Origin of the sequence: Streptomyces sp. NPDC006339, from assembly GCF_040612775.1 — a bacterium.
Taxonomy (GTDB): Bacteria; Actinomycetota; Actinomycetes; order Streptomycetales; family Streptomycetaceae; genus Streptomyces.
Genome location: NZ_JBEXQW010000014.1, coordinates 1 through 56,277 on the forward strand (window position 1 = coordinate 1; position 56,277 = coordinate 56,277).

The 56,277-nt window shown below is 73.2% G+C and carries 51 protein-coding genes; 33 read left to right on the top strand and 18 right to left on the bottom strand.

Translation table 11 applies throughout. The features are described 5' to 3' along the window. Window positions 1-128: 128 nt before the first annotated feature. Window positions 129-965 carry a siderophore-interacting protein gene (locus ABZ135_RS13480; RefSeq protein WP_356695055.1) on the bottom strand — a complete coding sequence of 279 codons (837 nt, stop codon included), beginning with the start codon at window positions 963-965 and terminating at the stop codon, window positions 129-131. 92 nt (window positions 966-1,057) lie between these two features. Next, on the bottom strand, window positions 1,058-1,963 hold the full coding sequence (locus tag ABZ135_RS13485) for a 5'-3' exonuclease (RefSeq protein ID WP_356695325.1): 906 nt from the start codon (window positions 1,961-1,963) through the stop codon (window positions 1,058-1,060). A 314-nt stretch (window positions 1,964-2,277) separates the two neighbouring features. On the opposite strand from ABZ135_RS13485, the gene ABZ135_RS13490 reads away from it, so the two are divergent. From ABZ135_RS13490 to ABZ135_RS13505, 4 genes are all read left to right on the top strand, one after another. Next, a complete protein-coding gene (locus ABZ135_RS13490) occupies window positions 2,278-3,474 on the top strand; it encodes a betaine/proline/choline family ABC transporter ATP-binding protein (RefSeq protein WP_356695057.1) in 1,197 nt (398 codons plus the stop codon). Window positions 3,475-3,480: 6 nt separating this feature from the next. Then, window positions 3,481-5,289, top strand: a complete 1,809-nt coding sequence (locus tag ABZ135_RS13495) for an ABC transporter permease/substrate binding protein (protein WP_356695059.1) — start codon at window positions 3,481-3,483, stop codon at window positions 5,287-5,289. A gap of 142 nt (window positions 5,290-5,431) precedes the next feature. Beyond that, window positions 5,432-5,983 carry a cupin domain-containing protein gene (locus tag ABZ135_RS13500; protein ID WP_356695061.1) on the top strand — a complete coding sequence of 184 codons (552 nt, stop codon included), beginning with the start codon at window positions 5,432-5,434 and terminating at the stop codon, window positions 5,981-5,983. 71 nt (window positions 5,984-6,054) lie between these two features. Next, the gene (locus ABZ135_RS13505; protein ID WP_356695063.1) at window positions 6,055-6,768 is read left to right on the top strand and encodes a helical backbone metal receptor; all 714 of its coding nucleotides are present in this window, start codon (window positions 6,055-6,057) and stop codon (window positions 6,766-6,768) included. On the opposite strand, the gene ABZ135_RS13510 is transcribed toward ABZ135_RS13505, so the two are convergent. After that, complete coding sequence (locus ABZ135_RS13510) at window positions 6,719-7,861, bottom strand: TDT family transporter (protein ID WP_356695065.1); 1,143 nt, start codon at window positions 7,859-7,861, stop codon at window positions 6,719-6,721. The genes ABZ135_RS13505 and ABZ135_RS13510 overlap by 50 nt on opposite strands. Window positions 7,862-7,931: 70 nt before the next feature. Between ABZ135_RS13510 and ABZ135_RS13515 the strand changes: the two genes are divergently transcribed. Next, the gene (locus ABZ135_RS13515; RefSeq protein WP_356695067.1) at window positions 7,932-8,858 is read left to right on the top strand and encodes a LysR family transcriptional regulator; all 927 of its coding nucleotides are present in this window, start codon (window positions 7,932-7,934) and stop codon (window positions 8,856-8,858) included. 201 nt (window positions 8,859-9,059) lie between these two features. Here the strand turns inward: ABZ135_RS13515 and ABZ135_RS13520 are convergent, their stop codons facing one another. Both ABZ135_RS13520 and ABZ135_RS13525 read right to left on the bottom strand, forming a co-directional pair. Then, window positions 9,060-10,691, bottom strand: a complete 1,632-nt coding sequence (locus ABZ135_RS13520; RefSeq protein WP_356695069.1) for an amidohydrolase — start codon at window positions 10,689-10,691, stop codon at window positions 9,060-9,062. A gap of 29 nt (window positions 10,692-10,720) precedes the next feature. After that, on the bottom strand, window positions 10,721-11,380 hold the full coding sequence (locus ABZ135_RS13525) for a TetR family transcriptional regulator (RefSeq protein ID WP_356695071.1): 660 nt from the start codon (window positions 11,378-11,380) through the stop codon (window positions 10,721-10,723). A gap of 70 nt (window positions 11,381-11,450) precedes the next feature. Here ABZ135_RS13525 and ABZ135_RS13530 point away from each other — a divergent pair, with 70 nt between their 5' ends. After that, complete coding sequence (locus ABZ135_RS13530) at window positions 11,451-12,878, top strand: cytosine permease (protein WP_356695073.1); 1,428 nt, start codon at window positions 11,451-11,453, stop codon at window positions 12,876-12,878. Here ABZ135_RS13530 and ABZ135_RS13535 read toward each other — a convergent pair. The 3 genes from ABZ135_RS13535 to ABZ135_RS13545 form a co-directional block, all read right to left on the bottom strand. Beyond that, window positions 12,862-13,554 (bottom strand): gamma-glutamyl-gamma-aminobutyrate hydrolase family protein, encoded by a 693-nt coding sequence (locus ABZ135_RS13535; RefSeq protein WP_356695075.1) that lies wholly within the window; start codon window positions 13,552-13,554, stop codon window positions 12,862-12,864. The two genes, ABZ135_RS13530 and ABZ135_RS13535, sit on opposite strands and share 17 nt — an antisense overlap. Window positions 13,555-13,580: 26 nt before the next feature. Continuing rightward, a complete protein-coding gene (gene eat, locus ABZ135_RS13540) occupies window positions 13,581-15,029 on the bottom strand; it encodes an ethanolamine permease (protein WP_356695077.1) in 1,449 nt (482 codons plus the stop codon). Between the two features lie 116 nt (window positions 15,030-15,145). Next, window positions 15,146-15,874, bottom strand: coding sequence for an FCD domain-containing protein (locus tag ABZ135_RS13545; RefSeq protein WP_356695079.1), 729 nt, complete (start codon window positions 15,872-15,874; stop codon window positions 15,146-15,148). A 78-nt stretch (window positions 15,875-15,952) separates the two neighbouring features. Here ABZ135_RS13545 and ABZ135_RS13550 point away from each other — a divergent pair, with 78 nt between their 5' ends. From ABZ135_RS13550 to ABZ135_RS13560, 3 genes are read left to right on the top strand one after another with little or no spacing between them, the layout of a single operon-like run. Next, window positions 15,953-17,317, top strand: coding sequence for a glutamine synthetase family protein (locus ABZ135_RS13550; protein ID WP_356695081.1), 1,365 nt, complete (start codon window positions 15,953-15,955; stop codon window positions 17,315-17,317). An 8-nt stretch (window positions 17,318-17,325) separates the two neighbouring features. Next, the gene (locus tag ABZ135_RS13555) at window positions 17,326-18,708 is read left to right on the top strand and encodes an aldehyde dehydrogenase family protein (RefSeq protein WP_356695083.1); all 1,383 of its coding nucleotides are present in this window, start codon (window positions 17,326-17,328) and stop codon (window positions 18,706-18,708) included. A gap of 5 nt (window positions 18,709-18,713) precedes the next feature. Beyond that, window positions 18,714-19,511 (top strand): 3-oxoacyl-ACP reductase, encoded by a 798-nt coding sequence (locus tag ABZ135_RS13560; RefSeq protein WP_356695327.1) that lies wholly within the window; start codon window positions 18,714-18,716, stop codon window positions 19,509-19,511. Window positions 19,512-19,606: 95 nt separating this feature from the next. Here the strand turns inward: ABZ135_RS13560 and ABZ135_RS13565 are convergent, their stop codons facing one another. After that, on the bottom strand, window positions 19,607-20,809 hold the full coding sequence (locus ABZ135_RS13565; RefSeq protein WP_356695085.1) for an amino acid deaminase/aldolase: 1,203 nt from the start codon (window positions 20,807-20,809) through the stop codon (window positions 19,607-19,609). Window positions 20,810-21,216: 407 nt separating this feature from the next. Between ABZ135_RS13565 and ABZ135_RS13570 the strand changes: the two genes are divergently transcribed. From ABZ135_RS13570 to ABZ135_RS13580, 3 genes are read left to right on the top strand one after another with little or no spacing between them, the layout of a single operon-like run. Further along, window positions 21,217-22,494: a hypothetical protein gene (locus ABZ135_RS13570; RefSeq protein ID WP_356695087.1), complete on the top strand. Its 1,278-nt coding sequence runs from the start codon at window positions 21,217-21,219 to the stop codon at window positions 22,492-22,494. Next, window positions 22,494-23,666: a type VII secretion-associated serine protease mycosin gene (gene mycP, locus ABZ135_RS13575; RefSeq protein ID WP_356695329.1), complete on the top strand. Its 1,173-nt coding sequence runs from the start codon at window positions 22,494-22,496 to the stop codon at window positions 23,664-23,666. Before ABZ135_RS13570 ends, mycP begins: the two co-directional genes overlap by 1 nt. A 24-nt stretch (window positions 23,667-23,690) precedes the next feature. After that, a complete protein-coding gene (locus ABZ135_RS13580; protein ID WP_356695089.1) occupies window positions 23,691-24,425 on the top strand; it encodes an SseB family protein in 735 nt (244 codons plus the stop codon). Window positions 24,426-24,469: 44 nt separating this feature from the next. Here the strand turns inward: ABZ135_RS13580 and ABZ135_RS13585 are convergent, their stop codons facing one another. After that, window positions 24,470-24,856: a DUF1844 domain-containing protein gene (locus ABZ135_RS13585; protein WP_356695091.1), complete on the bottom strand. Its 387-nt coding sequence runs from the start codon at window positions 24,854-24,856 to the stop codon at window positions 24,470-24,472. Window positions 24,857-25,166: 310 nt separating this feature from the next. On the opposite strand from ABZ135_RS13585, the gene infC reads away from it, so the two are divergent. From infC to ABZ135_RS13635, 10 genes are all read left to right on the top strand, one after another. Then, a complete protein-coding gene (gene infC / locus ABZ135_RS13590) occupies window positions 25,167-25,883 on the top strand; it encodes a translation initiation factor IF-3 (RefSeq protein ID WP_356695331.1) in 717 nt (238 codons plus the stop codon). A gap of 128 nt (window positions 25,884-26,011) precedes the next feature. Next, the gene (gene rpmI / locus ABZ135_RS13595) at window positions 26,012-26,206 is read left to right on the top strand and encodes a 50S ribosomal protein L35 (RefSeq protein ID WP_041128339.1); all 195 of its coding nucleotides are present in this window, start codon (window positions 26,012-26,014) and stop codon (window positions 26,204-26,206) included. 106 nt (window positions 26,207-26,312) lie between these two features. After that, window positions 26,313-26,699, top strand: a complete 387-nt coding sequence (gene rplT / locus ABZ135_RS13600; protein ID WP_019884941.1) for a 50S ribosomal protein L20 — start codon at window positions 26,313-26,315, stop codon at window positions 26,697-26,699. A 141-nt stretch (window positions 26,700-26,840) separates the two neighbouring features. Beyond that, window positions 26,841-27,680: an RNA methyltransferase gene (locus ABZ135_RS13605; RefSeq protein ID WP_356695093.1), complete on the top strand. Its 840-nt coding sequence runs from the start codon at window positions 26,841-26,843 to the stop codon at window positions 27,678-27,680. 77 nt (window positions 27,681-27,757) lie between these two features. Continuing rightward, on the top strand, window positions 27,758-28,957 hold the full coding sequence (locus ABZ135_RS13610; protein WP_356695095.1) for an ATP-binding protein: 1,200 nt from the start codon (window positions 27,758-27,760) through the stop codon (window positions 28,955-28,957). 190 nt (window positions 28,958-29,147) lie between these two features. Next, window positions 29,148-30,275 carry a phenylalanine--tRNA ligase subunit alpha gene (gene pheS / locus ABZ135_RS13615; protein ID WP_356695097.1) on the top strand — a complete coding sequence of 376 codons (1,128 nt, stop codon included), beginning with the start codon at window positions 29,148-29,150 and terminating at the stop codon, window positions 30,273-30,275. Then, complete coding sequence (gene pheT / locus ABZ135_RS13620) at window positions 30,275-32,806, top strand: phenylalanine--tRNA ligase subunit beta (RefSeq protein WP_356695099.1); 2,532 nt, start codon at window positions 30,275-30,277, stop codon at window positions 32,804-32,806. Before pheS ends, pheT begins: the two co-directional genes overlap by 1 nt. Before the next feature lie 276 nt (window positions 32,807-33,082). Then, on the top strand, window positions 33,083-34,147 hold the full coding sequence (locus ABZ135_RS13625; RefSeq protein WP_356695101.1) for a PP2C family protein-serine/threonine phosphatase: 1,065 nt from the start codon (window positions 33,083-33,085) through the stop codon (window positions 34,145-34,147). A 270-nt stretch (window positions 34,148-34,417) separates the two neighbouring features. Then, the gene (locus ABZ135_RS13630; RefSeq protein ID WP_356695103.1) at window positions 34,418-35,803 is read left to right on the top strand and encodes a transcriptional regulator; all 1,386 of its coding nucleotides are present in this window, start codon (window positions 34,418-34,420) and stop codon (window positions 35,801-35,803) included. A gap of 76 nt (window positions 35,804-35,879) precedes the next feature. Further along, window positions 35,880-36,410: an NUDIX domain-containing protein gene (locus ABZ135_RS13635; RefSeq protein WP_356695105.1), complete on the top strand. Its 531-nt coding sequence runs from the start codon at window positions 35,880-35,882 to the stop codon at window positions 36,408-36,410. Window positions 36,411-36,560: 150 nt separating this feature from the next. On the opposite strand, the gene ABZ135_RS13640 is transcribed toward ABZ135_RS13635, so the two are convergent. Then, complete coding sequence (locus ABZ135_RS13640; RefSeq protein ID WP_356695107.1) at window positions 36,561-37,421, bottom strand: 3-hydroxybutyryl-CoA dehydrogenase; 861 nt, start codon at window positions 37,419-37,421, stop codon at window positions 36,561-36,563. Window positions 37,422-37,600: 179 nt separating this feature from the next. Between ABZ135_RS13640 and ABZ135_RS13645 the strand changes: the two genes are divergently transcribed. After that, window positions 37,601-38,884: a family 10 glycosylhydrolase gene (locus ABZ135_RS13645; RefSeq protein ID WP_356695109.1), complete on the top strand. Its 1,284-nt coding sequence runs from the start codon at window positions 37,601-37,603 to the stop codon at window positions 38,882-38,884. Window positions 38,885-38,932: 48 nt separating this feature from the next. Here the strand turns inward: ABZ135_RS13645 and ABZ135_RS13650 are convergent, their stop codons facing one another. Both ABZ135_RS13650 and ABZ135_RS13655 read right to left on the bottom strand, forming a co-directional pair. After that, window positions 38,933-39,136, bottom strand: a complete 204-nt coding sequence (locus tag ABZ135_RS13650; RefSeq protein WP_356695111.1) for a DUF1918 domain-containing protein — start codon at window positions 39,134-39,136, stop codon at window positions 38,933-38,935. A gap of 84 nt (window positions 39,137-39,220) precedes the next feature. Beyond that, the gene (locus ABZ135_RS13655) at window positions 39,221-40,288 is read right to left on the bottom strand and encodes a DMT family transporter (protein WP_356695113.1); all 1,068 of its coding nucleotides are present in this window, start codon (window positions 40,286-40,288) and stop codon (window positions 39,221-39,223) included. Here ABZ135_RS13655 and ABZ135_RS13660 point away from each other — a divergent pair. The 4 genes from ABZ135_RS13660 to ABZ135_RS13675 all read left to right on the top strand — a co-directional run bounded on the left by ABZ135_RS13660 (window position 40,287) and on the right by ABZ135_RS13675 (window position 44,172). Next, complete coding sequence (locus ABZ135_RS13660) at window positions 40,287-41,723, top strand: PLP-dependent aminotransferase family protein (protein ID WP_356695115.1); 1,437 nt, start codon at window positions 40,287-40,289, stop codon at window positions 41,721-41,723. The genes ABZ135_RS13655 and ABZ135_RS13660 overlap by 2 nt on opposite strands. Before the next feature lie 101 nt (window positions 41,724-41,824). Beyond that, window positions 41,825-42,277, top strand: a complete 453-nt coding sequence (locus ABZ135_RS13665; RefSeq protein ID WP_356695117.1) for a GNAT family N-acetyltransferase — start codon at window positions 41,825-41,827, stop codon at window positions 42,275-42,277. A 69-nt stretch (window positions 42,278-42,346) separates the two neighbouring features. Next, window positions 42,347-42,922: a histidine phosphatase family protein gene (locus ABZ135_RS13670; RefSeq protein WP_356695119.1), complete on the top strand. Its 576-nt coding sequence runs from the start codon at window positions 42,347-42,349 to the stop codon at window positions 42,920-42,922. A 92-nt stretch (window positions 42,923-43,014) separates the two neighbouring features. After that, window positions 43,015-44,172: a methyltransferase gene (locus ABZ135_RS13675; protein ID WP_356695121.1), complete on the top strand. Its 1,158-nt coding sequence runs from the start codon at window positions 43,015-43,017 to the stop codon at window positions 44,170-44,172. A gap of 69 nt (window positions 44,173-44,241) precedes the next feature. Here the strand turns inward: ABZ135_RS13675 and ABZ135_RS13680 are convergent, their stop codons facing one another. Beyond that, on the bottom strand, window positions 44,242-45,843 hold the full coding sequence (locus ABZ135_RS13680) for an ABC-F family ATP-binding cassette domain-containing protein (protein ID WP_356695123.1): 1,602 nt from the start codon (window positions 45,841-45,843) through the stop codon (window positions 44,242-44,244). Window positions 45,844-46,103: 260 nt separating this feature from the next. Between ABZ135_RS13680 and ABZ135_RS13685 the strand changes: the two genes are divergently transcribed. From ABZ135_RS13685 to ABZ135_RS13710, 6 genes are all read left to right on the top strand, one after another. After that, window positions 46,104-46,931: a hypothetical protein gene (locus ABZ135_RS13685; RefSeq protein WP_356695333.1), complete on the top strand. Its 828-nt coding sequence runs from the start codon at window positions 46,104-46,106 to the stop codon at window positions 46,929-46,931. 81 nt (window positions 46,932-47,012) lie between these two features. Beyond that, window positions 47,013-48,041: an N-acetyl-gamma-glutamyl-phosphate reductase gene (argC, locus tag ABZ135_RS13690; protein ID WP_356695125.1), complete on the top strand. Its 1,029-nt coding sequence runs from the start codon at window positions 47,013-47,015 to the stop codon at window positions 48,039-48,041. Beyond that, window positions 48,038-49,204, top strand: a complete 1,167-nt coding sequence (gene argJ / locus ABZ135_RS13695) for a bifunctional glutamate N-acetyltransferase/amino-acid acetyltransferase ArgJ (protein ID WP_356695127.1) — start codon at window positions 48,038-48,040, stop codon at window positions 49,202-49,204. Before argC ends, argJ begins: the two co-directional genes overlap by 4 nt. Beyond that, on the top strand, window positions 49,201-50,109 hold the full coding sequence (gene argB, locus ABZ135_RS13700; protein WP_356695129.1) for an acetylglutamate kinase: 909 nt from the start codon (window positions 49,201-49,203) through the stop codon (window positions 50,107-50,109). The genes argJ and argB overlap by 4 nt, the downstream gene beginning before the upstream one ends. Further along, window positions 50,109-51,305, top strand: a complete 1,197-nt coding sequence (locus ABZ135_RS13705) for an acetylornithine transaminase (RefSeq protein ID WP_356695131.1) — start codon at window positions 50,109-50,111, stop codon at window positions 51,303-51,305. The genes argB and ABZ135_RS13705 overlap by 1 nt, the downstream gene beginning before the upstream one ends. 7 nt (window positions 51,306-51,312) lie before the next feature. Continuing rightward, window positions 51,313-51,849 (top strand): arginine repressor, encoded by a 537-nt coding sequence (locus tag ABZ135_RS13710; RefSeq protein ID WP_345490155.1) that lies wholly within the window; start codon window positions 51,313-51,315, stop codon window positions 51,847-51,849. A gap of 244 nt (window positions 51,850-52,093) precedes the next feature. Here ABZ135_RS13710 and lgt read toward each other — a convergent pair whose 3' ends face one another. From lgt to trpB, 4 genes are all read right to left on the bottom strand, one after another. After that, window positions 52,094-53,122, bottom strand: a complete 1,029-nt coding sequence (gene lgt, locus ABZ135_RS13715) for a prolipoprotein diacylglyceryl transferase (RefSeq protein WP_356695133.1) — start codon at window positions 53,120-53,122, stop codon at window positions 52,094-52,096. A 93-nt stretch (window positions 53,123-53,215) separates the two neighbouring features. Further along, window positions 53,216-54,052: a thioredoxin domain-containing protein gene (locus ABZ135_RS13720; RefSeq protein WP_356695135.1), complete on the bottom strand. Its 837-nt coding sequence runs from the start codon at window positions 54,050-54,052 to the stop codon at window positions 53,216-53,218. A 64-nt stretch (window positions 54,053-54,116) separates the two neighbouring features. Continuing rightward, complete coding sequence (gene trpA, locus ABZ135_RS13725) at window positions 54,117-54,935, bottom strand: tryptophan synthase subunit alpha (protein ID WP_356695137.1); 819 nt, start codon at window positions 54,933-54,935, stop codon at window positions 54,117-54,119. Further along, a complete protein-coding gene (gene trpB, locus ABZ135_RS13730; protein ID WP_356695139.1) occupies window positions 54,932-56,218 on the bottom strand; it encodes a tryptophan synthase subunit beta in 1,287 nt (428 codons plus the stop codon). The genes trpA and trpB overlap by 4 nt, the downstream gene beginning before the upstream one ends. Window positions 56,219-56,277: the final 59 nt, after the last annotated feature.

Here is a 56,277-nt window from a genome sequence, read left to right on the forward strand (position 1 = left end):
ACTGAAGCGCGTCCGTGTCGCGTCGACCCGGCGCGTCCCGCTCACCCGACCGGGGCAGCGGAAAGGTGCGAAACCGCGGGAGCCGACGGCTCCCGCCCCCTCGGGCGTTGTCCCGCTTGGCGCGCGGGTCAGTGCTCCTGCTCGCGTTCCACCTGCTCGTTCCACTCGCGCTTGATGGCGCGCCACGCCTCGTCCGTCTTGCCGAGGCGCCAGTAGCCCGAGATGGACAGCCGCTCGCGCGGGACCTGGCGGTCGAGGCGCAGATGGCGGCGGAGGTCCTTCACGAAGCCGGCCTCGCCGTGGACGAAGGCGTGGACGTCGCCGGCGGGGAAGTCCAGGGCGCGGACGGCCTCGATCAGCGCCTCGCCCGTCGGGCGGGAGCCCCGGTGCAGCCAGGTGACGTCGACGCCCGCCGCGGTGGCGAACTTCTGCTCCTCGGAGGCGTCCGCGACCTCCAGGAAGGCGTGCACGAGGGCACCCTCCGGCAGCCGCTCCAGGGCGACCGCGATGGCCGGCAGCGCGCTCTCGTCGCCGACCAGGAGGTGCCAGTCGGCGGCCTCGTCCGGGGCGTAGCCGCCGCCGGGGCCCAGGAGGCGCATCGTGTCGCCCGGCTGCGCCCGCGCCGCCCACGGGCCGGCCAGGCCCTCGTCGCCGTGGACCACGAAGTCCACGGTCAGCTCGCGGTGGACCGGGTCCCAGGCCCGTACCGTGTACGTCCGGGTCGTCGGCCACTGGTCGCGCGGGAACTCCGCGCGGATCCGCTCCATGTCGAACGGCTCCGGGTAGCTCACGCCCTCCGGCGCGAACAGCAGCTTCACATAGTGGTCCGTGAACTCGCCGACCTCGAAGGCGTGCAGTCCCGGGCCGCCGAGCACGAGGCGCACCATGTGCGGGGTGATCCGCTCCGTGCGCACCACCTGGGCCTCGTGGGCCCTCGGTGCCTTGCGTGCGGGCGCTTCTGCCACGACGGTCTCCCGTTCCGGGTGAGTACTTAGGTTTGCCTAAGTTACCACTCCGGAACGGGCGCGCCCAGACATACCCGCCACCGCCCGGCGCCTCAGCGTTCCAGGACCGGCAGCAGCCGGCCCACCGCCCCGCCGAGCCCCCACCGCTCCACCAGCGCCGACAGGGCCGCCGGGTCCCGGGGTGCCTTCGGCAGGGCGGCCGAGAACTCCGGCAGCGGCACGTCCCGCGCCACCCGGACCACCGCGGGGGCCACGTCCAGATACGCCGCCGCCTCCACGATGCCCCGCCGCTTCGCCGGGGTCAGCCTCGACCTCCGGTCGACCGCCGCCGCCCGGACGCCCGCCAGGTCCCCGTACTCCGTGATGAGCTGCGCCGCCGTCTTCTCGCCGATGCCCTTGACGCCCGGCAGCCCGTCGCTCGTGTCGCCGCGCAGCGCCGCCATGTCCGCGTACTGGTCCGGCCGGACCCCGTACTTCGTACGGATCAGCTCGGCGTCCACCAGATCGCAGTCGCCGACGCCCTTGCGCGGATACAGCACCCGCACCCCGCGCTCGTCGTCCACGAGCTGGAACAGGTCGCGGTCGCCCGTGACGATGTCCACCGGCCCCTCGGCCCGCTCGGTCAGCGTGCCGATCACGTCGTCCGCCTCGAAACCGGCCGCGCCGACCCGGGCGATGCCCAGCGCCTCGAGCACCTCGACGATCACCGGCACCTGCGGCGACAGGGTGTCCGGGACCTCCTCCACGTCCGGGCCGGACGGCGTCTCCACGGCCACGCGGTGCGCCTTGTACGAGGGGATGAGGTCCACCCGCCACTGCGGACGCCAGTCGTCGTCCCAGCACGCCACCAGATCGTCCGGGCGGTGGTCCTGGACCAGCCGGCCGATGAAGTCGAGGAGACCGCGCACGGCGTTCACGGGCGTCCCGTCCGGCGCCCGGACCGAGTCCGGCACGCCGAAGTACGCGCGGAAGTAGAGGCTGGCGGTGTCGAGGAGCATCAGGCGTCGCGTCACACCCCGATCATGCCGCACCCCACCGACAACCCGGCTCCGCCGAGGACACCCGCCACCCCGGATCACCCCGCGTGACACCGGTCACCTTCGCGTTTCCCCCGTACACGCCAGGGCAGGCGCGAGCCCGGAGTGGACCCGGTACGGGATTCAACGATTCGAGCCGAACGAGAATCCCCGTACGCGACGGGCGCCGCGGGCCGATCCCGCCCCGCTCCACGGCCCGACCGCGGGGTTGGGGACCCCACCAGGACGACGTCCTCGGGGGAGGGCCGTTTTCGTTCGCTACCCGTGAGGTGTATGTGTCCAGGCTCCAGGCCGACCACCTGTACAAGGTGTTCGGCAGGCGACCCGACGAGGCCGTCCGCAAACTCGCTGCCACCGACGAGACCGCAGCCGACCGCGACGCCCTGCGCGCCGAGGGGACCACGGCGGCCGTGATCGACGCGTCCTTCGTCGTCGAACCCGGCCAGATCTTCGTCGTCATGGGCCTGTCCGGCTCCGGCAAGTCGACCCTCCTGCGCATGCTCAACGGCCTCCTCACCCCCACCGCGGGCCGCGTCCTCCACGACGGCCGCGACCTCACCGCGCTCTCCCCCCGCGAGCTGCGCGAGGTCCGGTCCAAGAAGATCAGCATGGTCTTCCAGCACTTCGCGCTCTTCCCGCACCGCAGCGTCCTCGAGAACGCCGCCTACGGCCTCGAGGTCCAGGGCGTGCCGCGCGCCGAACGCGAACGGCGCGCCACCGAGGCCCTGGAGCTGTGCGGCCTCGCCGGCTGGGAGAAGTCCTGGCCGGACGAGCTGTCCGGCGGCATGCAGCAGCGCGTGGGCCTCGCCCGCGCCCTCGCCACCGACGCCGACCTGCTCCTCATGGACGAGTCGTTCAGCGCCCTCGACCCGCTGATCCGCCGCGACATGCAGGACCAACTGCTCGTCCTCCAGCGGAAGCTGAAGAAGACCATCGTCTTCATCACCCACGACCTCAACGAGGCCATGCGCCTCGGCGACCGCATCGCCGTCATGCGCGACGGCCGGATCGTGCAGCTCGGCACCGCCGAGGACATCCTCGTCCGCCCCGCCAACGACTACGTCGCCTCCTTCATCCAGGACGTCGACCGCACGCGGGTGCTCACCGCCGCCGCCGTCATGACCGACGGCACCGTCGCCCCCGACGACTGCCCGCCCGGCTGCGGCTGCCGGCCCGTCGCCCCGGAGACCCCGCTCACCGAGCTGTGCACCGTCTCCGCGCGCTCCCTGCACCCCGTCCCCGTCGAGAACGCCGACGGCGAGCTCCTCGGCGTCGTCGCCCAGGACCGCCTCCTCGGCGTCATGGGCGGCCTCGACGCCGACGTCCACCCCGGCACCCGGGGCGCCGACGTCCACCCCGGCCCCCGTGCCGACGCCCCCGCGCCGACGGCACCCGCCCCGACGGTGCTCGCATCCCCGCCCAGGCCACGGCCGGGCCCGACGACGATCCCCGCCCCGGCACGAAGGAGGTGACCACCGATGTCTAGGCTTCCCCTCGGCCAGTGGGTCGACAGCACCGTCGACTGGCTCCAGGCCCAGTTCTCCTGGCTCTTCGACGCCGTCACCGCCGTCGTCACCGGCCTGTACGACGGCATCGACGCCGTCCTGTCCGCCCCCCAGCCGCTGCTCTTCGCCGGCATGCTCGCCGTCGTCGCCTGGTGGCTGCGCGGCCTCACCGCCGGTGTCCTCGCCTTCGCGGGCTTCGCCCTCGTCGACTCCATCGAGCTGTGGGACGACGCCATGGCGACCCTGTCGCTCGTCCTCGTCGCCACCCTCGTCACCCTCGTGATCGCCGTCCCCCTCGGCATCTGGGCGGCCCGCTCCAAGACCGTCAGCGCCGTCCTGCGCCCCGTCCTCGACTTCATGCAGACCATGCCGGCGATGGTCTACCTCATCCCCGGCATCATCTTCTTCGGCGTCGGCGTCGTCCCCGGCATCATCGCCACCATCGTCTTCGCCCTGCCGCCCGGCGTCCGCATGACCGAACTCGGCATCCGTCAGGTCGACGGCGAACTCGTCGAGGCCGCCGAAGCCTTCGGCACCACCCCGCGCAACACCCTGCTGCGCGTCCAGTTGCCGCTCGCCCTGCCCACGATCATGGCCGGCGTCAACCAGGTGATCATGCTCGGCCTGTCCATGGTCGTCATCGCCGGCATGGTCGGCGGCGGCGGACTCGGCGGCGCCGTCTACCGCGCCATCGGCAACGTCGACATCGGCCTCGGCTTCGAGGCCGGCATCTCCATCGTCATCCTCGCCATGTACCTCGACCGGATGACCGGAGCCCTCGGCCGCCAGGTCTCCCCGCTCGGCCGCCGCGCCGCCGCCAAGGCCCGCGCCGCGAACGCCGCCCGCACCGGCGCGAAGATCTGGAGCCACCGCCCGCAGCCCGTCACCGCCCTCGTCGGCGTCGTCGTCCTCGCGCTCGTCGCCGGTGGCATGGGCTTCCTCGGCGGCACCGGATCCTCCTCCACCACCGCGTCCGGCACGAACACCGGCCACGGCAAGAAGATCAGCCTCGGCTACATCCCGTGGGACGAGGGCATCGCCTCCACCTTCCTCTGGAAGGAACTTCTGGAACGCCGCGGCTACGAGGTCGACACCAAGCAGCTCGAGGCCGGCGCCCTCTACACCGGCCTCGCCGGCGGCCAGATCGACTTCCAGACCGACGCCTGGCTGCCCGTCACCCACGCCCAGTACTGGGACAAGTACCGCGACAAGCTCGAAGACCTCGGCTCCTGGTACGGCCCCACCTCCCTGGAGCTCACCGTCCCCGCGTACATGAAGGACGTGAACACCCTCGCCGACCTCAAGGGCAAGGCCGGGACGTTCAAGGGCCGCATCGTCGGCATCGAGCCGAGCGCCGGAATGATGGGCATCCTCAAGGACAAGGTGCTGAAGGACTACGGCCTGGAGGGCGAGTACCGGGTCGTCGACGGCTCCACCCCCGGCATGCTGGCCGAACTCAAGCGTGCGTACGACAAGAAGGAGCCGATCGTCACGACCCTCTGGTCGCCGCACTGGGCCTACTCCACCTACGACCTCAAGAAGCTCGAGGACCCCGAGGGAAGCTGGGGCAAGGGCGACGGCGTCCACACCCTCGCCCGCAAGGGCTTCACCCAGGACAACCCCGAGGTCGGCGCCTGGCTGAAGAAGTTCAAGCTCAGCGAGAAGGAGCTCACCGGCCTGGAGGCCGTCATCCAGGAGACCGGCAAGGGCAAGGAGCAGGAAGGCGTCCGCACCTGGCTCGACCGGAACCCGGGCATCGCGGAGCGGCTCGCCCCGCAGTAGATCCGGATGCGCTACGGAAAGGTGTGGTCGCCGAACGTGTTCGGCGGCCACACCTTTTCGCCACGACGCGAAACCCCGCCCCAAAGCTGCGTAAGGTGCAGGTAACCGACCGGTACACCGAGGCACGAGGGAGGGGGCCGACATGGACGACAAGGAGTCGCTGCGCGTGGGCGCGGCCGTCAAGAGGCGCCGCCGGGCGCTCCAGCTCACCCTGGCCGTCGTCGCCCAGCGCAGCGGCCTGTCCGTGCCCTTCCTCAGCCAGGTCGAGAACGAGCGGGCCCGCCCCAGCGACCGCTCCCTCCAGCTCGTCGCCGCGGCCCTGGAGACCACCGCCGCCGAACTGCTCGCCGCCGCCGAGGCCGCCCGCACCGTCGACGTCGTACGGTCCGACGAGGAGCTGTGGGACATGCCCCCCGGCGTACGGCCGCTGGTCCGCGGCCGGCACCAGCTCCAGGCCCTGGAGTTCACCGGCGAACAGGACGCCGGCCGCGAATTCCTCCACCGCAACGACGAGCTGCTGTACGTCGCCGACGGCGCCGCCGAGGTCGAGGCCGAAGGCCGCGCCTACCGCCTCGAACGCGGCGACACCCTCTACCTCTCCGGCGGGGTCCGTCACCGCTGGCGCGCCACCGCCGCCGGCACCCGGCTCGTCTTCGTCTCCGTCGGCGACCACATCGAGGCCGCGGAGGCGTGAACCCCCGCCCGAACCCTCGCCCCAGCCCCCGCCCCAACCTCCGACCGAGCCCCCGCCGGAGCCTCAGGGTCGTGTCCCTGGTGCCCTCGCTGACCGAGGCCGTCGCCGTCTCCGCGCCCGGCGCCCTCGTCGGCGTCACCGACTGGTGCACCCACCCCGCCGACCTCGGCGGCGCCGTGCGTATCGGAGGCACCAAGAACCCCGACGTCACCGCCGTCGCCGCGCTCCGGCCCGACCTCGTCCTCGCCCACGAGGAGGAGAACCGGGAACCGGACCTCGCCGCCCTGCGCGCCGCCGGGCTCCACGTCCTCGTCACCGAGATCCGCGGCCTGGACCAGGCCCTCGCCGAACTCGGGCGGGTCCTCGACGCCTGCGGGGTCCCGAACCGGCCGCGCTGGCTCGACGAGGCCGAGGCCGCCTGGGCCGCCGTGGAGCCGTACGAGCCGCCCCGCACCGCCGTCGTACCGATCTGGCGCCGGCCCTGGATGGTCCTCGGGCGCGACACCTTCGCCGGGGACCTGCTCGCCCGGCTCGGCGTCCGCAACCTCTACGGCGACCACCCCGAGCGCTACCCGCGCGTGCCCCTCGACGACCTGAACGCCGCCGCGCCCGACCTCGTCGTACTGCCCGACGAGCCCTACCGCTTCACACCCGACGACGGCCCCGAGGCATTCCCCGCGACCGCCACCGCGCTCGTCGACGGGCGCCACCTCACCTGGTACGGGCCCTCCCTCGTCACCGCCCCGCGGTCACTGGCCGCGGCCCTGCGAGCAGCGCGCCGCTGAACAGCCCGCGCACCGTGTGGGCACTCGCCACCAGCCACGCCGCGACGAGGACCACGTAGAGCCCGATCGCCAGCCACCGGAACGCGGCCAGACCGGTGTGCAGGGCCAGGCCCTCCGCGCCCGTCACACAGGTCCCCACCGGGAACGTGAACGCCCAGAACGTCATCGCGAAGCCCATGCCCCGGCGGCGGGCCCGCAACACCAGCGCCCCGGCGAGAACCAGCCACAGCAGCGCGAAGCCCATGACGGGGACACCGTAGAGGACGGCGAAGGCCGAGAAGGCGGGCGCGGACGACCCGAGCCCGGGCAGCGCCCCGCCGAGCGCGGCGTCGGCGAAGTTGTTCGCCGCCGTCGTCGACTGGCCCAGCGGGCCGAGGACCAGGAACAGCGTGGGGGTGAGGGCGAGGGGGAGAGGACCGGCGGTCACGAGCCGTCCGAACACCAGAGGCAGCATCACCAGCGTCGCCAGCAGACTGATGCCGAACATCCCGTAGCAGGCGAACAGGAACGTCTGCCGCGCCTGGCCGGCGGGGAGATGGGGCAGCAGCAGCGGGCCGAGGGCCGCCGACACCATCGGGGCCACCACCGGAAGCAGCCACACCGGAGACGCACCCTCGATCCGGTGGTGCACCACCATCAGATACGGCACGGCCACCGCGGCCGCCAGGCCGATCACCGTACCCGCGGTGAAGAGGACCGAGTCGATGGCGATCGCGGCGGGAAGACCGATCCAGTCCCTGCCGACGAGCATCGTGCCGCCGCCCACCGCGAGCAGCGCCATGGCCGGACACCCGTAGAACGGGGCCATCGCCGGATCCAGCAGATGGGCCCGCGCCTGGTCGCGGTGGTGCGTCCAGTGCAGGGCACGGGCGGCGAGCAGCGTCAGCAGCATCGCCAGCGAGAGCGCCCACACCGCCGTGCAGGCCGCCCGCAGGCCGGGCACACCGGCCGGCAGGGCCGCCCCCGCGTTGGCGACGATGGCCGTGCCCATCACCGAGGCGTACCAGTTGGGGCCGAGGTGACGGACCGCGGCCCACCGTGCGCCGGGGGTGGTGGCGACGGGGGCCGGACGGGAAGGTGCGAGGGTTGCCATGGCTCGATCTTTTCGCCCTCGTACCGCCCCTACCAGGGACTCTCCGGCTATGAGGACATAAGCTGATCTTATGAGCAGTGAGTCGAGCGACGTCGTCCACCTTCTGTCCCACCGCGTCCCCGACCTCGGCGCGCTCGAACTCCTCCTCGCCGTCGCCCGGCACGGCAGCCTCGGCCGCGCCGCCCGCGAGGTCGGCATCACCCAGCCCGCCGCCAGCAGCCGCATCCGCTCCATGGAACGGCAACTCGGCGTCGCCCTCGTGGACCGCTCGCCGCGCGGCTCCCGGCTCACCGACGCCGGCGCGCTCGTGACCGACTGGGCGCGGCGGATCGTGGAGGCCGCCGAAGCCTTCGACGCCGGCGTCCAGGCACTGCGGGGGCGGCGCGACTCGCGGCTGCGGGTCGCCGCGTCCATGACCATCGCCGAGTACCTGCTGCCGGGCTGGCTCATCGCCCTGCGCAACGAACGGCCCGACACCGCCGTCTCCCTCATGGCCGGCAACTCCGCCGCCGTCGCCGAGCGGCTCCTCGGCGGCGAGGCCGACCTCGGCTTCGTCGAAGGACTCGCCGTGCCCGACGGCCTCGACGGGGCCGTCGTCGCCCACGACCGGCTGGCCGTCGTCGTGGCGCCCTCCCACCCCTGGGCCCGGCGCCGGGCCGCCCTCGATCCGGCGGAACTGGCCGGCACACCGCTCGTGCTGCGGGAACGCGGCTCCGGCACACGGCAGGTGCTCGACGCCGCCCTCGCCGGACACGGAGGACTCGCCCAGCCGCTGCTGGAACTCGCCTCCACCACCGCCGTCAAGGCCGCGGCGGTCAGCGGGGCGGGGCCCGCCGTCCTGAGCGAGCTCGCCGTCGCCGAGGAGCTGGGGTCGCGGCGCCTCGTCGCCGTGCCGGTGGCCGGTGTGCTGCTGCGGCGGGACCTGCGGGCCGTATGGCCTGCGGGGCACCGGCCGACGGGGCCGGCGCGGGATCTGCTGTCGCTGACGCGGGGGTGAGGTGGGGTGGGGGTGAGGTGGGGCGGGTGCGGGGTGGTGGGTGCGCGGGGGCCGTTCCGGGGGCCGTGTTCGGGACTGCATGATTTACGGCGCGGGGCTGCTACGGGGAGGGGTTGAGCCCCTCGTTCCGCGCCACACATCACGCTTTACGTCCCGAACACGGCCCCCTGCACGGCCCCGCTCCCGTCCGCGGGCGTGCGCTCAGGTTGCTGCTGGGCTTCGGAAGGTCATCTTGCCGTTGACGGTGGTCAGGACGACCGGGAGCTGGGGGAGATCGTGCGCCGGGGTGGTCAGGGGGTTGTCCGACAGGACCGTGAGGTCGGCGCGGTGGCCGAGCGCGATGCGGCCCGCCTCGTGCTCCTCGCGCGCGGCGAAGGCCGCGTTCACCGTCATGCCGCGCAGGGCCTCCAGCGCCGTCAGCGCCTGCTCGGGGGCGTGCGGAGGGCGGCTCAGGTCGCGGGTCGGGCGGCGGTGGCGCGCGCCCGCCATGACCGTGAGGGGCGGGAACGGGGCGATCGGCCAGTCCGAGCCCAGGACCACGGTCGCCCCGGAGTCCCACAGGTCGCGGCAGCGCCACGCCCGTGAGGCGCGCTCCTCGCCCAGGCGGCGCGACCAGTTGTCGGTGTGGTCGGCGCGGGTGAAGTCACAGCAGTGGGTGGGCTGCATCGACGCGATCACACCCAGGTCCGCGAAGCGGTGCAGGGTGTCGTCCGGGACCGTTTCGATGTGCTCGATCCGGTGGCGGACGGCGCCGGCCGCCTGTGCCTGCGCCTTCTGTACGGCGTCGAGCGCGTGGCGTACGGCGGCGTCGCCGATGGCGTGAGTGGCGGTGGGCACCCCGGCGCGGTGCAGCGCGCCGATGATGTCGGTGTAGGCGGCCGGGTCGGGCCAGAACGCGTGCGTCGACTCGCCGTGGCAGTCCGGGCGCTCCAGCCACGCGGTGCCGTTGTCGATCGTGCCGTCCATGAAGAGCTTCACGCCGTCCACGCGCCAGAGCTCGCCGCCCGTGCCCTGCAGGGCGATCAGTTCGCGTACGCCGTCGGCGTCCGTGCCGGGCTGGCACCAGGGCGCCACGCGCAGGCGGAGGGGGAGCTCACCGGCCGCGTCGAGTTCGGCGAGGAGGGTCAGGCTCGCGCCGTTCGCGTCCATGACGTGGCCGCCGGTCAGGCCCGCCGCCGCCATGGAGCGGAGGGCGGCCGCGAGGCGGTCGCGGCGCTCGGCGTGGGTCGGCTGCGGGGCGACGCGCTCGACCAGCTCGCAGGCCGCGTCCTCCTGGAGGAGACCGGTCGGCCGGCCGTGCTCGTCGCAGACGACCTCGGCGGACGCCTGGTCGAAGGCGCGCGGCCCGTCGACGCCGGCGAGTTCGAGGGCGCGGCGGCTCGCGAGGGCGGAGTGGGCGTCGAAGAGGAGGAGGAAGGCGGGGACGCCGGCCAGGACGGTGTCGAAGGGGGCCGTCGAGACCGGCTGGTCGCCGAAGACGTTCGGGTCGAGGCCCCAGGCGAAGAGCCAGTCGCCGCGGTCGAGCCGGCGGACCTCCCGGGCCAGCGCGTCGCGGACGTCCGCCAGGTCGGTACACCGCGAGAGGTCGAGGCCGTGGGTGAGGTCGGCGCCCGTGACCGGGTGGAGGTGGCCGTCCACCAGGCCCGCGGTGACCACCGCTCCCTTCAGGTCGACGACCTCCGTGGCGCTGTCCGCGAGGGCCCGTATCTCCCGGTCGGCGCCGAGCGCGGCGATCCGTCCGCTCTCGGACACGGCGAGCGCGGTCTCCGGCAGGAAGGAGCCGGTGCCGGGGTCGAGCAGCCGGGCGGAGGACAGGACGAGACGGGTGCGCACAGAGGGCTCCAGGACGGGGGCGGGGAGGGTCAGTGGGGGAGGTCGGCGGGGAGCGCGGACGCCTCGCGGGTCAAGGTGCCCGGCGGCAGGGCCAGTTCGCGTTCCGCGGTCGTGACGGCCATCCGCAGCACCGCCTCCGGGCGGTTGCTCCGGTCGGTGTTGGCGTGGGCGCCGAGGCCGTCCAGGACGACCAGGATCATGATCGCGGTCGTGTGGGGGTCCTCCGTGCGGAACTCCCCCCGGGCGACGCCGTCCCGGATCACGCCCTCCAGGCGCTCGTCCGAGGCCAGCTCCATCGCGGCGACCCGGTCGCGCAGGACCGGCCGGTAGCGGCTGAGGTGGCGGGCGTTGATCCAGAGGCGGCTGATGTCGTCGTAGGCGTCCCCGGCGGACAGGGCGAAATAGCGCGCGAGGTACTGCGTCGGAGTCCCGTGGGGCCGGTCGGCGGGGAGCAGCGCGTCCAGCTCGCCCGTGGCGGCGACGGCGAACGCCTCGGCCACCAGGTCCTCCGCGGACGGGAAGTAATGGCTGATGAGCCCGGGGCGCACCGCGAGCTCGTCGGCGATCCGGCGCAGGGTCACGCACTCCAGGCCCTCGGTGAGGGCGACGGCCGCCGCCGCTTCGACGATCTCCGCACGGCGGGCCTCGGGGGACTTCCGCACGCGTTTGCGCTGAACGCTTGACGACATACCGGTGATGCTATTGAGTGTGCGACCAATAAGCAACCAGGTGCGCACGACACGCTCCCCGGAGGGCCGTATGGCTGCCATGTCTCCCGATCCGAGCCCCCGGTCCGCCGGGGCTCCCGCCCCCGATCGCGCCACCCGGATCGAGGCCCACGGCATCGACCACATCCCCGACCGGGAGCGGCACGGGCACCCGCGGGAGCTCTTCTCCGTCTGGGCCGCCGCCAACGTCAACTACCTCAGCCTCGTGATCGGCGGCGCCCTCGTCCTGATGGGGCTCAGCCTGGCCCAGGCGCTCGTGGTGATCGTCGTGGGCAACCTCTTCTGGCTGCTCACCGGCCTCCTCGCGATCTCGGGACCCGCCGCCGGAGCGCCCAGCGAGGTCATCACCCGGGCCATGTACGGCGTGCGCGGCAACCGCGTGAACAACGCCGTGACCGGCTGGGTCATCTCCGTCTGCTACTTCGCGCTCAACCTGGCCGCGGCCGCCGGCGCGGCCTTCACGCTGGTGGAGAGGGCCGGGGTGGCCGTCGACACCGGCGTCAAGATCCTGGTGGTGCTGCTGATCGCCGGGGTCACGCTGACCATCGGCGTGTACGGGCACGGGCTGATCGTCCGGCTCTATCTGCCCCTCACCATCGCCCTGACGGCCGCCTTCGGCGTCGTCGCCTATGTGGTGCTGCTGCGGGCGGACTTCGGCCACGTCCCGGACGCGCCGCTGACCGGCGTCGACCTGTGGGCCACCCTGATCGCCGGCGTCACGCTGATCGCGGCCGGCCCGCTCTCGTACACCACCAGCGCGGACTTCTCCCGCTATCTGCCGAGGAACTCCTCCGCGAAGGCCGTCATGGGATGGACCGCGCTGGGCGGCTTCCTGCCGAGCGTCGTGGTGTGCGCGATCGGGGCCCTCGCCGGCACCGTCGTCGACATGAGCGACCCCCAGGCCGCCCTGGAATCGATGCTGCCGGGCTGGTTCGGCCCCCTCTTCCTGCTCGCCCTCGTGCTCGGCACCATCGCCATCAACGCCATGACCGCCTACAGCGCCGGACTCGCCCTCCAGGCCGTGGGCCTGCGGATCCGCCGCTCGCGCAGCGTCCTCGTCGACGGCGTGGTGGCGGTCGCCCTCACGCTGTACGCCCTGCTCGTCTCCAACTTCCTGGACACCGTCGGCAACGTGCTCCAGTTGACCGTCGTCCTGCTCGGGCCGGCCATGACCGTGTACGCGGTCGACATCCTGCTGCGCCACAACCGCTACGACGGGCGCGCCCTGATGGACGAGAGCCGGGGAAGCTCCTTCTGGTACGCGGGCGGTGTCAACGTGGCCGGTGCCGTCGCCGTGCTCGGTGGCGGCGGTGTCGCGGCGCTGTGCGTCGACACCGCCTACACCGGACCGGTCGCCCGCGCCCTCGGCGGCGTCGACCTCGCCCTGCCGGTGGGCATGATCGTCGCGGGGACGGTGTACGGGCTCCTGATGCGGGGCCGGATCACGCCCCGCGCGTGACCGAGGCCGCCCGGACCAGGCCCCGCATCACCCGCAGGTCCTCGCCCATCTCCGGGTGCCACTGGACGCCCAGCGCCCAGGTGGGGGAGGGCAGTTCGATCGCCTCGACCGTGCCGTCCTCCGCGTGGGCCGAGGCGATCAGGTTCTTGCCGAGGACGTCCACGCACTGGTGGTGGTAGGTGGGGACGGAAGTCCGCTCCGGGACCAGCGAGGCGTAGCGGGTGCCCGGGACCGGTGCGACCGGGTGACGGCCCATCATGCCGACCGCCTCCGTGTGGCCGTCCAGGTGCTGGACGAGGGTGCCGCCCAGGGCCACGTTGAGCAACTGCATGCCCCGGCAGATGCCGAGGAGCGGGGTGCCGGAGGCCAGGGCCGCGTCGATGAGGGCCAGTTCCCAGCCGTCCCGGGCCCGGGCGGGCGGGCCGGTGCGGGGGTCGGGCTCGGCCCCGTACCGCACCGGCTCGACGTCCGCGCCGCCCGCGACCACCAGGCCGTCCAGACGGGCGACCGTCTCCGCCGCCGCGGCCGGGTCGTGCGGCGGCAGCATCGCGGGCAGGCCGCCGCTCTCCTGGATCAGCCGCGGATACGCGGCGGGCAGGAGCGCGGCCGGCAGGTCCCACACCCCCCAGCGGGCCTGGTCCAGATAGGTCGTCACACCGATCAGCGGTCGGGGCACGGAGTCTCCTTGGTGCGTGGGGTCGGTCAGCGTTCGAGTTCCGCCTCGGCCGCGGCGAGTGCCGCGAACTCCTCCTCCGGCGCCTTCGCCACCAGGTGGTGGCGACTGTAGAACGCGAAGTAGGCGAGGGCGACCACGTACACGGCGAGGGCGATGAAGGCCGCGTCCTTGTCGACCAGGAAGGTCGCCACCAGCGCGGACAGGGCCAGGACGAAGGCGACCGAGGAGGTCACCACACCGCCGGGGGTGCGGTACGGGCGGGGCAGCCCGGGCTCGCGGCGGCGCAGCACGATGTGGGAGAGCGCCATCAGCGCGTACGAGATGGTGGCGCCGAACACCGCGATGTTCAGCATCCGCGCCCCGTCCCCGGTCCCCGCGGCGAGCGCGAAGCCCAGGGCGCCGGGGATGAGCAGCCCCAGGTAGGGCGACTTGCGGCGGCTGGTGAGGGAGAGGAAACGGGGGAGGTAGCCGGCCCGGGACAGCGCGAAGAGCTGGCGGGAGCCCGCGTAGATCAGGGAGAAGAAGGAGGCGACCAGGCCCGCGAGGCCCGCGTAGTTGACGAAGCGGCTGAGCGCGGTCGGCTCCCCGTCGCCCTGGAGGGCGACCACCAGCGGATTGCCGGCCTCCTGGATGGCGGCCGAGCCGCGGGCCCCGGTCGCCGCGAGGAAGGTGATCAGCGCGAGGACCACGAGGACGCCCATCGACAGGGCGAGCGCCCTCGGCATCGAGCGCACCGGGTCCTTGGCCTCCTCGGCGGCCAGCGGCACGCCCTCGACGCCCAGGAAGAACCACATGCCGAAAGGGAACGCGGCCCAGATGCCGAGGAGACCGAACGGCAGCCAGGAGCTGGAGCCCGTCGCCTCCGGGTCCGCCGGGATGTCGTTCAGGCCGGACACGTGGAAGTCGCTCAGCGCACCGAGCGCGAAGACCAGCAGCGCGGCCACCGCGACGGCCGTGACGATCAGACTGAAGCGCAGCGCCTCGCCCACGCCCCACAGGTGGATGCCGATGAAGAGGGCGAAGCAGACCAGATAGACGGGCCAGCCCGACTCCAGTCCGAAGAGTCCGAGGGACTCGACGTAGTCGCCGATGAAGATGGAGATGGCGGCGGGCGCGAGGACGTACTCGATGAGGATCGCCGTGCCGGTGAGGAAGCCGCCCCAGGTGCCGAGCGCCCGCCGGGCGAAGCCGTAGCCGCCGCCCGCGGTGGGCAGGATCGCGGACAGTTCGGCGAGGGAGAAGACCAGGCAGGCGTACATCGCGCCCATGAGGACGGTGGCGACGGCGAGACCGCCGAAGCCTCCCTTGGACAGGCCGATGTTCCAGCCGGAGAAGTCGCCGGAGACGACGTACGCCACGCCGAGACCGGTGAGCAGCAGCCAGCCCGCGCTGCCGCGGCGCAGGGTGCGGCGCTGAAGATAGTCGTCGGGCGCGGCCTGGTGTCCTGTGGTGCCTGAGGTGTCTTCCAGCGTCATGGCGGCGGTCAGCTCCCCGGAACGAACCCAATGGATTGGTGCCATACCTTTGCGTCGTCGGGGCGGGCGGCGCAAGACCCGTGCGTTACGTTCCGGTTACGCGGCCGGGGCGCCCCTCAGGTCAGGAAGCCGCGCAGCAGCGCCGCCGTCCCCGCGCAGTGCTCCCGCATCACCTCGCGCGCCGCGTCCGCGTCCCCGTCGAGCACCGCCTCCACCAGCGCCGTGTGCTGGTGCTGCGAGTGCTCCAGGTTGCGCACGAGGAGCGGGATGCAGTCGAGGAGGTCGTTGACCGTCGCCCGCACCGCCGCGTACTGCGCGGTCAGCGTCGGCGAGCCGGACAGCTCGGCGAGGGTGAGGTGCAGCAGCGTGTCCTGCCGCCGGTAGTCGCCGAGCGGGGCGTCATGGGTCGCCGCCAGGGCCTTCCGCAGCCGCTCGGCGCCCGCCTCGTCCAGGCCGTGCGCCGCGCACAGCCCGGCCGCGCCCACCTCCAGGACCTCCCGGAAGCGCAGCGTGTCCTCCATGTCGACGGCCGCGATCCGGCGGCGCAGCTCCGCCTCGTCGGCGGTCCGCTCCCGCCGCAGCACGAACGTTCCGCCGTACCGGCCGCGCCGGCTCTCCACCAGACCCTGTTCCTGGAGCACCTTCAGGACCTCGCGCAGGGTCACCCGGCTGATCCCCATCCGGTCCGCGAGCTCCCGCTCCGCCGGCAGCCGCTCCCCGCCCGGCACCAGACCGAGCCGCACGACCTGCAGGATCTGCTCCAAGGCCTCCTCGAAACCGTTGCCCGCCCGCACCGGCCGCAGTACGGGCGTCAGCCGGTCCGCCGGTTCACTCGTCCTGGCCACCTCGCCGTTTCCCCTTCCCAAGCAATGGTTCTGCGCAATACCTTATGGCTCCCGGCAGGCCGAAGGAGGAGTAATCCCGTGGCAGACCGCACACCCCCGCTCGCCGTCGACGAGCTGCGCTCACTCGTCGCGAGCGGCGAGATCGACACCGTCGTCCTGGCCTTCCCCGACATGCAGGGACGCCTCCAGGGCAAGCGGTTCGCCGCACCGTTCTTCCTGAGCGACGTCCTCGACCACGGCACCGAGGGCTGCAACTATCTTCTGGCCGTCGACACCGAGATGAACACCGTCGACGGCTACGAGATGTCCTCCTGGGACCGCGGCTACGGCGACTTCGCCATGCGCCCCGACCTCTCCACCCTGCGCCGCGTCCCCTGGAACGAGGCCACCGCCATGGTGATGGCCGACCTCGCCTGGAGCGACGGCAGCCCCGTCGTCGCCGCGCCCCGCCAGATCCTCCGCCGCCAGCTCGACCGGCTCGCCGAGCACGGCTTCACCGCCCACGTCGGCACCGAGCTCGAGTTCATCGTCTTCAAGGACACCTACGAGCAGGCGTGGGACGCCGACTACCGCGGCCTGACCCCGGCCAACCAGTACAACATCGACTACTCGATCCTCGGGACGGGCCGGATCGAACCCCTGCTGCGCCGCATCCGCAACGAGATGACCGCCGCCGGACTCACCGTCGAGTCAGCCAAGGGCGAGTGCAACCCCGGCCAGCACGAGATCGCCTTCAAATACGACGAGGCCCTCGTCACCTGCGACCAGCACGCCGTCTACAAGACCGGCGCCAAGGAGATCGCCGCCCAGGAGGGCTGCTCGCTCACCTTCATGGCCAAGTACAACGAGCGCGAGGGCAACTCCTGCCACATCCACCTCTCCCTCCAGGACGCCGACGGCCGTAACGTCATGGCGGGGGACGGGCCCGACGGCATGTCCGACGTCATGCGGCACTTCCTCGCCGGCCAGCTCGCCGCCCTGCGCGACTTCTCCCTGCTCTACGCCCCCAACATCAACTCCTACAAGCGGTTCCAGCCCGGCTCCTTCGCCCCCACCGCCGTCGCCTGGGGCCACGACAACCGCACCTGCGCCCTGCGGATCGTCGGCCACGGCCGCTCCACCCGCTTCGAGAACCGACTCCCCGGCGGCGACGTCAACCCCTACCTCGCCGTCGCCGGGCTCGTCGCCGCCGGCCTCCACGGCATCGAGCAGGGCCTCGAACTCCCGCCCGCCTGCACCGGCAACGCCTACACCGGCGAGTACGAGCACGTGCCCACCACCCTGCGCGAGGCCGCCGAGCTCTGGGAGAACAGCGAGATCGCCAAGGCCGCCTTCGGCCCCGAGGTCGTCGCCCACTACCGCAACATGGCCCGCGTCGAACTCGACGCCTTCGACGCCGCCGTCACCGACTGGGAACTGCGCCGCTCCTTCGAACGCATGTGAGGAACGACTTGCCGCACGAACTGCACGTCCTGAACCCGGCGACCGAGGAGCTCGTCGCCACCGTCCCCGCCGCCACCCCGGCCGACGTCGACACCGCCGTCGTCCGGGCGGCCGAGGCCCAGCGCTCCTGGGCCGCCGCCGCCCCCGCCGACCGGGCCCGCGTACTGCGCCGCTTCGCCGCCACCGTCGACGCCCACCTCGAGGAACTCGCCCTCCTGGAGGTCCGCGAGGCCGGCCACACCCTCGGCAACGCCCGCTGGGAGGCCGGGAACGTCCGCGACCTGCTCGACTACGCGGCCGGGGGAGTGGAACGCCTCAACGGCCGCCAGATCCCCGTACCCGGCGGCCTCGACATCACGATCCTCGAACCCCTCGGGGTCGTCGGCGTCATCGCCCCCTGGAACTTCCCCATGCCGATCGCCGCCTGGGCCACCGCCCCCGCCCTCGCCGCCGGCAACGCCGTGATCCTCAAGCCCGCCGAGACCACCCCGCTCACCGCGCTCCGGCTCGCCGAGCTCGCGCTGGAGGCCGGCCTCCCCGAGCGCCTCTTCCAGGTCCTCCCCGGCGAGGGCCCGGTCGCCGGGAACGCCCTCGTCGAACACCCCGGCATCGCCAAGATCGTCTTCACCGGCTCCACCCGGGTCGGCAAGCAGATCATGGCGAAGGCCGCCGGCCAGGTGAAGCGGGTCACCCTCGAACTCGGCGGCAAGAGCCCCAACATCGTCTTCGCCGACGCCGACCTGGAGGCCGCGGCCGCCGCCGCCCCCATGGCCTTCCTCGACAACAGCGGCCAGGACTGCTGCGCCCGCACCCGCATCCTCGTCCAGCGCACCGCGTACGACCGCTTCCTGGAACTCCTCACCCCGGCCGTCGAGGAGATCGTCGTCGGCGACCCCCTCGACGAGCGCACCCAGATGGGCCCCCTCATCTCCCGCGCACAGCTCGACCGCGTCCGCTCCTACGTCACCGGCGCCACCGAGCACACCCCCGGCGCCGACGCCGTCCGCGGCAAGGCCCCCGAAGGCCCCGGCTTCTGGTTCCCGCCCACCCTCCTCACCGGACTCCCCGAGGACGCCCCCTGCGCCGTCGAGGAGGTCTTCGGCCCCGTCGCCGTCGTCCTGCCCTTCGAGGACGAGGCCGACGCCGTACGGCTCGCCAACGCCACCCCGTACGGCCTGTCCGGCTCGATCTGGACCCGCGACGTCGGCCGCGCCCTGCGCGCCTCCCGCGCCGTCCGGGCCGGCAACCTCTCCGTCAACTCCCACTCCAGCGTCCGCTACTGGACCCCCTTCGGCGGCTTCGGCCAGTCCGGCCTCGGCCGGGAACTGGGCCCCGACGCCCTGACCGCCTTCACCGAAACCAAGAACGTCTTCATCAGCACGGAGGCATGAGCACCATGACCGACACCGAGAGCACCGAAGAGATCATCTGCCGCCGGCTCGTCGGCCGCACCGCCGTCATCACCGGCGCCGGCAGCGGCATCGGCCTCGCCACCGCCCGCCGCCTCGCCTCCGAAGGCGCGAACGTGGTCTGCGGCGACATCGACGAACAGGCCGGCAAGGCCGCCGCCGAAGAGGTCGGCGGGACCTTCGTCAAGGTCGACGTCACCGACCCGGAGGAGGTCGAGAACCTCTTCAAGGTCGCCTTCGACACCTACGGCTCCGTCGACATCGCCTTCAACAACGCCGGCATCTCGCCCCCCGACGACGACTCCATCCTGGAGACCGGCCTCGACGCCTGGAAGCGCGTCCAGGACGTCAACCTCACCTCGGTCTACCTGTGCTGCAAGGCCGCCCTGCCGTACATGCGCCGCCAGGGCCGGGGCTCCATCATCAACACCGCCTCCTTCGTCGCGATCATGGGCGCCGCCACCAGCCAGATCTCCTACACCGCCTCCAAGGGCGGCGTGCTCGCCATGTCCCGCGAACTCGGCGTCCAGTTCGCCCGCGAGGGCATCCGCGTCAACGCGCTCTGCCCGGGCCCCGTCAACACCCCGCTGCTCCAGGAGCTCTTCGCCAAGGACCCCGAGCGGGCCGCGCGCCGTCTCGTGCACATCCCCGTCGGCCGGTTCGCCGAGGCCGAGGAGATCGCCGCCGCGGTCGCCTTCCTCGCCAGCGACGACTCCTCGTTCATCAACGCCACCGACTTCCTCGTCGACGGCGGTATCTCCGGCGCGTACGTGACCCCCCTCTAGCCCTCGCCCGACGCCGCCACCCCTCCCCACCCCCACACCCCCACCGCGCGCAGCCGGGCGCCACGCGGCGCCCGGCTGCCGTGCGAGCCGAGGGGCTAGAGGAAGGTCCGGCCCTCGCCCCGGTACGTCGGCACGGCGGCCGTGACGCGGTCGCCCTCCACCAGGTGCAGGGTGTCGAAGCGCTCGCACAGCTCGCCGGCCTTCGCATGCCGGAACCACACCTTGTCCCCGATGCGCAGATCGTCGGCGGGGGACCCGATCAGCGGGGTCTGCACCTCGCCCGGGCCCTCCTGCGGGTCGTAGCGCAGCCCCTCCGGGAGATACGGGACCGGGAGCCGGTCCCGGCCGGCGGCGCCCGAGGCGGGGTAGCCGCCGCCGAGCACCGTCACCACACCCACGCCGGGGCGGCGCACCACCGGCTGCGCGAACAGGGCCGCCGGGCGGCCCGTGAAGGACGTGTAGTTGTCGAACAGACGCGGCACGAACAGCCCCGAACCCGCCGCGATCTCCGTCACCGCGTCCTCGGCCGCCGTGTGCTGCACGCTGCCCGTCCCGCCGCCGTTGACGAACTCCAGCTCCGGCGCGACCGCCCGCACCGCCCGGACCACCGCCGCCCGGCGCGCCGCCAGCTCCCGGCGCGCCGCCGACTGCATCAGCCGGATCGCCCGCGAGCGCAGCGGCCGGCCCGCGACCGCGTCCCCGACACCCGCCACATGACCCTCGTACGCCATCAGCCCCACCAGCCGGAAACCGGGCCGGCGCGCGACCGACCGCGCCAGCTCGGCCATCTGGGCGGGCTCCCGCAGCGGCGAGCGCAGGGCCCCGATCCGCACCCGGCCGCCCAGCAGCCGCAGCGAGGTGTCCAGCTCCAGACAGACCCGGATCTCCTCCGCGCCGCCCGCCCGCGACGCCTCGATCAGATCGAGCTGCGCCACGTCGTCGACCATCACCGTCACGGCCCCGGCCAGCTTCGCGTCCCCCGCGAGCTCCGCGAACCCGGCCCGGTCGGCCGACGGATACGCAAGCAGCACGTCCTCGAACCCGGCCCGGGCCAGCCACAGCGACTCGGCCAGCGTGAACGACATCACGCCCGCGAACCCGTCCCGCGCCAGCACCCGCTCCAGGAGCGCCCGGCACCGCACCGACTTGCTCGCGACCCGGATCGGCTTCCCGCCGGCCCGGCGGAGCAGATCCTCGGCGTTGGCGTCGAAGGCATCCAGATCGACGAGCGCGACGGGCGCGTCGAGATGGGCGGTGGCCCGGTCGTACCGGGCGCGGTCGGCGGCACGGGGAGTCATGGCCCGAGCTTGCCAGAGACGTTTACGCGTGGGTAGCCCCTTGATCGGGCGGCACCCCTCAGTTCCCGCCCCACCGGGAACAGCCCGTAGAGTGGCGGCCATTGTTTCGCAGATCGACCAGGGGGACGGCGATGAGCACCGAGCCGCAACGCCCCACGTCCCGCATCACCGAGGCCCTCCTCCCCCCGGAGCCTCCCACGGCTCGAGCGAGCCGCCCGGCGGCTCCGGCGCCCCACCCGACGGCCGCAGCGCCCGCGCCTGCGGCGAGCCGCCCGGTGGCTTCGGCTCCGGGGACGGATCGCCCGGTGGGCGCCGAACCGGGTGCCCGCCAGGGCGAGGGCCGTGTGGCGCCCGGCTTTCCTGCGACGGCGGACGGTCGCGGGCCGGTGACCTCGTCGGGGCGCTCGATGCCCACCGCTCCCGGCGTCGGCGAGGGCCGAGCGGCCCCCGCCTCCCCGGTGTCGTCGGACGCTTCCGGGCCGGTGACCTCGTCCGGGCGCTCGATGCCCACCGCCCCCGACGCCCGCGCGGGCCGTGTGGCCCCGGCGTCGCCGGACCGTCCCGCCGCCGGCGTGCCCGCACAGCCCGCGTCCGCCTCCCGCATCACCGAGGTCCTGGCGCCCTCGCAGCGCCACCCGTCGGCCGCTTCCGCGCCGCCCGCGCCCCCCGCCACCGGCGCGAGCGCCCCCGCACCCGCGCGGGCGCGCCGTGCCGCGCAGCCGCTGCCGCCCGAGCAGCCGGCGCGCGGGGCCGTGGTGCCCGCCGAGACCCCGGCCGAGACCACCACCCGGCTCCGCCCCGTACGGGACGGACGCCCCGCGCCCGCCCGCCCCACCGACGCACCCGCACCGGGACCCGCACCCACCCCCGCGTACGCCTACGACCCCTGGGCCCTGTCCGCCGAGACGCCCGCCGAGACCACGACCCGGCTGCGCCCCGTACGGGAGCGCAGCACCGGCCGGGTCGTGGCCGCCGCCGTGTGCGCCGTCCTGGCCCTCGGGCTGGTCGGCGGCGCCGTCACCGGCGCGGTCCTCGCCGGCACCGGGGCCGGTGAAGCCGCCGAACCGCCCGGCTACACCCCGGCCCGCGCGCTCTGGCACAACGCCCCCGTCGACACCCTCTTCCCCCGCACCCTCCCCGGCCCCGCCGCCGGACCCGGCGGCTCCGCCCGCACCTGGACCCGGATCGTCGTCGCCCCCGACGCCCCGTGCACCGCCGCCACCCTCCCCAAGGCCCTGCACACCGCCCTCCGGACCGTCGGCTGCGAGCGCGTCCTGCGCGCCACCTACACCGACGCGACCTCCTCCCACGTCACCACCGTCGCCCTCGTCTTCACCCAGGCCGACCCCGCCACCATGCGCACCCTCGGCTCCCGCGCCGCCGACGAACCGGCGCCCGCCCTCCCCGGCCCCGGCACCGTCGCCGAGCGCTTCGGCGACCGGCAGCGCGCCAGTTGGTGGCGGCACATCCTGACCGACCTGCCCGTCGTCGTCACCGCCGTCTCCGGCTTCGCCGACGGCCGCGCCGTCGCCGAACCCGAACCCGCCGACCGCGCCATGACACCCAAGCGGACCACGCCGGTCGCCCAGGCCGGCCTCGGCCACGAGGCCAAGGGCGTCGGCGACGCCGTCGAACGCGCCCTGCGCAAGACCGTCGCCGCCACCGTGCGGGAGGACCAGGAGTGATCCGCCGCCACCGGGTCCGGGGCGCGGCCGCCGCCCTGCTCGCCGCCGCCTTCACCGTCCTCCCGGCGACCACCACCCCCGCCTACGCCGACACCATCCGCGCCCGGCAGTGGGGCCTCGACGCCCTGCACACCGCCGAGGCATGGCGCACCACCCGCGGCGAGGGCGTCACCGTCGCCGTCCTCGACACCGGCGTCGACGCCACCCACCCCGACCTCGCCGGCTCCGTGCTGCCCGGCACCGACCTCGTCGGCTTCGGCGCCACCCGAGGCGACCGCGCCTGGGCCCGCCACGGCACCGCGATGGCCGGCATCATCGCCGGACACGGCCACGGGCCCGGCGGCCAGGACGGCGTCCTCGGCGTGGCCCCGAAGGCGAGGATCCTGCCCGTGCGGGTCATCCTCGAAGGCACCGACAAGGCGCGGGACAAGGCCCGCAAGACCCGCGGCACCGCCCTCGCCGAAGGCATCCGCTGGGCCGCCGACCACGGCGCCGACGTCATCAACCTCTCCCTCGGCGACGACTCCGAGTCCGCCCACCCCGACGCCGGCGAGGACGCCGCCGTGCAGTACGCCCTCGCCAAGGGCGTCGCCGTCGTCGCCTCCGCCGGCAACGGCGGCGAGAAGGGCGACCACATCTCCTTCCCCGCCGCCTACCCCGGCGTGATCGCCGTCACCGCCGTCGACCGCTACGGCACGCGGGCCTCCTTCTCCACCAGCCGCTGGTACGCCACGGTCAGCGCCCCGGGCGTCGACATCGTCATCGCCGACCCCGACCGCCGCTACTACGAGGGCTGGGGCACCAGTGCCGCCGCCGCGTTCGTCTCCGGCGCCGTCGCCCTCGTCCGCGCCGCCCACCCCGACCTGACCCCGGCCCAGATCAAGCGGCTCCTCGTCGACACCGCGCGCAGCCGTCCCGAGGGCGGCCGCAGCGACGAGAAGGGGTACGGAACGGTCGACCCGGCCGCCGCGATCGAGGCGGGCGCCAGGCTCAAGGGCACCGACCTCAAGACCGTCGCGGCCGGCCACACCGCCCGCTACTTCGGCCCCGGGCCGCAGCCCGCCCCCGAGGAGGCCCACCCCATCGGTCTCCTCGCCCCCCTCGCGGGCGGGATCGGCGTCCTCTTCCTCGCCGCCGCCGTCGCCCTGTGGCGGGGCAGCCGCAGTCACTGACCGGCCGCCGGTTAGGCTCCTCGGGTGGCGCTCAAGAACATCCCCGACCCCGGCTTCTCCGACGACGACGGCACCGCCGACCCGCGGCTCGCCGCGGCGCTGGCGGCGTGGGCGGAGGACAGAACCGCACACGGGCCCGTCCTCGACGCCCTTCGCGACGCGCGGCTGCTCGTGCCCGTCGTCGCGCTCCTCGGCGAGGTCGAGGTCGATCCGGCCACGGGGCTGCGCCAGGAGAAGACCAGCGACATGGCCGTCCCCACGCTGACGGCCGGGGACCGGCGGGCGCTGCCGGCCTTCACCTCGATCGCCTCGCTCGCCCTGTGGGACCCGGCCGCCCGGCCCGTCGCCGTCCCCCTGCGGCAGGCCCTCGCGGCCCTCGTCCACGAGAAGGCCGACACGCTGGTGCTCGACCTGGCGGGACCGGTGCCGTACCAGATCACCGGCTCGGCGCTGCTCGCGCTCGCCGAGGGCCGCAGCAGTACGGACCCGCTGGACGACCCGGCGGTACGGGACGCGGTGCGCGCCGCGGTCGCCGCCGAGCCCGCCGTCCTGCGCGCCCACCTGGGACCGGGCGCCGCCGACGGCGTCCTCGCCCTGGTCCTCGCCGAGGACGCCGCCCCCGCGGAGGCCGCCCAGCGCGTGGCCCGGCGGATCGCCGCCGACGAAACACTGAGGGCCCGCCTGGTGCGCGGCCTCGACCTGGCACTGCTGCCGGCCTCGGCCACGCCTCCCGGCGAGCCCTTCTACGTAAGGAACTAGTCGTACGGGGGCGATCCCATGGGCGCCCCCGTACCTGCGGCCTACTATCCGTACACCGGACCCGTGTACTTCTCGCCCGGGCCCTGGCCCGGCTCGTCCGGGACGATGGATGCCTCGCGGAAGGCGAGCTGGAGGGACTTCAGGCCGTCCCGCAGCGGCGCCGCGTGGAAGGAGGAGATCTCCGTCGCGCCGCCGTCGAGCAGGCCCGCCAGGGCGTGGATCAGCTTGCGGGCCTCGTCGAGGTCCTTGTGCTCGTCGCCCTCCTCGGTGAGTCCGAGCTTCACCGCGGCGGCGCTCATCAGGTTGACGGCGACCGTCACGATCACCTCGACCGCCGGGACCTCGGCGATGTCGCGGGTCATGGCGGCGAAGTCGGGAGCTTCCGAGGAAGCGGAGGAGTCCGTGGACTCGTGCTGGGGCGTCTCGCTCATGTCCCACACGATAAGCGGACGTACGGTTCGCGCCGACCGGCGGGTCCTGCTAACCTTGTGTAACGACCGGCCGGACACATGCGTGCCCGGCCCACAAGTGGAGGCTCCGACTTCCCACCTTGCCGTCCTCACGGGCGGCGGGTCACCGGTCAGGTGGTCACCATCGTTCCGTACGGACGATGGAGCCGCCCGATGTGCGCCCCGCGGTTGACCGCGGCGGTGCTCCGGTTTTCCGTGGAGCCCCGCCTGTGTCCCGTCGGGGCATTTTTCGTGCGCCCGCTCGGTTGGTCTCGACAGTTCTACCGTGTACGTGTCCGTCCGCCAGGCGGTCGCGTGGTGCTACCGAGGAGGATCCATCAGCGCCGAGCCCCGCATCAACGAGCGGATTCGCGTTCCCGAGGTGCGTCTTGTCGGCCCCAGTGGCGAGCAGGTGGGCATCGTCCCGCTTGCCAAGGCCCTGGAGCTCGCGCAGGAGTACGACCTCGATCTGGTTGAGGTCGCGGCGAACGCCCGTCCGCCCGTGTGCAAGCTCATGGACTACGGGAAGTTCAAGTACGAGTCGGCCATGAAGGCCCGTGAGGCGCGCAAGAACCAGGCGCACACGGTCATCAAGGAGATGAAGCTCCGGCCGAAGATCGACCCGCACGACTATGACACCAAGAAGGGTCACGTCGTCCGGTTCCTCAAGCAGGGTGACAAGGTCAAGATCACGATCATGTTCCGTGGTCGTGAGCAGTCCCGTCCGGAGCTCGGTTACCGACTGCTGCAGCGCCTCGCGGAGGACGTTCAGGAGCTTGGCTTCATCGAGTCCAACCCGAAGCAGGACGGCCGGAACATGATCATGGTTCTCGGTCCGCACAAGAAGAAGACCGAGGCCATGGCCGAGGCGCGTGAGGCACAGGCCGCTCGCAAGGCCGAGCGTCAGGGCGGTTCTTCCGAGGCGCCCGCCGCCGAGGAGGCCCCGGCCGAGCAGGCTCCGGTCGAGCAGGCCCCGGCCGACGCGTCGGCCGAGAACCCCGAGGCGTGATCCCGCGGGGCTGCCTCTCCCGGCAGCCCCAGGGCTTCCGCCCCGGAACCACCAAACGAAGAATTGACGCTCCCTGTCGTCCGGTGTCCGCACCGGGGGAGCGCCACTGACGAGGAGAGAACGGCGCTATGCCGAAGAACAAGACGCACTCCGGTGCCAAGAAGCGCTTCAAGGTCACCGGCTCCGGCAAGATCCTGCGCGAGCGCGCCGGCAAGCGCCACCTGCTCGAGCACAAGTCGTCCAAGCTGACGCGTCGCCTCACGGGCAACGCCGAGATGGCCCCGGGTGACTCCGCCAAGATCAAGAAGATGCTGGGCATCTGATCTGATCTCCCGCCCTCGGCGACGAGGGCATCCGGCACAGACCGGGACCCATCCGATTTCCGGGTCGTGTGAGCATCACCACGGCCCCGCTACAAGGAGTTAAGAAGTGGCACGCGTCAAGCGGGCAGTCAACGCCCACAAGAAGCGCCGGGCGATCCTCGAGCAGGCCTCCGGCTACCGCGGTCAGCGTTCGCGCCTGTACCGCAAGGCCAAGGAGCAGGTCACCCACTCGCTGGTCTACAACTACAACGACCGCAAGAAGCGCAAGGGCGACTTCCGTCAGCTCTGGATCCAGCGCATCAATGCCGCTGCCCGCCTGAACGGCATGACGTACAACCGCCTCATCCAGGGTCTGAAGGCCGCCAACATCGAGGTGGACCGCAAGATCCTCGCCGAGCTGGCCGTCAACGACGCCAACGCGTTCGCCGCGCTGGTCGAGGTCGCGCAGAAGGCCCTCCCGGCCGACGTCAACGCCCCGAAGGCCGCCGCCTGATCTTCCAGGTCGCAGTACTTCTGCCCGGACCCGCAGGCCCCGCGCCTGCGGGTCCGGCGCGTTGACCGCCGTTTCCGCTTCCGCCGCCGTTTCGCCGCCGTACCCGAACCGGGCCGAGCCGAGTCAGAGAGCCGCAGGCACATGTCCACCCCCGAGCTGATCTCCCCGCGTTCGCCGCGCGTCGTCGCCGCCCGACGGCTCGCCAAGCGCAACTTCCGGGGCAAGGACCGCCTCTTCATCGCCGAGGGCCCGCAGGCCGTCCGCGAGGCCGTCGAGCACCGCGGCAGCACCGGTGAACCGACCCTCGTCGAGCTCTTCAGCACCGTCGAGGCCGCCGAGCGGTACGCCCCGATCGTCGACGCCGCCCGCGCCGCCGGCGCCCGCGTCCACCTCGCCTCCGACGCCGTCCTCGCCGAGGTCTCCCAGACCGTCACCCCGCAGGGCCTCGTCGGCGTCTGCCGCTTCCTCGACTCGCCCTTCGAGGAGATCCTCGCCTCCCGGCCCAAGCTGGTCGCCGTCCTCGCGCACGTCCGCGACCCCGGCAACGCCGGCACCGTGCTCCGCTGCGCCGACGCGGCCGGCGCCGACGCCGTGATCCTCACCGACGCCTCCGTGGACCTGTACAACCCCAAGTCGGTACGCGCCTCCGTCGGCTCCCTCTTCCACCTGCCGGTCGCCGTCGGCGTCCCGGTCGAGCAGGCCGTCGCCGGCCTCAAGAGCGTCGGCGTCCGGATCCTCGCCGCCGACGGCGCGGGCCAGGACGACCTCGACGACGAGCTCGACGCCGGCACCATGGGCGGCCCCACCGCCTGGGTCTTCGGCAACGAGGCGTGGGGGCTGCCCGAGGAGACCCGGGCCCTCGCCGACGCCGTCGTCCGCGTCCCGATCCACGGCAAGGCCGAGAGCCTCAACCTCGCCACCGCGGCCGCCGTGTGCCTGTACGCCTCCGCGCGCGCCCAGCGCCCCCGAACCGCCTCCTGAGGCCCCACCGGACGCGCTCGCCTAGTAGGGTGACGGACTCGGGCCCACTGCGGTACACGGAGGGGTGGGATACGGGGATGAAGGCCGGCACGGGAAGTCCCGCACACGCACGGAGCGCCCCACCCCACGCCCCCACGGCCCCCGACCGGGCGGGCGCCGAACCGACGCCGTACAGCGCGGAGAACGTCCCCGCCGCGACCCCGGAAGCCGACCCCTTCGCCGGGCTCGGCATCGATCCCGACGACCTGCCCGACGGGCTCGTCGTCGCCGACGAGGACGGGCGGGTCGTCTGCTTCAACGCCGCCGCCGGCCGCATCACCGGCCTGCCCGCCGACGCGGCGCTCGGCCGGCCGCTCGATCAGGCGCTGCCGCTCGAAGACCTCAAGGGCCGCCGCTGGTGGGCGCTCACCGACCCGTACGGGGGGCTCGCCACCCGGCGCGGGCAGCCCGAGCGGAATCTGCTGCTGCCCGGCGGCCGCGAGGTCCTCGTCTCCGCCCGTTACGTCCGCGCCCACCCCACCGGACCCGTCCGGCGGGTCGTCGTCTCCCTGCGCGGGACCGAGGCCCGGCGCCGTACCGAGCGCAGCCACGCCGAGCTCATCGCCACCGTCGCCCACGAGCTGCGCTCCCCGCTCACCTCCGTCAAAGGCTTCACCGCCACCCTCCTCGACAAGTGGGAGCGGTTCACCGACGACCAGAAACGGCTCATGCTGGAGACCGTCGACGCGGACGCGGGCCGCATCAAGCGGCTCATCGCCGAGCTCCTCGACATCTCCCGGATCGACTCCGGGCGGCTGGAGGTGCGCCGCCAGCCCGTCGACATCGCCGCCGCCGTAGGTCGCCATGTGCACGCCCACACCACCGGCGGCCAGTCCCCGGACCGCTTCTTCGTCCGGGTCCACCCCGGCCTGCCCGATCTGTGGGCCGACCCCGACAAGATCGACCAGATCCTCGGCAACCTCCTCGAAAATGCGGTGCGCCACGGCGAGGGAACCGTCACCATCGAGGTGGCACCCACCACGGCCACCACCGACGGAGAGAAGGGGACGGAGGTCACCGTGAGCGACGAAGGCCCCGGTATCCCCGAGGAGTCGATGGGCCGCGTCTTCACCCGCTTCTGGCGGGGCAGCAAGCGTGGCGGCACCGGGCTCGGCCTCTACATCGTCAAGGGCGTCGTCGAGGCCCACGGCGGCACGATCACCGTCGGACGCGGCCCCCGTGGCGGAGCCGAGTTCCGATTTATCCTGCCCGTCGGCACCCCGGCCCACCTCCTCTGAGGTCTCCCGCGAGGTCTTCCGCGGACCCCTCCCGGGTCTCACCAGGCGAGACCGTACGAGATCAGGAGCCGCCCGGGCCGCCCACGGGCTCATTCGCGTCCCCCCACCCCGTTAGACTCGTCCTTTGGCACGTTTGCGCCCTTGACGTCGAGCGGGGCCGCCCAGCCAGCCAACGGAAGCACGGGAAGAGATGTCGGCACCCAATAAGTCGTACGACCCGGTCGAGGTCGAGGCCTTGAAACCGGAAGAGATCGAGCGCATGCGGGACGAGGCGCTCGCCGCCTTCGCCGCCGCAGGCGACCTCGACGCGCTCGCCCACGCGAAGACCGCGCACACCGGCGGCACCTCGCCGCTGGCGCTCGCCAACCGCGAGATCGGCGCCCTGCCCCCGCAGGCCAAGGCCGCGGCCGGCAAGCTCGTGGGCCAGGCCCGCGGTGCCGTCTCCAAGGCGCTGGCCGCCCGCCAGGCCGAACTGGAGGCCGAGCGCGACGCGCGCGTCCTCGTCGAGGAGGCCGTCGACGTCACCCTGCCGTACGACCGCGTCCCGGCCGGAGCCCGCCACCCGCTGACCACCCTGATGGAGCGCGTCGCCGACGTCTTCGTCTCGATGGGATACGAGGTCGCCGAGGGCCCCGAGGTCGAGGCCGAGTGGTTCAACTTCGACGCCCTCAACTTCGTGCCGGACCACCCGGCGCGGCAGATGCAGGACACCTTCTTCGTCCAGGGCCCCGAGGGTACGAGCGGCGACGAGTCCGGTGTCGTCCTGCGCACCCACACCTCGCCGGTCCAGGCCCGCACCCTCATCGACCGGGAGCCCCCGGTCTACGTGGTGTGCCCCGGCCGCGTCTACCGCACCGACGAGCTCGACGCCACGCACACCCCGGTCTTCCACCAGATCGAGCTGCTGGCCGTCGACGAGGGCCTCACCATGGCCGACCTCAAGGGCACCCTCGACCACATGGTCCAGGCGCTCTTCGGCCCGGACATGAAGACCCGGCTGCGCCCGAACTTCTTCCCCTTCACCGAGCCGTCCGCAGAGATGGACATGCTCTGCTACGTCTGCCGCGGCGAGTCCGTCGGCAACCCGGACCGTCCCTGCCGCACCTGCGGCAGCGAGGGCTGGATCGAGCTCGGCGGCTGCGGCATGGTCAACCCGAAGGTGCTCGTCGCCTGCGGTGTGGACCCCGAGAAGTACAGCGGATTCGCCTTCGGGTTCGGCATCGAGCGGATGCTGATGTTCCGCCACAACGTCGAAGACATGCGAGACATGGTCGAGGGTGACGTCCGGTTCACCCGGCCGTTCGGGATGGAGATCTGATGCGGGTCCCGCTTTCCTGGCTGCGGGAGTACGTCGACCTGCCGGCGACGGAGACCGGCCGTGACGTGCAGGCCAAGCTCATTTCGGCAGGACTCGAGGTCGAGACCGTCGAGCAGCTCGGCGCGGGCCTCACCGGCCCGCTGGTGGTCGGCAAGGTCCTCACGATCGAGGAGCTGACGGAGTTCAAGAAGCCGATCCGCTTCTGCACCGTCGACGTCGGCCAGGCCAACGGCACCGGCGAGCCGCAGGAGATCATCTGCGGCGCCCGGAACTTCGCCGAGGGCGACAAGGTCGTCGTGGCCCTGCCCGGCGCCGTGCTGCCCGGCGACTTCCGGATCGCCGAGCGCAAGACGTACGGCCGGGTCTCGCGCGGCATGATCTGCTCGGGCGACGAGCTCGGCATGGGCGACGACGGCACGCACGGCATCATCGTGCTGCCGCCGGAGCACGAGGTCGGCACCGACGCCACCGCCCTCCTGGAGCTGTACGACGAGGTCCTCGACATCGCCGTCACCCCGGACCGCGGCTACTGCCTGTCGATGCGCGGCGTCGCCCGCGAGACCGCCATCGCCTACGGCCTGCCGCTGCGCGACCCGGCGCTCCTCGACGTGCCCGCCCCCAACGCGTACGGCTACCCGGTCCGGGTCACCGACCCGATCGGCTGCGACCGCTTCACCGCGCGCACCGTCGTCGGCCTGGACCCGGAGGCCCGGTCGCCGATCTGGCTGCGGCGCCGCCTGCAGAAGGCCGGCATGCGCCCGATCTCGCTCGCCGTCGACGTCACCAACTACGTGATGCTCGAGCTCGGCCAGCCGCTGCACGCCTACGACCGCACCCGGCTCGACGGCCCCATCGGGGTCCGCCGCGCCGAGGCCGGCGAGAAGATCACCACCCTCGACGGCACCGTCCGCGTCCTGGACGCCGAGGACCTGGTCATCACCGACAACCGCGGGCCGATCGGCATCGCGGGCGTCATGGGCGGCGCCAACACGGAGATCGCCGACCCGACGACCGACCCCGAGACCGGCATCGTCTCCGGCACCACCGAGGTCGTCGTCGAGGCCGCGCACTTCGACGCGATCTCGATCGCGCGCACCGCCCGCCGCCACAAGCTGTCCTCCGAGGCGTCCAAGCGCTTCGAGCGCGGCGTCGACCCGCAGGCCGCCGCCGCGGCCGCGCAGCGCACGGTCGACCTGCTCGTGCTCCTCGCGGGCGGCACCGCCGAGGCCGGCGTCACCGAGGTCATCGCCCCGTCCGCGCCGCGCACCATCACCATGCCGGCGAACCACCCCGACAAGGTGGCCGGCGTGGACTACGGCCGCGAGACCGTCGTCCGCCGCCTCCAGGAGGTCGGCTGCGACGTCTACGGCCAGGACGAGCTCGTGGTCACCGTGCCCTCGTGGCGCCCCGACCTCAACGAGCCGAACGACCTCGCCGAAGAGGTCATCCGGCTGGAGGGCTACGAGAACCTGCCCTCCACGCTGCCCAAGCCCCCCGCGGGCCGCGGCCTCACCGAGCGCCAGCGCACCCACCGCCGGGTGGGCCGCGCCCTGGCCGGCGCCGGCTACGTCGAGGCGCTGAACTACCCCTTCATCGGCGAGCAGGTCTTCGACCAGCTCGGCCTGGACGCGGACGACGACCGCCGCCGGGTCGTGAAGCTGGTCAACCCGCTCTCCGACGAGGAGCCCGCCCTCCGTACGACGCTGCTGCCGGGCCTGCTCGCCGCGCTGCGCCGCAACGACGGGCGCGGCAGCCACGACCTGGCCCTCTTCGAGACCGGCCTGGTCTTCCGGCCGGCCGAGGGACAGCCGGGCGTCGCCGTCCGCCTGCCCGTCGACCGCCGTCCCACCGACGAGGAGATCGCCGGCGTCAACGCCGCGCTGCCCGCGCAGCCGCGCCGCGCCGCCGTCGTCCTCGCCGGGGCCCGCGAGCAGGCCGGCTGGTGGGGCAAGGGCCGCCCGTCCGACTGGGCCGACGCGATCCAGGCGGCGCGGATCGTGGCCGCCGAGGCCGGCGCCGAGCTGGTGATCGACGCCGACCAGCACGCCCCGTGGCACCCGGGCCGCTGCGCGTCCTTCCAGGTCGTGATCGACGGCGAGCTGGTCCTCGCCGGTCACGGCGGCGAGCTCCACCCGCGCGTCGTGAAGGCCCTCGGCCTCCCGGCCCGCACCTGCGCCATGGAGCTGGACCTGGACGTCCTGGAGCGCGCGAGCGAGGGCCCCGTCAAGGCCCCGCGCATCTCCGCCTTCCCGGTCGCCACCCAGGACGTCGCCCTGGTCGTCGACCAGAACGTGCCCTCGGCGGTGGTGGAGTACTACCTCGCCGGCGGCGCGGGTGACCTCCTGGAGTCCATCCGTCTGTTCGACGTCTACACCGGCGACCAGATCGGCGAGGGCAAGAAGTCCCTGGCCTACGCCCTCCGCTTCCGCGCCCCCGACCGCACCCTGACGGTCGACGAGGCCACCGCGGCCCGCGACGCCGCGGTCGCCCTGGCCGCGGAACGCACGGGCGCGGTCCTGCGCGGCGCCTGACCGGCACGGCTGAAGGGGCCCCGCCCCGGGTGAACAACCCGGGGCGGGGCCCCTCGTGTTGCGCGGGGTGCTGCCGACATCTGCTGTGGAAGAGCGAGTCCAGGGCCGGAGCTGTGCTCCACGCACTCCCGTACGAGTTCGCTCACTCCTTCGGGTGAGATCCCCGGCCGGTGTTCCCCCGTGCCCTCCCGCCCCGCGAGAATCGACGCGGTCACAGGGGCGGGCCTGTGTGCCGCAGGGTCTTCGGGCGCTGGCGGGCCTCGGGAAGGGCCGTGGATGTTCCGTGACAGGTCGATGGTTGCCGAAGGCTCCCGGATGCGGCGGATGGCTCCGCTGGTGGCTCCCGTGGTGTGGGGGCTCGTGGCCGTCGCGTGGCGGTGGTGGTGTCCGCTGGCCAGGGAGCCCGGACTGCCCATGCGGATCGCCACCAGCGTCGTGTTCCTCACCGTCGGAGCGGGGCTCGTCCTCGGGGTGCGGCGGGGGCTCATGCGGGAGTTGGCGCGGGTGCGGGCCGTGGCCGAGGCCGCGCAGCAGGTGGTGCTGCGGCCGCCGCCCGCGCGGCTCGACGGGCTGGCCGTCGCGGCGGGGCAGTTGTCGGCGTCCCGGGGCGCCGTGGTCGGCGGTGATCTGTACGAGGCGGTGGCCACGCCGTACGGGGTGCGGATCGTCATCGGGGACGTGCGCGGGCACGGGCTCGCCGCGCTCGGCGCCGTGGTCGCCGTCCTCGGCAGCTTCCGGGAGGCGGCCCACGACGAGCCCGAACTCGCGGGCGTGCTGCGGCGCCTGGAGCGGGCGCTCGGGCGGCATCTGCGCGAGCGGGCCCGCGAGGAGCACCCGTCCCGGGCCGGGCAACCGCCCGAGCACCCCGCCGCCGAGGAGTTCGTGACCCTGCTGCTCCTGGAGATCCGCCCCGACGGGGAGGTCGACGTCCTCGACTGCGGCCACCCCGGCCCGTACCGGCTCGGCCGCCGCGCCGAAGCGGTGCCCGTCGGCGACCCGCTCCCGCCGCTCGGCGCCTTCCCGCTCCCCGCCGACCTCGTCCCGCACCGCGCGACCCGGCTGCTGCCCGGCGAGACGCTGGTGCTCTACACCGACGGCGCCGAGGAGGCCCGGGACCACCGCGGCCGCTTCTTCCCGCTGGACGCGGTCCTCACCGACTCGTTCGGCGACTCCCCGGCCGCCGTGGTCCGGCGCGTGCACACCGCGCTGCTGCGCCACACCGGCGGCCGGCTCGCCGACGACGTGGCCCTGCTCGTCGTCCGCAACGACCGGGTGCGGGTACCGGCGCAGCCCGCCGAACCCGGGCTGCGCCGCACCCGGCCCGCGCCCTCCCCGTACTAGTGGGACGGGACGGCGGGGGACCGGCGCCGCCCGCGCTGCCACGGAGTGTCGGGCAGATCAACAGCGCGGGCGGCGCGGGGACCGGACGGCCGCACTGTCAGAGGGGGAGCCGGCGGCCCGGTCCTCGCCCTTCGGCGAGGGAGCCAAGTCAACCCGTACCGGCGCGACTTCGACACCGCGCGCGAGAGGGAGGAACGAGCACTTCGTTCACACCCCGTGCGAAACCGTCCTTCACTACGCTGAAGCGCACCGAATCACCGGAGCGGTCCCATGCAGCCCAACTCCCTCACCCCGTCCGCCCGCAGGCCCTCGCCCAACGCCCTGCTGGACGCCCTCCTCGACGAGGCGGGCATGTCGCACGCCGGCCTGGCCTCCCGCGTGAACCAGGCGGGCCGGGCCCGCGGTCTCGCCCTGCGCTACGAACACACCGCCGTCGCCCGCTGGTTGAAGGGGCAGCGGCCGCGCGGCCAGGTCCCCGACCTCATCTGCGAGGTCCTCGCCGACCGGCTGCGGCGCGCCGTCACCCTCGACGACATCGGCCTCGGCGTCCCCGACGGCACGGGCGGGTGCCTCCCCGCGCCCGGCACACCGCTCTCCGGCTTCGTCGAGCGGGCCACCGCCCTGTGGCGCTCCGACGACCAGCGGCGCCCGCACCTGCGCGCCGCGCCGGCGGTGACCGGCACCCCGGCGGTGATGCCGGTCTGGGAGTGGGAGAACCCGCCGGAGGACACCGACGTCTCCCGCGACGGCCGCACCCGGGTCTCGGCCGCCGACGTCTCGACGCTGAGCGCCGCCCGGGCGCACTACGAGCACATGTACCGCAGGGCGGGCGGCATCGCGACGCGCGCCCGGATCGTCGGCTTCCTCACCACCGAGACCGCGCCGCTGCTGCGCGGCGCCTACGGGGACGCGCTCGGCCGCCGACTGCACCGGGCGGCCGGCGGCCTGGTGGCCGTGGCCGGGATCTGCGCCTACGACTCCGACGCCCAGGGCCTCGCCCAGCGCTACTTCCACCAGGCGCTGCGCCTGGCGAAGGCGAGCGGCGACCGCGGGCTCGGCGCCTATGTGGTCGCGCTGCTCGTCAACCAGTCGCTGTTCATGGGCGAGTACCGGCAGGCGGTGGCCTTCGCGGAGGCCGCGCTGCGCTCGGCGGGCCGGGAGATCACCCCGGCGCTCGCCACCGATCTGACGGCGATGCAGGCGAAGGCATACGCGCACCTCGGCGACGCGTCGGCGGCGCTGGCCTGCGTGCGCAGGGCCGAGGCGGAGGCGGAGCGGATCGCCCCCGGCCGCGAACCGGCGGAGACCGGTTACGTCCAGCCGGGTCTCGTCAACGTGCAGGTCGCCGAAGCCCTGCTCAGTCTGGGTGAACTCGCGGCGGCCCACGCGCACGCGGCGGCGGCCGTGGAGACCCCGGCGCACGACCGGGGCCGGGTGCACCGGCTGGCGATGTTGTGCCAGGTGCAGCTTCGGCAGGGGGAGCCGGACCGGGCCGCGCGGACGGCGGTGGAGATGACCGAGCGGGCGCGGGGGATGGAGTCGCGGCGGCTGCGGGACCGGCTGCGGCTGGTGCGGGAGCAGTTGCTCGCGAGTGGGGGAGGAGAGGCACGGGAGGCGGCCGAACTCATCGACGCCGCGCTGCGCGTGCCCCTGTGAGCCCGTTCTTGCGACCTCGTCACGCCTGCGATATTGCCACCACGTAATCACCGACCAGTCGGAAGGTGGCAAAACCGTGCAGTGGACGAAATTAAGTGAGCAGTCCGTCTATGAGAACCGCTGGTTCCGGGTCAATCTCGCGGACGTCGAGCTCCCCGACGGCCGCCGCCTCGACCACTATCTGATCCGGCTCCGCCCGGTCGCCGTCGCGACCGCCGTCAACGCCGCCGACGAGGTCCTGCTGCTCTGGCGCCATCGCTTCATCACCGACAGTTGGGGCTGGGAGCTGGCCGCCGGCGTCGTCGAGGACGGCGAGACGGTCGAGGCCGCCGCCGCCCGCGAGATGGAGGAGGAGACCGGCTGGCGCCCCGGACCGCTGCGCCCGCTGCTCACCGTGGAGCCGTCCAACGGCCTCACCGACGCCCGCCACCACCTCTTCTTCGCCGAGGAGGCCACCTGGACCGGGCCGCCCCAGGACGCCTTCGAGTCCTCGCGCCTCGCCTGGGTCCCGCTCAAGCTCGTCCCCGACATGATCGCCCGCGGCGAGGTCCCGGCCGCCAACATGGCCGCCGGGCTGCTGATGCTGCACCACCTGCGGCTGGGCTGAGTGCGGGGTCAGGGCCGGGGGCAGGGCCGGGGTCAGGGCCGGGCTGACGGCCGGGCGCCCCCGTACGTACCCCGGAAAAGGCCGGACGGCCCGTACCTGTGCGGTGTACGGGCCGTCCGGTGGCAGCGGAGGTGCTGAGCACGTCCGCGGTCAGGAGTACGGGTAGAAACCCGAACCGGTCTTGCGGCCGAGCCGGCCCGCGTCCACCATCCGCTGGAGCAGCGGGGGAGCGGCGTACAGGGGCTCCTTGTACTCGGCGTACATCGAGTCGGCGATCGAGGCGATCGTGTCCAGGCCGATCAGGTCCGACAGCTTCAGCGGCCCCATCGGGTGGGCGCAGCCGAACTCCATGCCGTTGTCGATGTCCTCGCGGCTCGCGATGCCCGACTCGAACATCCGGATCGCGGACAGCAGATACGGCACGAGCAGCGCGTTCACCACGAAGCCCGAGCGGTCCTGGGCGCGGATCGCGTGCTTGCCGAGGGTCTTCTCGGCGAACAACTGCGCCCGGCTGATCGTGCCCTCGGAGGTGGTGAGGGCGGGGATCAGCTCGACCAGCTTCTGCACCGGCGCCGGGTTGAAGAAGTGGATGCCGATCACATGGTCGGGGCGCGAGGTCGCCACCGCCAGCTTCACCAGCGGGATGGAGGAGGTGTTGGAGGCCAGGATGGCGTCCGGCCGGGTCACCACCTGGTCGAGGACCTGGAAGATCTCGGTCTTGACCTGCTCGTTCTCCACGACCGCCTCGATCACGAGGTCGCGGTCGGCGAACTCGCCCAGGTCGGTGGTGAAGCTGAGCCGCGCCAGGGTGGCGTCGCGCTCCTCCTCGCTGATCTTGCCGCGTTCGGCGGCCTTGGAGAGCGAGTTGTAGAGCCGCGTACGGCCGATCTCCAGCGCCTCGCCGGTGGTCTCGGCGACCTTCACCTCGAGACCGCTGCGGGCACACACCTCCGCGATGCCCGCGCCCATCTGGCCGCAGCCCACCACTCCGACGCGCTCAATGTCGGCCATGGAGTCCGTCACCTCGTGCCTTTCGCTCATGCTGGCGGCGGGCCCGTGTGATTCCGGTGCGTCCGCCTCGACCCCACGACGTTACTCCCGACGGAGCAAATGATCGATCGTTCTGGGGTGGGCATGCTGTCCGATGGGCTGTGACGTATCCGATATCCAGGAAGGACCGGGTGGGACAAATGCCGCTTATCGGGAGAAGAGGGTTCGTGGCCGGGATCGCCCTGTCGGCGCTCGCCGTCGGCACGGGGAGGGCGAGCGCCGCGCAGACGGACCCGGGTCCGGGTGCGGGCATCGGCGCGGGCGGGGCGGGCGCCGACCCGGCCGTCGAGCACGACCACGAGCGGGACGACGGGGACGGGCGGGACCCGGCCGCCTTCCGGGGCATGTGGATCGCCACGATCGCCAACCGCGACTACCCCTCCCGCCCCGGCCTCACCGCCGCCCGGCAGCGCGCCGAGCTGGAGTCCCTGCTCGACCTCGCCGTACGGCGCCGGATGACCGCCGTCGTCCTCCAGATCCGCCCCTCCGCCGACGCCCTGTGGCCCTCCCCGTACGAGCCCTGGGCGCAGTGCCTCACCGGCGTCCAGGGCGCCGACCCGGGCTGGGACCCGCTCGGCACGGCCGTCGCCGAGGCGCACGCCCGCGGCCTGGAACTGCACGCCTGGTGCAACCCGTACCGCGTCGCCACCCACGCCGACCCGACCCGGCTCGTCGCCGACCACCCCGTGCGGCGGCATCCCGAGTGGGCCCTCACCTACGACGGCAAGCTCTTCTACGACCCGGGCGTGCCCGAGGTCCGGCGCTTCGTCCAGGACGCCATGCTCGACGCCGTACGCCGCTACGACATCGACGCCCTCCACTGGGACGACTACTTCTACCCGTACCCCGTGCAGGGGCAGCGTCTCGACGACGACGAGACGTTCCGGAAGTACGGAGCGGGGTTCACGGACCGGGCGGCGTGGCGGCGGAACAACACGGACCTGCTCGTCTCCGAGACGGCGGCGCGGATCAAGGAGATCAAGCCCGGCGTCTCCTTCGGCATCAGCCCCTTCGGCGTCTGGCGCAACGCCTCCACCGACCCCGCCGGCTCCGACACCGGACCGACCGTGCAGACCTACGACGACCTCTACGCGGACACCCGCCGCTGGATCCGGGAGCGCTGGATCGACTACGTCGTCCCGCAGCTCTACTGGCACATCGGCGCCCCCACGACCGACTACGCCAAGCTGGTGCCCTGGTGGGACGCGGTCGTCCGGGACACCGGCGTCCGCCTCTACATCGGCGAAGCCCTGTACAAGGTCGGCGACCCCGCGCAGCCCGCGCCCTGGCAGGACGCGCGGGAACTGGCGAAGCACGTCGAACTGGCCCGGAGGTATCCGAACGTCGGCGGGCACTGCTACTTCGCGGCCCGCGAGGTCGCGAAGGACCCGCTGGGCGCGCTCACCGCCGCCGTCGAGACCTGAGGGCCGGGACGGCGGTCCGGAAGCGGGGGACCGGTGGGCCCGTGGGAGTCAGCGGGCCCCGGTCTCCCCGTGGTGGCGTACGACGGTGTCGGGGCCCGGCGACATCAGGGCCTCGTGTCCGTCGTCGTCGAACTTGACGCGGTACGGGGGATTGCCGTTCTCCCCCAGGACCTGGAGCACCTCGGCCGTACGGTCGTGCCGACCGACGGTCCGTCCGTGCACCAGCAGTTTGTCGCCCACGCTCGCCTGCATCAGGGTGACCTCCTCGCGGCCGGGGCTGCCCTTCTCGGAGTCCTCGCGCTTCGGAATCTCTACGCTGCCATTGTGGCGTGCGTCTCAGCTCTTCGCCCGCTGGGTCACCGCGATGCAGACGAGCACCGCCACGGCCGCGAGCGGGGCGGCGGGGGCGAGGTCCTCGCCCAGCACGGTGACCGACCAGAACAGCGTCAGCAGCGGCTGGGCCAACTGGAGCTGGCTCGCGCGGGGGATGCCGATCGCCGCCATGCCCCGGTACCAGACGTACAGCCCGAAGAAGGTCGAGCCGGCCGCCACCCAGACGAGGCCGACGACGCCGTGCGCCGTCAGACGCACCGGCTCGTACGCGAGGGCCACCGCCGCGCCGACCGCCATCAGCGGCAGACAGAACACCAGCGCCCAGCCGATCACGTGCCAGCCCGGCATCAGCCGCGCCAGCCGGCCGCCCTCGGTGTAGCCGGCGGCGCACACCAGCAGCGCGCCGAAGAGGTAGAGGTCGCCGGTCGAGAGGGCGCCGCCGCTCTGCTGAAGGGTGAAGGCGAGCACGACCACGGCCCCGGAGACCGCCGCCGCCCAGAACGTACGGGACGGGCGCCGGCCCGTACGGATCGCGGCGAAGGCCGCCGTGGTGAGCGGCAGCAGCCCGACGACCACGGCGGCGTGCGAGGTGGTCGAGGTCTGCAGCGCCAGGGTCGTGAGCAGCGGGAAGCCGATCACCACCCCGCCCGCGACGACCGCGAGCCCCGCCCAGTGACGGCGCTCCGGCAGCGGCACCCGGCCCACCAGCAGGAACGCGCCCGCGATCAGCGCGGCGAGCACCGAGCGGACGGCGACCAGGGACCAGGGGCCGAAGCTCTCCAGGCCCCACACGGTGGAGGGGAAGGTCAGCGAGAAGGAGACCACGCCGAGCGCGGCGAGCAGGGTGCCCCGGTTGGCGGCGGTGGGGCCGGGGGCGGTCGCCGTGGGGCCGGCGGGGGAGCCCGGGGCCGTGGGGCCGGCGGCGGTGGCTCCGGCGGCGCCGGGCGTCGCGGCCGGGGATCCGGCGGCGCGGGGGGCGGCTCCGGTGGGGCTGGGGGCGGTCGCTCCCGCGTCCCGGGGAGTCGCGACCGCTATCGTGCTCGGAGTAGTAGCGCTATTCTGTGCTGTCATGCACGAGCGTAGCAGTGTCGCGGACCTGGCGAAATCCCTGAAGGCGGAGCTCAACCGCTACTCACCCGGTGAGAAGCTGCCGTCGAGTCGGGCCCTCGTCGAGCGCTACCGCGTCTCCCCGGTCACCGTGACCCGCGCCCTCGCCCAGCTCGCCGCCGAGGGGCTCGTCGTCACCCGGCCCGGCGCCGGCGCCTACCGCGCCGACACCCGCACCGCCGCCCCGGCCGTCGGCGACACCTCCTGGCAGGAGCTCGCCCTCAGCGCCGACACCGCCACCGAACTCGTCCCCCGGACCGTCGACGCCTCCGGCCTCCTCGTCACCCTCTCCGCGCCCCCGCCCGGCGTCGTCGAGTTCAACGGCGGCTACCTCCACCCCGGCCTGCAGCCCGAACGTGCCCTCGCCGCCGCCCTCGCCCGGGCCGGCCGCCGCCCCGGCGCCTGGGGCCGCCCGCCCGCCGACGGCCTCACCGATCTGCGCGCCTGGTTCGCCCGCGAGATCGGCGGCAGCGTCACCGCCGCCGAGATCCTCATCACCGCCGGCGGACAGTCCGCCCTCACCACCGCCCTGCGTGCCCTCGCCCCGCCCGGCACCCCCGTCCTCGTCGAATCGCCCACCTACCCGGGCATGCTCGCCGTCGCCCGCTCCGCCGGACTGCGCCCCGTCCCCGTGCCCACCGACACCGACGGCATCCGCCCCGACCTCCTCGAAGCCGCCTTCCGCGCCACCGGCGCCCGCGTCGTCGTCTGCCAGCCGCTCTTCCAGAACCCCACCGGCGCCGCCCTCCCCGTCGAACGGCGGGCCGCCGTCGTCCGCATCGCGCGCGCCGCGGGCGCCTTCGTCATCGAGGACGACTTCGCCCGCCGCCTCGTCCACGAGGACTCCGCCCCGCTGCCCCCGACCCTCGCCGCCGACGACCCCGACGGCGTCGTCGTCCACGTCTGCTCCCTCACCAAGATCACCTCGGCGAGCCTCCGGGTCGGCGCGCTCGCCGCCCGCGGTCCCGTCCTCGAACGGCTCCGCGCCATCCAGGTCGTCGACAGCTTCTTCGTCCCCCGCCCGCTCCAGGAGGCCGCCCTCGAACTCGTCGGCTCGCCCGCCTGGAGCCGCCACCTGCGGGCGGTCACCCAGGAGCTGAAGAGCCGCCGCGACACCATGACCGGCGCCGTCGCGCTCCACCTCCCCGAACTCGCCCTGCCCCACATCCCCTCCGGCGGCTACCACCTCTGGCTCCGCCTCCCCGACACCCTCTCCGAAGCCGCCCTGCTCCCCACCGCCCTGCGCGCCGGAGTCGCCGTCGCCCCCGGCCGCCCCTACTTCGCCGCCGAGCCGCCCGCCGGCCACATCCGGCTGAGTTTCGCGGGTGTCGCCGGACCCGCGGAGATCGTCGAGGGCGTCCGCCGGCTGCGGGCCGCGATCGACGAGCTCACCGGCTGAGGCGGCGGACGGTCCCCCGGGCGGCCCCGGGGCCGCCGCGGCGGGCATCGCCCCGGGGATATTCGCCTGACACGGGACCGGGGCCCTGGCACCCTGCGCCCATGAGCGACAACGCAGCCGCGTACGACACCGTCATGCACGGGGCGTACGAGATCTCAGCCGACCCCGCCCGCATCGACGCCGCCCGCGTCCACCACTGGCTCTCCACCGACTCCTACTGGGCCATGGGCCGACCTCGGGAAAAACAGGACCGGGCCATCGCCGGATCCCTCAACTTCGGCGCCTACGACCGGCGAAGCGGCGCCATGGCCGCCTACGCCCGGGTCGTCACCGACTACGCCACCTTCGCCTGGCTCTGCGACGTCTACGTCGACCGGCCGGCCCGCGGCGCCGGCCTCGGCACCGCCCTGGCCACCGCCGTCCGCGACCACCTGGAGCCGTACGGGCTGCGCCGCATCATGCTCGCCACCGCCGACGCCCACGGCCTCTACGAGAAGGTCGGATTCGCGCCACTGCGGAATCCGGACATCTGGATGGCTCTCGGACAGCAGTGAGTCACGATTCGCTCCGCCCCGGGAGACGACCCCTTGACCCGCTGACCCACCGGCCTCACGATCGCGGCCATGGGTCTTCGGGTCACGCTCGTCGCGGCGGCACGCAGCTCCTCCCTGCTCGCCGAACGCTTCGACGACGACCGGCCGCTCGACGAGGCCGGCTGGTACGAGGTGCAGCTCGCCGCGCCCCGGCTGATTCCGCTCGGTGCGGCCGAGCTCCGCTACTGCTCCCCGACCCCGCGCAGCCGCGCCACCGGCACCGCCCTCGGCTACGCCCCGCTCGCCCAGCCCGCCCTGCGCGACTGCGACATGGGCCGCTGGCGCGGACTCACCCTCGCCGAGGTCGCCGCCCTCGAACCGGCCGCCGTCGACGCCTGGCTCACCGACCCGCACGCCGCCCCGCACGGCGGCGAGACGCTCCTCTCCTTCATCGTCCGGGTCGGCGGCTGGCTCGACACCCGGCCCGCCGACGACGGCGCCATCGTCGCCGTGGCCGAACCCGCCGTGGTGCGCGCCGCCCTCGTCTACGCCCTGAAGGCCCCGCCCGCCACGTACTGGAACGTCGACGTCCGCCCGCTCTCGACCGTCACCCTGACGGGGCGGCCGGGCCTGTGGCACCTCCAGTTGGCGGCGGCGGTGGGCTGACGGGGGCCGGCTGACGCGGGGTGGGCGGGCGGGTGCGCGGGGGGACGCTCCGGTCCGGCGGGCGGGCCCCGACCGGCTAGCCTGGGGGCACGATGAACCGTCTGACCACGTCATGGGGCGCTTTCCCACTCACCCGCTTTCCCGCCGACCCGCGCGATCCGCTGCGCGCCTGGGACGCCGCCGACGAGTATCTGCTCCACCACCTCGACGAGGCCGGCACCGATCTGTCCGGGACCGTCGTGGTGGTGGGGGACCGGTGGGGCGCGCTCGTCACCGCGCTCGCCGGCGCCGGAGCCGGGGACCTGGTGCAGATCTCCGACTCGTACCTCGGGCGGAGCGCCACCGGCGAGAACCTGGCCCGCTCCGGGGTCGCCCCGGACGCGGTACGGCTGCTCACCACCCAGGACCCGCCGCCCGAACGGGTCGACGTGCTGCTCGTCCGCGTGCCCAAGAGCCTCGCGCTCCTGGAGGACCAGCTCCACCGACTCGCCCCCGCCGTGCACGAGGGCACGGTGATCGTCGGCACGGGCATGGTGAAGGAGATCCACACCTCCACGCTGAAGCTGTTCGAGACGATCCTCGGGCCCACCCGCACCTCCCTCGCCGTGAAGAAGGCCCGGCTCATCCACACCACGCCCGCTCCCGGAGCGGAGCGCGGCGAGAACCCCTGGCCGTACCGGTACGCCCTGCCGGCGGACGCCCCGGCCGGGCTCGCCGGGCGCACGGTCGTCAACCAGGCCGGCGTCTTCTGCGCCGACCGGCTCGACATCGGCACCCGCTTCCTGCTGCGGAACCTGCCCACGGGGCTCGGCCGGTCCACCGTCGTCGACCTGGGCTGCGGCAACGGCGTGGTCGGACTCGCCGTCGCGCTCGCCGAGCCCGAGACCGAGCTGCTCTTCACCGACGAGTCGTACCAGGCCGTCGCCTCCGCCGAGGAGAACTTCCGCACGCACGCGGGGGAGGGGCGCAAGGCCCGGTTCGTCGTCGGGGACGGGCTCGCGGACGTCGAGCCCGGGTCGGTCGACCTGGTGCTCAACAACCCGCCGTTCCACAGCCACCAGGCCACCACCGACCGCACCGCCCGCCGCATGTTCGCCGACGCCCGCCGGGCCCTGCGGCCCGGCGGGGAGCTGTGGGTGGTCGGCAACCGGCACCTCGGCTACCACGTCACCCTGCGGCGGATCTTCGGCAACAGTGAACTGGTCGCCAGCGACCCGAAGTTCGTGGTCCTGAGGGCCGTGAAGCGCTGAGGGCGGTGCGGGCGGCCAAAGCGGCCGGGGCGGCCAAGGCGGCGAAGGCGGCGAAGGCGGCGAAGGCTGTCAGGAGAGGGTGACCAGCTCCCGGTAGCCCTCGTTCCACAGGTCCTCCTCCGCGTCCGGGAGCAGCAGCACCCGCTCCGGACGCAGCGCGTCGATCGCGCCCTCGTCGTGGGTCACCATGACGATCGCGCCGGGGTACGTGCCCACGGCCGCCAGGACCTCGTCGCGGGAGGCCGGGTCCAGGTTGTTCGTCGGCTCGTCGAGCAGCAGCACGTTCGCGCCCGAGTGCACCAGACCCGCCAGGGCGAGCCGGGTCTTCTCGCCGCCCGAGAGGACCCGGGCCGGCTTGTCGGCGTCGTCGCCCCGGAAGAGGAAGGCGCCGAGCACGCTCCGCACCTCCCCGTCGGTCAGGTCCGGCGCCGCCGCGGCCAGGTTCTCCCGGACCGTGCGATCCGGGTCGAGCGTCTCGTGCTCCTGCGCGAAGTAGCCGATCCGCAGGCCGTGGCCGTGCACCACCCGGCCCGCGTCCGGCGCCTCCCGGCCCGCGAGCAGCCGCAGCAGGGTGGTCTTCCCGGCACCGTTGAGCCCCAGCACGACCATGCGGCCGCCCCGGTCCACCGCGAGGTCGACCCCGTCGAGGACCGGCCGGCCGGAGCCGTAAGCCTTGGTGAGCGAGATGGCGCCGAGCGGCGTACGGCCGCAGGGCGCCGGTTCCGGCAGCCGGATCCGTGCCACCTTGTCGGTACGTCGCACCTCCTCCAGGCCGTCGAGAAGCCGGTCGGCCCGGCGGGCCATGCTGCGGGCGGTGACCGAGGTCGACGAGCGGGCCTTCATCCGGTCGGCGCGCGCGTGCAGTGCCGCCGCCTTGCGTTCGGCGTTGGCGCGCTCGCGGGTCCGGCGGCGCTCGTCGGCGTCCCGCTGGGCGAGGTAGGCGCCCCAGGTGGTGTTGTGGACGTCGACGGTCGTGCGCAGCGGGTCGAGATGGAACACCCGGTTGACGGTGGCGGAGATCAGGTCGAGGTCGTGACTGATGACGACCAGGCCGCCCTGGTGCGCGGAGAGGAAGCCGCGCAGCCAGCCGACCGAGTCGGCGTCGAGGTGGTTGGTCGGCTCGTCCAGGAGCAGCGTGCCCTCGCGGCCGTGCCCGGCGAACAGGATCCGCGCCAGCTCCACCCGCCGCTTCTGGCCGCCCGACAGGGTGCCGACGGGCCGCGCCATCGCATCCGCCGGCAGCCCGAGTCCGGCGGCCACCCGGGCCGCCTCGGCCTCGGCCGCGTACCCGCCGCACGCCTCGAACGCGGCCTCGGCGCGCCCGTACGCGTCCATCGCCCGGGCGTCCGCCCGCTCGGCGAGCCGGTCGGCGGCCTCCCGCAGCCGGCGGACGGCGACGTCCATGCCCCGCGCCGACAGGATGCGGTCGGTGACCGTCACGGAGGGGTCGGCGGCCCGCGAGTCCTGCGCGAGCAGCGCGACGGGACCGGTCCGCACGACACTCCCGGCGGCCGGGGCACGCAACCCGGCCAGCGTGTGGAGGAGGGTGGTCTTCCCGGCACCGTTGCGGCCGACGAGGCCGACGCGGTCACCAGGGGCGATGTGAAAAGAGAGATCGGACAGCAGGAGACGGGCGCCGACGCGCACGTCGACACCGCGGACGGTGATCATAGGATAACGCTCCGAACAGACTGAAGGACACACGGGTGGCGTGGAAGCGGGTCCTCAGCTAGGAAATTCGGGGCGTAGACATGCGACCGAGGGTAAGGGGACGGGCGGGGCGGACGCATCCGGTTTTTCCCCCGTCGTGACGGCCCCTGCGCCCGCGGTGTGCTCCCGTACGCGGCGGGCGGACTCGACCACGAGTGGCCGCCATGGCGGCTCCGTACTCGGTGGAGCCGATCCACAGCGTGACGTACGGTCGGCCGGTGATGATCAGAACGGGTGATCCCCGCAGGCTCGGCGTCGCCTCCGAGGCGCGGTTGCGCTTCGGGACGGAACTGCAGAAGCTCGGCGGCGGGCCGCGGCGCCGCCTGCTCATGGTCGACGACGAGCCCGCCTTCGAGCTCAGCTTCTACTGTGGGACGTGCCCGCTGCTGTTCCGCCGACTGGAAACCGCGAGAGAGAAGTTGTCCCTGGAGGGGGTGCGGGAACGGCTCACCGGTCCACTGGAAGATCCGGAGGACGGCGGCGTGATCGATGCGTTCGGTGCGTTGCTGCCGGAGGGCGAATACCTTCCGCTGCTCCTGAGCGTGGAACCCCGGCTGATCATCCCCGGCAAGGAAGGGGACTACTTCAGCGACGAGCAGGTCACGACGTGGGGGATCGACCAGTTCTGGGGCCTCCCCGAATACCCGCACACCCCGTACTACCGGACCTTCGAGACCGCGGTCGACGCGGGCGCCCACCTCTATGAATTCGTCGTGCCCATGGTCCCCCCGACGTGGAACGAAAGGGAGCGGGTCGAGGAGTACATCGCGCTCATGGAGCGGGGAACGGTTCCCACGGCGGTCGCTGTCTCCACGCTGGACGTGTGCCGGCCGTCCCTCGGCTTGGGAGACGATCCGTCCGCGCATTGGGGCCTGACCCACTTCCTCCTCGACGGTCACCACAAGCTCGAGGCCGCCGCCACAACCGGCCGGCCGGTGCGGCTCCTCTCCCTACTGACCCTGGGCGAGAGCCTGGCCGGAGCGGATGACCGCGCCCGGCTGCCCGCGCTGCGCGCCCAGCCCCGGGCGGCCCGAGCGACCGGCACCTGAACCGGCGTCCAAGGTCACGTCAGGTCTTTGCATAAAAGTGCGGTCGCGCGTATAGTCATGCCATCCATGAGGAGGGTTTCCATGACGGTACGAGCAGCAGTCGCGGGTGCGAGTGGTTACGCGGGCGGAGAGCTTCTCCGCCTCCTCCTCGCGCACCCCCACGTCGAGATCGGCGCTCTGACCGCCCACTCCAACGCCGGTCAGCGGCTCGGCGGGCTCCAGCCGCATCTGCTGCCGCTCGCCGAGCGGGTCCTGGAGGACACCAGCGCCGAGGTCCTCGCCGGGCACGACGTCGTGTTCCTCGCGCTGCCGCACGGGCAGTCCGCCGCCGTCGCCGAGCAGCTCGGGCCGGACGTGCTCGTCATCGACATGGGGGCCGACTTTCGGCTCGCCGACGCCGCCGACTGGGAGAGGTTCTACGGCTCCCCGCACGCCGGCACCTGGCCCTACGGCCTGCCCGAACTGCCGGGTGCCCGCGCCGCGCTGGAGGGGTCCAAGCGCGTCGCGGTGCCCGGCTGCTTCCCCACCTCCGTCTCGCTCGCGCTCTTCCCCGCCTACGCGGACGGGCTCGCCGAGCCGGAAGCGGTGATCGTCGCCGCCACCGGCACCTCCGGCGCCGGCAAGGCCCTCAAGCCGCACCTGCTCGGCAGCGAGGTCATGGGCAACGTCACCCCGTACGGCGTCGGCGGCGGCCACCGGCACACCCCCGAGATGATCCAGAACCTCAGCGCCGTGGCCGGCGAGCGCGTGGCCGTGTCCTTCACGCCGACCCTCGTCCCCATGCCCCGCGGCATCCTCGCCACCTGCTCGGCCCCCGCCCGGCCCGGCGTCACCGCCGACAGCCTGCGCACCGCGTACGAAAAGGCATACGCCGACGAGCCGTTCGTCCACCTGCTGCCCGAGGGCCAGTGGCCCTCCACCGCGTCCGTGCAGGGTTCCAACGCCGTACAGCTCCAGGTCGCCTACGACGAGTCCGTGCACCGGATCATCGCGATCAGCGCCATCGACAACCTCACCAAGGGCACCGCCGGCGGCGCGGTGCAGAGCATGAACATCGCCCTCGGGCTGCCCGAGGACACCGGACTTTCCACGATTGGAGTCGCTCCATGAGCGTCACCGCAGCGAAGGGATTCACGGCCGCGGGCATCGCGGCCGGGATCAAGGAGAACGGCAACCCGGACCTGGCCCTCGTGGTCAACACCGGGCCCCGCCGCGCCGCCGCGGGAGTCTTCACCTCCAACCGCGTCAAGGCCGCCCCCGTCCTCTGGTCCCAGCAGGTCCTCGCCGACGGCGAGCTGACCGCCGTCGTCCTCAACTCCGGCGGCGCCAACGCCTGCACCGGACCGAAGGGCTTCCAGGACACCCACGCCACCGCCGAGAAGGTCGCCGAGGTGCTCAGCGCCCAGGGCACGCCCGTCGGCGCGGGCGAGGTCGCCGTCGCCTCCACCGGCCTCATCGGCGTCCTGCTCCCCATGGACAAGCTGCTGCCGGGCGTCGAGAAGGCCGCCGGCGAGCTCTCCGAGCACGGCGGCGAGAAGGCCGCCATCGCCATCAAGACCACCGACACCGTCCACAAGACCGCCGTCGTGACGAAGGACGGCTGGACCGTCGGCGGCATGGCCAAGGGCGCCGGCATGCTCGCCCCCGGCCTCGCCACCATGCTCGTCGTCCTCACCACCGACGCCGACCTCGGCGCCGAGGACCTGGACTCCGCGCTCCGGCAGGCCACCCGGCTCACCTTCGACCGGGTCGACTCCGACGGCTGCATGTCCACCAACGACACCGTCCTCCTCCTCGCCTCCGGCGCCGCCGGCGTCACCCCCGCCCGGGACGCGTTCGCCGAGGCCGTACGGGAGGTCTGCGCCGACCTCGCCCGCCAGCTCATCGGCGACGCCGAGGGCGCCAGCAAGGACATCCGCATCGAGGTGATCAACGCGGCCACCGAGGACGACGCCGTCGAGGTCGGCCGGTCCATCGCCCGCAACAACCTCCTCAAGTGCGCCATCCACGGCGAGGACCCCAACTGGGGCCGGGTGCTGTCCGCCATCGGCACCACCTCCGCCGCCTTCGAGCCCGACGCGCTCAACGTCGCCATCAACGGCGTCTGGGTCTGCAAGAACGGCTCCGTCGGCGAGGACCGCGAGCTCGTCGACATGCGCTACCGGGAGGTCGTCATCACCGCCGACCTCGCCGCCGGGTCGGAGTCCGCCGTCATCTGGGCCAACGACCTCACTGCCGACTACGTCCACGAGAACAGCGCGTACTCGTCATGACCCACACCACGCGGAAGCACAAGGCCCTGCCCAAGGCGCAGATCCTCATCGAGGCACTGCCCTGGCTCACCCGTCACCACGGCAAGACCGTCGTCATCAAGTTCGGCGGCAACGCCATGATCGACGACGACCTCAAGGCCGCCTTCGCCCAGGACGTCGTCTTCCTGCGCCACGCCGGCCTCAAGCCGGTCGTCGTGCACGGCGGCGGCCCCCAGATCAGCGCCGCCCTCGACCGGGCCGGCCTGGTCAGCGAGTTCAAGGCCGGCCTGCGGGTCACCACCCCCGAGGCCATGGACGTCGTACGGATGGTCCTCGCCGGCCAGGTCCAGCGCGAGCTCGTCGGCCTGCTCAACCGGCACGGCGCCTTCGCCGTCGGCCTCACCGGCGAGGACGCCCACACCATCACCGCCACCAGGCACCAGCCGGTGATCGCCGGCGAGCAGGTCGACATCGGCCGGGTCGGCGAGATCACCGCCATCGACACCGGCGCCATCCAGGCGCTCCTCGACGACGGACGCATCCCCGTCGTCTCCTCCATCGCCCGCTCCCAGGACGACGACCATGTCTACAACGTCAATGCTGATACGGCGGCTGCGGCACTCGCTGCGGCGCTGGGCGCCGAAACGCTGATGGTCCTGACCGACGTCGAGGGCCTCTACGAGGACTGGCCGAACAGCGACGAGGTCATCAGCCGGCTCACCGCGAGCCAACTGGAGAAACTCCTTCCCGAGCTCTCCAGCGGCATGGTCCCCAAGATGGAGGGCTGCCTCCACGCCGTACGCAACGGCGTCACCACGGCCCGCGTCATCGACGGCCGCGTCCAGCACTCGATCCTGCTGGAGATCTTCACGGACGAAGGCATCGGCACGATGGTCGTGCCCGACGAGACGACGGGGGAGTCGTGATGAGCAACGCCGATCTGACCCAGCGGTGGCAGGACGCGCTGATGGACAACTACGGCACGCCCCGGCTGCCGCTCGTCCGCGGCGAGGGCGCCCGGGTCTGGGACGCCGACGGCAAGGAGTACCTGGACTTCGTCGGCGGCATCGCCGTCAACGCCCTCGGCCACGCCCACCCGGCCGTCGTCGAGGCCGTCTCCCGGCAGATCGCCTCCCTCGGCCACGTCTCCAACCTGTTCGTCGCCGAGCCCCCCGTCGCCCTCGCCGAACGGCTCCTCGGCCTCTTCGGCCGCCCCGGCAAGGTCTTCTTCTGCAACTCCGGCGCCGAGGCCAACGAAGGCGCCTTCAAGCTCGGCCGGCTCACCGGCCGCCGCCACATGGTCGCCACCACCGGCGGCTTCCACGGCCGGACCATGGGCGCCCTCGCCCTGACCGGCCAGCCCGGCAAGCAGACCCCCTTCCTGCCGCTGCCCGGCGACGTCACCCACGTGCCGTACGGCGACGTCGACGCCCTGCGCGCCGCCGTCACCGAGGACACCGCCTTCGTCGTCATCGAGCCGATCCAGGGCGAGAACGGCGTCGTCGTCCCGCCCGCCGGCTACCTGAAGGCGGCCCGCGAGATCACCCGCGCCACCGGCACCCTCCTCGTCCTCGACGAGGTGCAGACCGGCATCGGCCGGACCGGCCACTGGTTCGAGCACCAGGCGCACGAGGGCGTCGACCCCGATGTGGTCACCCTCGCCAAGGGCCTCGGCGGCGGCCTGCCGATCGGCGCGACCGTCGCCTTCGGCGCGGCCGCCGAGCTCTTCACGCCCGGCCACCACGGCACCACCTTCGGCGGCAACCCCGTCGCCTGCGCCGCCGGACTCGCCGTCCTCGACACCCTCGTCGCCGACGGCCGCCTCGACGAGGTCAAGCGGCTCGGCGAGAAGCTGCGCGACGGAATCGAGGCATCGGGTCACCCACTGGTCTCCCACGTCCGTGGCTCGGGCCTTCTGCTGGGTATCGTGCTCACCGAGTCCCTCGCGCCGCAGGTGCAGGAGGCGGCTCAGGACGCCGGTCTCCTGGTGAACGCGCCCGCCCCCGATGTCGTACGGCTCATGCCGCCGCTCGTCATCGGCGACGCGGAGGTGGACGCCTTCCTCCAGGCCCTGCCCGGTGTCCTCGACGAGGCGAACGGGCAAGGACGAACCGGAGAATGAGACGACGATGACCGACGCGCAGGAAATCGAGCACGGAGGGCCGTCGGTTCCGCAGACCCGCACCGCGCGCCACCGCAGGATCGTCGACATCCTCAACCGGCAGCCGGTGCGCTCGCAGAGCCAGCTCGCCAAGCTCCTCGCCGACGACGGGCTGAGCGTCACCCAGGCGACGCTCTCCCGCGACCTCGACGAGCTCGGCGCGGTGAAGATCCGCAACACCGGCGGCGAACTCATCTACGCCGTGCCCAGCGAGGGCGGCTTCCGCACCCCGCAGGCCCCGCTGGGCGAGTCCGCCAAGGAGGAGCGCATGCGCCGCCTCTCCGGCGAACTGCTGATCTCCGCCGAGGCATCGGCCAACCTGGTGGTGCTCCGCACCCCGCCGGGCGCCGCCCAGTTCCTCGCGTCGGCCATCGACCAGGCCGAACTCCACGCGATCCTCGGCACGATCGCGGGCGACGACACCCTGCTGCTCATCTCCCGCGACCCGGTCGGCGGCCAGGCCCTCGCCGACCACCTCCTGCGCCTCGCCCAGAAGGAGCGTTAGGCCGTGTCTTTTGGATCAGGCCGGATCAGGGAGCGGCGTCTGGTGCGTGCGATCGCAAGGCGGAGGAGGGAGTCCATGCGGAGCATCGGCGACCGACGACAACGCGGCGAACGTGCGTGCCAGACGCCGCGAGCCCGGCAAGATCCGAAAGACACGGCCTAGGCCGCCGAGAGCACGGAAAACGGCGGAGGGCCGCCGGGACCCGTGGTCCCGGCGGCCCTCCGCCGTGCGTTGTGCGGACGGGTCAGCGCCCGCCGGCGCCGTTGCCGGCACCGTCCTTGTCCTTGGCCTCGGCCTCGGCGCCGTCCTCGGCCGCGTCGGCCTCGGCCTCGCTCTCGGCCTTCGCGTCCTTCGTGCCCGTCGCGTCCTTGACCACGGAGACCTTGTCGGACGGGGCCGCGTCCTCGGCGGTCTCGTCGTCGGCGTCGCTCTCGGCGGGCGTCTCGCCGGAACCGGTCGCCTTCTTCGGCTCCACGATCTCCTCGCGGCCCGGACGGACCTTCGCCGAGATCACGATGTACGTGACGGCCAGCAGGAACACGATGATCGCGGTCCATACGTTCAGCCGCAGACCGAGGATGTGGTGGGCCTCGTCGACCCGCATGTACTCGATCCAGCCGCGGCCCGCGCAGTACGCGGCGACGTAGAGCGCGAAGGCCCGGCCGTGGCCCAGCGTGAAGCGGCGGTCGGCCCAGATGACCAGGAGCGCGACGCCGACGCACCACAGCGACTCGTAGAGGAAGGTCGGGTGGTAGACGCCCTCGACCCGGTTGGCGCCGGCACTGATCTTCAGGCCCCACGGCAGGTCGGTCGGCCTGCCGTACAGCTCCTGGTTGAACCAGTTGCCCCAGCGGCCGATGGCCTGGGCCAGCGCGATGCCGGGCGCGATGGCGTCCGCGTAGGCCGGGAGCGGGATGCCACGGCGGCGGCAGCCGATCCAGGCGCCGACCGCGCCGAGCGCGATGGCGCCCCAGATGCCGAGACCGCCCTCCCAGATCTTGAAGGCGTCGACCCAGTTCTCACCCTCGCTGAAGTACAACTGGTAGTCGGTGATCACGTGGTAGAGCCGGCCGCCGACGAGGCCGAACGGCACCGCCCAGACGGCGATGTCGGCGACCGTGCCGGCGGTGCCGCCCCGGGCGATCCAGCGCCTGTTGCCGAGCCAGACGGCGACGAAGACACCGATGATGATGCAGAAGGCATAGCCGCGCAGCGGGATCGGTCCGAGATTGATCACGCCGGTCGACGGGCTGGGAATGTAGGCAAGGTCCATGGCAGGACCGACGCTACCCTGCCGGGCGGGCCCGACGGCAGCCGCCCCGGCAACGTCTCCGTAACTACCGGGGCGAAAGCCACGGGGACGCGGCTACCGGGACGGAGCGGCTCCGGCGGCCGGGGAGGCGGTGCCCGGCTTCTTGCCCTTGTTGGCCTCGGCGACCCACTTCTTCAGGTTCTCCGGGGAGATCTGCTCGTTCCCCTTCGTCGGGAAGATCGATTCGCCGTTCAGCAGGACGGACGGCGTGCCGCGGAAGTCGCTCTTGCGGAACGCCTCGTTCGACTTGTCGACCCAGCCGTCGTGGGTGCCGTCCTCGACACAGCTCCGGAAGGCGGGCGTGTCCAGCCCGGGGACCTTCGCGGCGAGCTCGATCAGCTTGTCGTTCTTCGCGAACGCGTCGTCGGTCTCCTGCGGCTGGTTGATGTACAGCACGTCGTGGTACGCGGTGAACTTCCCGGCGTCCTGGGCGCAGGCGGCGGCGTTGGCGGCCCGCAGGGAGCCGCTGCCGCCCATGTTCCGGTCGATCAGGGTGGCGAGGTGGTACTCGGTCTTGAGCGCGCCGGACGCCTCCAGCTCGTGGATGGTGTCCCGGAAGGCGTTCTCGAAGGAGGCGCAGGCCGGGCAGCGGAAGTCCTCCCAGACGGCGAGGGTGGACGGGGCGTCCGCCCTGCCGGTCTGGATGGCCGGCTTGTCGCCGCCGACGGCGCCGGCCGGGGGGACGACCGGGCCGGCCTTGTCCGAGCTGCCCTTGCCCCCGGTGTTGGCGGCGATCACGCCGACGACCGCGGCCAGGCCGAGGACACCGACCACCGCGGCCGACACGATGAGGACACGTCGCTGCTTCTCGCGGGCCTTCTCGCGCTCGCGCTGCTGTTGGAGGCGCTCCCGCGCGCTCCTGCTACTACCGTCTCGGTTCTTCTCGCTCACGCCCACAGCAACGAACCGGGGAGGCACGTGCGCGCCTCCCCGGTCGTGAATCCACCCGTATGGGTTACGAGGTGCGGCGGACGCCCTCGGCGAGTTCGGCCGCCAGTTCCCTTACGGCGCCGAGCGCGGCCTTCTCGTCGCCGTCGGCGTCGAGGATCCGCTGGACGAAGGCGGAGCCGACGATCACGCCGTCGGCGAAGCCGGCCACCTCCTTCGCCTGGGCCGCGTTGGAGACGCCGAGACCGACGCAGACCGGCAGGTCGCCGGCGGCCCGGGTGCGGCGGACGAGGTCGGCCGCCTGTTCGCCGACGGACTCGCGGGTGCCGGTGACCCCCATGAGCGAGGCGGCGTAGACGAAGCCGGAGCCGGCCGCGGTGATGGTGGCGAGGCGCTCGTCCCTGCTGCTGGGGGCGACGACGAAGACGGTGGCGAGTCCGCGCTTGTCGGCGTGCTCCCTCCAGAGGGCGGACTCCTGGACCGGCAGGTCGGGCAGGATGCAGCCGGCGCCGCCGGCGGCGGCGAGCTCCTCGGTGAAGCGCTCGACGCCGTAGCGGTCGATGGGGTTCCAGTAGGTCATCACGAGGACCGGCTTGCCGGTGGCCTCGTGCGCCTCCTTCACCGTGCGCATCACGTCGGCGATCTTGACGCCGCCGCGCAGGGCGATGTCGTCGGCGGTCTGGATGACCGGCCCGTCGAGGACCGGGTCGCTGTGCGGCAGGCCGACCTCGACGATGTCGGCGCCGCCGTCGAAGACCGCCTTGATCGCGGCGATGCCGCCGTCCACGGTCGGGAATCCGGCCGGGAGGTAGGCGATGAGCGCGGCCCGGTTCTCGGCCTTCGCCTGAGCGAGGGTGTGGCCGAGCAGCTCGATGTTCCCGGTCACTTGGCGTCCCCCTCGATCTCGGCGGTGCCGGCCTGGTCGGCGGCCACCGTGGCGTCCGTGTCGTACAGCCCGAAGTAGCGAGCGGCGGTGTCCATGTCCTTGTCGCCGCGCCCGGAGAGGCTGACGACGAGCAGCCCGTCCTTGCCGAGCTCCTTGCCGACCTCCAGGGCTCCGGCCAGGGCGTGGGCCGACTCGATGGCCGGGATGATGCCCTCGGTGCGGGACAGCAGCCGCAGGGCCTGCATGGCGGCGTCGTCGGTGACGGCCCGGTACTCGCCGCGGCCGCTGTCCTTGAGGAAGGCGTGCTCGGGGCCGATGCCGGGGTAGTCGAGCCCGGCCGAGATCGAGTACGGCTCGGTGATCTGGCCCTCCTCGTCCTGGAGGACGTAGCTGCGGGAGCCGTGGAGGATCCCGGGCTCGCCGGCGGTGAGGGTGGCGGCGTGCTCGCCGGTCTCGACGCCGTGGCCGGCCGGTTCGCAGCCGATCAGCCGGACGGAGGCGTCCGGGATGAAGGCGTGGAAGAGGCCGATGGCGTTGGATCCGCCGCCGACGCAGGCGATCGCCGCGTCGGGGAGGCGGCCGGCGCGCTCCAGGATCTGCCGGCGGGCCTCGACGCCGATGACCCGGTGGAAGTCGCGCACCATGGCGGGGAAGGGGTGCGGGCCCGCGACGGTGCCGAAGAGGTAGTGGGTGCGGTCGACGTTGGCGACCCAGTCGCGGAACGCCTCGTTGATGGCGTCCTTGAGGGTGCGGCTGCCGGACTTCACGGCGACGACCTCGGCGCCGAGCATGCGCATGCGGGCGACGTTGAGGGCCTGCCGCTGGGTGTCGATCTCGCCCATGTAGATGGTGCAGTCGAGGCCGAACAGGGCGCAGGCGGTGGCGGTGGCGACACCGTGCTGTCCGGCGCCGGTCTCGGCGATGACGCGGGTCTTGCCCATGCGCTTGGTCAGCAGGGCCTGGCCGAGCACGTTGTTGATCTTGTGCGAGCCGGTGTGGTTGAGGTCCTCCCGCTTGAGGAAGATCCGCGCGCCGCCGGCGTGCTCGGCGAACCGGGGCACCTCGGTGAGGGCGCTGGGCCGGCCCGTGTAGTGGACCATCAGGTCGTTGAGCTCGCGGGCGAACTCGGGGTCGTTCTTGGCCTTGTCGTACTCGACGGCGACCTCGTCGACGGCGGCGACGAGGGCCTCCGGGATGAACTTGCCGCCGTAGGCCCCGAAGTAGCCCTCGGGAGACGGGACCTGACCCTCCGGGTCGGGGATGAAGAACTCGCTGATCGTCATGCGGTTGCTCCTCGCGGGGCGGGTGCCCCGGGTTACGCGTACGGTTGTGATCACGGCGT

Coding starts and splice junctions, on each gene's coding strand:
- ABZ135_RS13485 (WP_356695325.1), bottom strand. CDS start 1,963: ATGCTCCTCGACACCGCCAGCCTCTACTTCCGCGCGTACTTCGGCGTG.
- ABZ135_RS13495 (WP_356695059.1), top strand. CDS start 3,481: ATGTCTAGGCTTCCCCTCGGCCAGTGGGTCGACAGCACCGTCGACTGG.
- ABZ135_RS13500 (WP_356695061.1), top strand. CDS start 5,432: ATGGACGACAAGGAGTCGCTGCGCGTGGGCGCGGCCGTCAAGAGGCGC.
- ABZ135_RS13510 (WP_356695065.1), bottom strand. CDS start 7,861: ATGGCAACCCTCGCACCTTCCCGTCCGGCCCCCGTCGCCACCACCCCC.
- ABZ135_RS13515 (WP_356695067.1), top strand. CDS start 7,932: ATGAGCAGTGAGTCGAGCGACGTCGTCCACCTTCTGTCCCACCGCGTC.
- ABZ135_RS13525 (WP_356695071.1), bottom strand. CDS start 11,380: ATGTCGTCAAGCGTTCAGCGCAAACGCGTGCGGAAGTCCCCCGAGGCC.
- ABZ135_RS13530 (WP_356695073.1), top strand. CDS start 11,451: ATGGCTGCCATGTCTCCCGATCCGAGCCCCCGGTCCGCCGGGGCTCCC.
- eat (WP_356695077.1), bottom strand. CDS start 15,029: ATGACGCTGGAAGACACCTCAGGCACCACAGGACACCAGGCCGCGCCC.
- ABZ135_RS13560 (WP_356695327.1), top strand. CDS start 18,714: ATGACCGACACCGAGAGCACCGAAGAGATCATCTGCCGCCGGCTCGTC.
- ABZ135_RS13565 (WP_356695085.1), bottom strand. CDS start 20,809: ATGACTCCCCGTGCCGCCGACCGCGCCCGGTACGACCGGGCCACCGCC.
- ABZ135_RS13570 (WP_356695087.1), top strand. CDS start 21,217: ATGCCCACCGCTCCCGGCGTCGGCGAGGGCCGAGCGGCCCCCGCCTCC.
- ABZ135_RS13585 (WP_356695091.1), bottom strand. CDS start 24,856: ATGAGCGAGACGCCCCAGCACGAGTCCACGGACTCCTCCGCTTCCTCG.
- rpmI (WP_041128339.1), top strand. CDS start 26,012: ATGCCGAAGAACAAGACGCACTCCGGTGCCAAGAAGCGCTTCAAGGTC.
- ABZ135_RS13605 (WP_356695093.1), top strand. CDS start 26,841: ATGTCCACCCCCGAGCTGATCTCCCCGCGTTCGCCGCGCGTCGTCGCC.
- ABZ135_RS13610 (WP_356695095.1), top strand. CDS start 27,758: ATGAAGGCCGGCACGGGAAGTCCCGCACACGCACGGAGCGCCCCACCC.
- pheS (WP_356695097.1), top strand. CDS start 29,148: ATGTCGGCACCCAATAAGTCGTACGACCCGGTCGAGGTCGAGGCCTTG.
- pheT (WP_356695099.1), top strand. CDS start 30,275: ATGCGGGTCCCGCTTTCCTGGCTGCGGGAGTACGTCGACCTGCCGGCG.
- ABZ135_RS13625 (WP_356695101.1), top strand. CDS start 33,083: ATGTTCCGTGACAGGTCGATGGTTGCCGAAGGCTCCCGGATGCGGCGG.
- ABZ135_RS13630 (WP_356695103.1), top strand. CDS start 34,418: ATGCAGCCCAACTCCCTCACCCCGTCCGCCCGCAGGCCCTCGCCCAAC.
- ABZ135_RS13640 (WP_356695107.1), bottom strand. CDS start 37,421: ATGGCCGACATTGAGCGCGTCGGAGTGGTGGGCTGCGGCCAGATGGGC.
- ABZ135_RS13645 (WP_356695109.1), top strand. CDS start 37,601: ATGCCGCTTATCGGGAGAAGAGGGTTCGTGGCCGGGATCGCCCTGTCG.
- ABZ135_RS13650 (WP_356695111.1), bottom strand. CDS start 39,136: ATGCAGGCGAGCGTGGGCGACAAACTGCTGGTGCACGGACGGACCGTC.
- ABZ135_RS13660 (WP_356695115.1), top strand. CDS start 40,287: ATGCACGAGCGTAGCAGTGTCGCGGACCTGGCGAAATCCCTGAAGGCG.
- ABZ135_RS13655 (WP_356695113.1), bottom strand. CDS start 40,288: ATGACAGCACAGAATAGCGCTACTACTCCGAGCACGATAGCGGTCGCG.
- ABZ135_RS13665 (WP_356695117.1), top strand. CDS start 41,825: ATGAGCGACAACGCAGCCGCGTACGACACCGTCATGCACGGGGCGTAC.
- ABZ135_RS13670 (WP_356695119.1), top strand. CDS start 42,347: ATGGGTCTTCGGGTCACGCTCGTCGCGGCGGCACGCAGCTCCTCCCTG.
- ABZ135_RS13675 (WP_356695121.1), top strand. CDS start 43,015: ATGAACCGTCTGACCACGTCATGGGGCGCTTTCCCACTCACCCGCTTT.
- ABZ135_RS13680 (WP_356695123.1), bottom strand. CDS start 45,843: ATGATCACCGTCCGCGGTGTCGACGTGCGCGTCGGCGCCCGTCTCCTG.
- ABZ135_RS13685 (WP_356695333.1), top strand. CDS start 46,104: ATGATCAGAACGGGTGATCCCCGCAGGCTCGGCGTCGCCTCCGAGGCG.
- argC (WP_356695125.1), top strand. CDS start 47,013: ATGACGGTACGAGCAGCAGTCGCGGGTGCGAGTGGTTACGCGGGCGGA.
- argJ (WP_356695127.1), top strand. CDS start 48,038: ATGAGCGTCACCGCAGCGAAGGGATTCACGGCCGCGGGCATCGCGGCC.
- argB (WP_356695129.1), top strand. CDS start 49,201: ATGACCCACACCACGCGGAAGCACAAGGCCCTGCCCAAGGCGCAGATC.
- ABZ135_RS13705 (WP_356695131.1), top strand. CDS start 50,109: ATGAGCAACGCCGATCTGACCCAGCGGTGGCAGGACGCGCTGATGGAC.
- ABZ135_RS13710 (WP_345490155.1), top strand. CDS start 51,313: ATGACCGACGCGCAGGAAATCGAGCACGGAGGGCCGTCGGTTCCGCAG.
- lgt (WP_356695133.1), bottom strand. CDS start 53,122: ATGGACCTTGCCTACATTCCCAGCCCGTCGACCGGCGTGATCAATCTC.
- trpB (WP_356695139.1), bottom strand. CDS start 56,218: ATGACGATCAGCGAGTTCTTCATCCCCGACCCGGAGGGTCAGGTCCCG.